The 56,665-nt window shown below is 58.1% G+C and carries 55 protein-coding genes and 1 riboswitch (2 of these 56 running past the window's edge); of the genes, 35 read left to right on the forward strand and 20 right to left on the reverse strand.

The genetic code is table 11. From position 1 onward, the window contains the following. Positions 1-922, reverse strand: partial view of a beta-ketoacyl-ACP synthase I gene (fabB, locus tag J7380_RS00285; protein WP_170782929.1) — the 5' portion only. The gene continues 308 nt to the left of window position 1, outside the view; only the first 922 of its 1,230 coding nucleotides appear in the window; the start codon lies at positions 920-922; the stop codon falls past the left edge of the window. 31 nt (positions 923-953) lie between these two features. Then, the gene (gene fabA, locus J7380_RS00290) at positions 954-1,463 is read right to left on the reverse strand and encodes a bifunctional 3-hydroxydecanoyl-ACP dehydratase/trans-2-decenoyl-ACP isomerase (protein WP_170326986.1); all 510 of its coding nucleotides are present in this window, start codon (positions 1,461-1,463) and stop codon (positions 954-956) included. A 189-nt stretch (positions 1,464-1,652) separates the two neighbouring features. On the opposite strand from fabA, the gene irrA reads away from it, so the two are divergent. Continuing rightward, positions 1,653-2,069 (forward strand): iron response transcriptional regulator IrrA, encoded by a 417-nt coding sequence (gene irrA / locus J7380_RS00295; RefSeq protein WP_170354845.1) that lies wholly within the window; start codon positions 1,653-1,655, stop codon positions 2,067-2,069. 2 nt (positions 2,070-2,071) lie between these two features. Here the strand turns inward: irrA and J7380_RS00300 are convergent, their stop codons facing one another. After that, the gene (locus J7380_RS00300) at positions 2,072-2,962 is read right to left on the reverse strand and encodes a LysR family transcriptional regulator (RefSeq protein WP_209193977.1); all 891 of its coding nucleotides are present in this window, start codon (positions 2,960-2,962) and stop codon (positions 2,072-2,074) included. 86 nt (positions 2,963-3,048) lie between these two features. On the opposite strand from J7380_RS00300, the gene J7380_RS00305 reads away from it, so the two are divergent. Next, a complete protein-coding gene (locus J7380_RS00305; RefSeq protein WP_209193978.1) occupies positions 3,049-3,846 on the forward strand; it encodes a phytanoyl-CoA dioxygenase family protein in 798 nt (265 codons plus the stop codon). A gap of 68 nt (positions 3,847-3,914) precedes the next feature. Here J7380_RS00305 and J7380_RS00310 read toward each other — a convergent pair whose 3' ends face one another. Next, on the reverse strand, positions 3,915-4,778 hold the full coding sequence (locus J7380_RS00310; protein WP_209194597.1) for a hypothetical protein: 864 nt from the start codon (positions 4,776-4,778) through the stop codon (positions 3,915-3,917). Between the two features lie 120 nt (positions 4,779-4,898). Between J7380_RS00310 and miaB the strand changes: the two genes are divergently transcribed. The 10 genes from miaB to cmk all read left to right on the forward strand — a co-directional run bounded on the left by miaB (position 4,899) and on the right by cmk (position 15,433). Next, on the forward strand, positions 4,899-6,218 hold the full coding sequence (miaB, locus tag J7380_RS00315; protein WP_209193979.1) for a tRNA (N6-isopentenyl adenosine(37)-C2)-methylthiotransferase MiaB: 1,320 nt from the start codon (positions 4,899-4,901) through the stop codon (positions 6,216-6,218). 182 nt (positions 6,219-6,400) lie between these two features. Continuing rightward, positions 6,401-7,162, forward strand: coding sequence for an outer membrane beta-barrel protein (locus J7380_RS00320; protein ID WP_209193980.1), 762 nt, complete (start codon positions 6,401-6,403; stop codon positions 7,160-7,162). Positions 7,163-7,321: 159 nt separating this feature from the next. Beyond that, positions 7,322-8,341 carry a PhoH family protein gene (locus J7380_RS00325; protein WP_170354849.1) on the forward strand — a complete coding sequence of 340 codons (1,020 nt, stop codon included), beginning with the start codon at positions 7,322-7,324 and terminating at the stop codon, positions 8,339-8,341. Positions 8,342-8,382: 41 nt separating this feature from the next. Next, complete coding sequence (gene ybeY / locus J7380_RS00330; protein WP_209193981.1) at positions 8,383-8,874, forward strand: rRNA maturation RNase YbeY; 492 nt, start codon at positions 8,383-8,385, stop codon at positions 8,872-8,874. Between the two features lie 36 nt (positions 8,875-8,910). Continuing rightward, positions 8,911-9,798 (forward strand): hemolysin family protein, encoded by an 888-nt coding sequence (locus J7380_RS00335; RefSeq protein WP_209193982.1) that lies wholly within the window; start codon positions 8,911-8,913, stop codon positions 9,796-9,798. Further along, positions 9,795-11,291 carry an apolipoprotein N-acyltransferase gene (gene lnt / locus J7380_RS00340; RefSeq protein WP_209193983.1) on the forward strand — a complete coding sequence of 499 codons (1,497 nt, stop codon included), beginning with the start codon at positions 9,795-9,797 and terminating at the stop codon, positions 11,289-11,291. The genes J7380_RS00335 and lnt overlap by 4 nt, the downstream gene beginning before the upstream one ends. 42 nt (positions 11,292-11,333) lie before the next feature. After that, positions 11,334-11,382: riboswitch (SAM-SAH riboswitch) on the forward strand. Between the two features lie 5 nt (positions 11,383-11,387). Further along, positions 11,388-12,569 carry a methionine adenosyltransferase gene (gene metK, locus J7380_RS00345; RefSeq protein ID WP_209193984.1) on the forward strand — a complete coding sequence of 394 codons (1,182 nt, stop codon included), beginning with the start codon at positions 11,388-11,390 and terminating at the stop codon, positions 12,567-12,569. 123 nt (positions 12,570-12,692) lie between these two features. Continuing rightward, positions 12,693-13,403, forward strand: a complete 711-nt coding sequence (locus tag J7380_RS00350) for a tRNA (guanine(46)-N(7))-methyltransferase TrmB (protein WP_209193985.1) — start codon at positions 12,693-12,695, stop codon at positions 13,401-13,403. A 69-nt stretch (positions 13,404-13,472) separates the two neighbouring features. Then, a complete protein-coding gene (aroA, locus tag J7380_RS00355; RefSeq protein WP_209193986.1) occupies positions 13,473-14,819 on the forward strand; it encodes a 3-phosphoshikimate 1-carboxyvinyltransferase in 1,347 nt (448 codons plus the stop codon). After that, complete coding sequence (gene cmk, locus J7380_RS00360; protein ID WP_209193987.1) at positions 14,816-15,433, forward strand: (d)CMP kinase; 618 nt, start codon at positions 14,816-14,818, stop codon at positions 15,431-15,433. Before aroA ends, cmk begins: the two co-directional genes overlap by 4 nt. 27 nt (positions 15,434-15,460) lie before the next feature. Here cmk and J7380_RS00365 read toward each other — a convergent pair whose 3' ends face one another. Beyond that, positions 15,461-15,940: a YHS domain-containing (seleno)protein gene (locus tag J7380_RS00365; RefSeq protein ID WP_209193988.1), complete on the reverse strand. Its 480-nt coding sequence runs from the start codon at positions 15,938-15,940 to the stop codon at positions 15,461-15,463. 218 nt (positions 15,941-16,158) lie between these two features. Between J7380_RS00365 and J7380_RS00370 the strand changes: the two genes are divergently transcribed. The 8 genes from J7380_RS00370 to trpB all read left to right on the forward strand — a co-directional run bounded on the left by J7380_RS00370 (position 16,159) and on the right by trpB (position 23,774). Beyond that, positions 16,159-16,692, forward strand: coding sequence for a hypothetical protein (locus tag J7380_RS00370; protein WP_170354858.1), 534 nt, complete (start codon positions 16,159-16,161; stop codon positions 16,690-16,692). 133 nt (positions 16,693-16,825) lie between these two features. Next, a complete protein-coding gene (locus tag J7380_RS00375) occupies positions 16,826-18,505 on the forward strand; it encodes a tryptophan halogenase family protein (RefSeq protein ID WP_209193989.1) in 1,680 nt (559 codons plus the stop codon). Positions 18,506-18,679: 174 nt separating this feature from the next. Further along, a complete protein-coding gene (locus J7380_RS00380; RefSeq protein WP_280635724.1) occupies positions 18,680-18,952 on the forward strand; it encodes a DUF6525 family protein in 273 nt (90 codons plus the stop codon). 236 nt (positions 18,953-19,188) lie between these two features. Next, a complete protein-coding gene (gene rpsA, locus J7380_RS00385) occupies positions 19,189-20,865 on the forward strand; it encodes a 30S ribosomal protein S1 (RefSeq protein ID WP_209193991.1) in 1,677 nt (558 codons plus the stop codon). A 270-nt stretch (positions 20,866-21,135) separates the two neighbouring features. Beyond that, complete coding sequence (gene ihfB / locus J7380_RS00390; protein WP_170354862.1) at positions 21,136-21,420, forward strand: integration host factor subunit beta; 285 nt, start codon at positions 21,136-21,138, stop codon at positions 21,418-21,420. A gap of 6 nt (positions 21,421-21,426) precedes the next feature. Then, positions 21,427-21,777: a LapA family protein gene (locus tag J7380_RS00395; RefSeq protein ID WP_209194598.1), complete on the forward strand. Its 351-nt coding sequence runs from the start codon at positions 21,427-21,429 to the stop codon at positions 21,775-21,777. Positions 21,778-21,783: 6 nt separating this feature from the next. Beyond that, the gene (locus tag J7380_RS00400) at positions 21,784-22,434 is read left to right on the forward strand and encodes a phosphoribosylanthranilate isomerase (protein WP_209193992.1); all 651 of its coding nucleotides are present in this window, start codon (positions 21,784-21,786) and stop codon (positions 22,432-22,434) included. A gap of 92 nt (positions 22,435-22,526) precedes the next feature. Continuing rightward, positions 22,527-23,774 carry a tryptophan synthase subunit beta gene (trpB, locus tag J7380_RS00405; RefSeq protein ID WP_170753652.1) on the forward strand — a complete coding sequence of 416 codons (1,248 nt, stop codon included), beginning with the start codon at positions 22,527-22,529 and terminating at the stop codon, positions 23,772-23,774. 66 nt (positions 23,775-23,840) lie between these two features. Here the strand turns inward: trpB and J7380_RS00410 are convergent, their stop codons facing one another. From J7380_RS00410 to J7380_RS00440, 7 genes are all read right to left on the reverse strand, one after another. Continuing rightward, positions 23,841-24,215 (reverse strand): DUF2237 domain-containing protein, encoded by a 375-nt coding sequence (locus J7380_RS00410; protein WP_209193993.1) that lies wholly within the window; start codon positions 24,213-24,215, stop codon positions 23,841-23,843. 9 nt (positions 24,216-24,224) lie between these two features. Then, positions 24,225-25,388, reverse strand: a complete 1,164-nt coding sequence (locus J7380_RS00415) for a serine hydrolase (RefSeq protein ID WP_209193994.1) — start codon at positions 25,386-25,388, stop codon at positions 24,225-24,227. 82 nt (positions 25,389-25,470) lie between these two features. Then, a complete protein-coding gene (pth, locus tag J7380_RS00420) occupies positions 25,471-26,148 on the reverse strand; it encodes an aminoacyl-tRNA hydrolase (protein WP_209193995.1) in 678 nt (225 codons plus the stop codon). A gap of 129 nt (positions 26,149-26,277) precedes the next feature. Next, positions 26,278-26,925: a 50S ribosomal protein L25/general stress protein Ctc gene (locus J7380_RS00425; RefSeq protein ID WP_209193996.1), complete on the reverse strand. Its 648-nt coding sequence runs from the start codon at positions 26,923-26,925 to the stop codon at positions 26,278-26,280. A gap of 247 nt (positions 26,926-27,172) precedes the next feature. Further along, positions 27,173-28,339, reverse strand: coding sequence for an alpha-hydroxy acid oxidase (locus tag J7380_RS00430; RefSeq protein WP_209193997.1), 1,167 nt, complete (start codon positions 28,337-28,339; stop codon positions 27,173-27,175). A gap of 160 nt (positions 28,340-28,499) precedes the next feature. Continuing rightward, complete coding sequence (gene trpA / locus J7380_RS00435) at positions 28,500-29,291, reverse strand: tryptophan synthase subunit alpha (protein ID WP_209194599.1); 792 nt, start codon at positions 29,289-29,291, stop codon at positions 28,500-28,502. A 78-nt stretch (positions 29,292-29,369) separates the two neighbouring features. After that, positions 29,370-29,855, reverse strand: coding sequence for an acyloxyacyl hydrolase (locus J7380_RS00440; RefSeq protein WP_209193998.1), 486 nt, complete (start codon positions 29,853-29,855; stop codon positions 29,370-29,372). 193 nt (positions 29,856-30,048) lie between these two features. Between J7380_RS00440 and ychF the strand changes: the two genes are divergently transcribed. From ychF to J7380_RS00475, 7 genes are all read left to right on the forward strand, one after another. Continuing rightward, positions 30,049-31,146, forward strand: coding sequence for a redox-regulated ATPase YchF (gene ychF / locus J7380_RS00445; RefSeq protein ID WP_209193999.1), 1,098 nt, complete (start codon positions 30,049-30,051; stop codon positions 31,144-31,146). A gap of 7 nt (positions 31,147-31,153) precedes the next feature. Beyond that, on the forward strand, positions 31,154-31,663 hold the full coding sequence (locus J7380_RS00450; protein WP_209194000.1) for an N-acetyltransferase: 510 nt from the start codon (positions 31,154-31,156) through the stop codon (positions 31,661-31,663). 74 nt (positions 31,664-31,737) lie between these two features. Then, complete coding sequence (locus J7380_RS00455) at positions 31,738-32,619, forward strand: LysR family transcriptional regulator (protein ID WP_209194001.1); 882 nt, start codon at positions 31,738-31,740, stop codon at positions 32,617-32,619. 85 nt (positions 32,620-32,704) lie between these two features. Next, complete coding sequence (locus J7380_RS00460) at positions 32,705-34,408, forward strand: NAD(P)H-dependent oxidoreductase subunit E (RefSeq protein WP_209194002.1); 1,704 nt, start codon at positions 32,705-32,707, stop codon at positions 34,406-34,408. A 14-nt stretch (positions 34,409-34,422) separates the two neighbouring features. Continuing rightward, on the forward strand, positions 34,423-37,206 hold the full coding sequence (gene fdhF / locus J7380_RS00465; RefSeq protein ID WP_209194003.1) for a formate dehydrogenase subunit alpha: 2,784 nt from the start codon (positions 34,423-34,425) through the stop codon (positions 37,204-37,206). 96 nt (positions 37,207-37,302) lie between these two features. Then, positions 37,303-38,091 (forward strand): cyclase family protein, encoded by a 789-nt coding sequence (locus tag J7380_RS00470; RefSeq protein WP_209194004.1) that lies wholly within the window; start codon positions 37,303-37,305, stop codon positions 38,089-38,091. Next, positions 38,084-38,593 carry a thioesterase family protein gene (locus tag J7380_RS00475; protein ID WP_247742343.1) on the forward strand — a complete coding sequence of 170 codons (510 nt, stop codon included), beginning with the start codon at positions 38,084-38,086 and terminating at the stop codon, positions 38,591-38,593. Before J7380_RS00470 ends, J7380_RS00475 begins: the two co-directional genes overlap by 8 nt. On the opposite strand, the gene J7380_RS00480 is transcribed toward J7380_RS00475, so the two are convergent. The 3 genes from J7380_RS00480 to J7380_RS00490 form a co-directional block, all read right to left on the reverse strand. Then, the gene (locus J7380_RS00480) at positions 38,587-42,669 is read right to left on the reverse strand and encodes a translocation/assembly module TamB domain-containing protein (protein ID WP_247742344.1); all 4,083 of its coding nucleotides are present in this window, start codon (positions 42,667-42,669) and stop codon (positions 38,587-38,589) included. The genes J7380_RS00475 and J7380_RS00480 overlap by 7 nt on opposite strands. Then, positions 42,666-44,471: a BamA/TamA family outer membrane protein gene (locus J7380_RS00485; protein ID WP_209194005.1), complete on the reverse strand. Its 1,806-nt coding sequence runs from the start codon at positions 44,469-44,471 to the stop codon at positions 42,666-42,668. The genes J7380_RS00480 and J7380_RS00485 overlap by 4 nt, the downstream gene beginning before the upstream one ends. 159 nt (positions 44,472-44,630) lie before the next feature. Next, positions 44,631-45,854 (reverse strand): urate hydroxylase PuuD, encoded by a 1,224-nt coding sequence (locus J7380_RS00490; protein WP_209194006.1) that lies wholly within the window; start codon positions 45,852-45,854, stop codon positions 44,631-44,633. Between the two features lie 96 nt (positions 45,855-45,950). Here J7380_RS00490 and J7380_RS00495 point away from each other — a divergent pair, with 96 nt between their 5' ends. Further along, a complete protein-coding gene (locus J7380_RS00495; RefSeq protein ID WP_209194007.1) occupies positions 45,951-46,871 on the forward strand; it encodes a LysR family transcriptional regulator in 921 nt (306 codons plus the stop codon). A 200-nt stretch (positions 46,872-47,071) separates the two neighbouring features. Here J7380_RS00495 and uraH read toward each other — a convergent pair whose 3' ends face one another. After that, on the reverse strand, positions 47,072-47,428 hold the full coding sequence (uraH, locus tag J7380_RS00500) for a hydroxyisourate hydrolase (RefSeq protein WP_209194008.1): 357 nt from the start codon (positions 47,426-47,428) through the stop codon (positions 47,072-47,074). A 161-nt stretch (positions 47,429-47,589) separates the two neighbouring features. Here uraH and puuE point away from each other — a divergent pair, with 161 nt between their 5' ends. Both puuE and J7380_RS00510 read left to right on the forward strand, forming a co-directional pair. After that, on the forward strand, positions 47,590-49,008 hold the full coding sequence (gene puuE / locus J7380_RS00505) for an allantoinase PuuE (protein WP_209194009.1): 1,419 nt from the start codon (positions 47,590-47,592) through the stop codon (positions 49,006-49,008). After that, positions 49,005-49,490 carry an ureidoglycolate lyase gene (locus J7380_RS00510; protein WP_209194010.1) on the forward strand — a complete coding sequence of 162 codons (486 nt, stop codon included), beginning with the start codon at positions 49,005-49,007 and terminating at the stop codon, positions 49,488-49,490. Before puuE ends, J7380_RS00510 begins: the two co-directional genes overlap by 4 nt. Before the next feature lie 9 nt (positions 49,491-49,499). Here the strand turns inward: J7380_RS00510 and J7380_RS00515 are convergent, their stop codons facing one another. The 3 genes from J7380_RS00515 to J7380_RS00525 form a co-directional block, all read right to left on the reverse strand. After that, positions 49,500-50,486 carry a glyceraldehyde 3-phosphate dehydrogenase NAD-binding domain-containing protein gene (locus J7380_RS00515; protein WP_209194011.1) on the reverse strand — a complete coding sequence of 329 codons (987 nt, stop codon included), beginning with the start codon at positions 50,484-50,486 and terminating at the stop codon, positions 49,500-49,502. Positions 50,487-50,540: 54 nt separating this feature from the next. After that, positions 50,541-50,864 carry a hypothetical protein gene (locus tag J7380_RS00520; RefSeq protein ID WP_170354885.1) on the reverse strand — a complete coding sequence of 108 codons (324 nt, stop codon included), beginning with the start codon at positions 50,862-50,864 and terminating at the stop codon, positions 50,541-50,543. 88 nt (positions 50,865-50,952) lie between these two features. Beyond that, on the reverse strand, positions 50,953-51,786 hold the full coding sequence (locus J7380_RS00525; RefSeq protein WP_209194012.1) for a bifunctional allantoicase/(S)-ureidoglycine aminohydrolase: 834 nt from the start codon (positions 51,784-51,786) through the stop codon (positions 50,953-50,955). A 176-nt stretch (positions 51,787-51,962) separates the two neighbouring features. Here J7380_RS00525 and J7380_RS00530 point away from each other — a divergent pair, with 176 nt between their 5' ends. After that, positions 51,963-52,319: a hypothetical protein gene (locus J7380_RS00530; RefSeq protein ID WP_209194013.1), complete on the forward strand. Its 357-nt coding sequence runs from the start codon at positions 51,963-51,965 to the stop codon at positions 52,317-52,319. Between the two features lie 6 nt (positions 52,320-52,325). Here the strand turns inward: J7380_RS00530 and J7380_RS00535 are convergent, their stop codons facing one another. Further along, positions 52,326-53,261 (reverse strand): glyoxylate/hydroxypyruvate reductase A, encoded by a 936-nt coding sequence (locus J7380_RS00535; protein ID WP_209194014.1) that lies wholly within the window; start codon positions 53,259-53,261, stop codon positions 52,326-52,328. 123 nt (positions 53,262-53,384) lie between these two features. On the opposite strand from J7380_RS00535, the gene J7380_RS00540 reads away from it, so the two are divergent. The 4 genes from J7380_RS00540 to J7380_RS00555 form a co-directional block, all read left to right on the forward strand. Further along, the gene (locus J7380_RS00540) at positions 53,385-54,620 is read left to right on the forward strand and encodes an acyl-CoA dehydrogenase family protein (protein ID WP_170354889.1); all 1,236 of its coding nucleotides are present in this window, start codon (positions 53,385-53,387) and stop codon (positions 54,618-54,620) included. An 8-nt stretch (positions 54,621-54,628) separates the two neighbouring features. Further along, on the forward strand, positions 54,629-55,435 hold the full coding sequence (locus J7380_RS00545; RefSeq protein ID WP_209194015.1) for a thioesterase family protein: 807 nt from the start codon (positions 54,629-54,631) through the stop codon (positions 55,433-55,435). 121 nt (positions 55,436-55,556) lie between these two features. Beyond that, positions 55,557-56,156: a DUF1007 family protein gene (locus J7380_RS00550; protein ID WP_247742345.1), complete on the forward strand. Its 600-nt coding sequence runs from the start codon at positions 55,557-55,559 to the stop codon at positions 56,154-56,156. Next, positions 56,141-56,665: the 5' portion of a hypothetical protein gene (locus J7380_RS00555; RefSeq protein ID WP_209194017.1), read on the forward strand. 423 nt of this gene lie beyond the right edge of the window; only the first 525 of its 948 coding nucleotides appear in the window; its start codon is at positions 56,141-56,143; its stop codon lies beyond the right edge, outside the window. Before J7380_RS00550 ends, J7380_RS00555 begins: the two co-directional genes overlap by 16 nt.

Genomic DNA, 56,665 nt, shown 5'->3' on the forward strand with positions numbered 1-56,665 from the left:
CATCACCGACCGGGGTCGAGGTGCCGTGGGCGTTGATGTATCCAACCTTGCGGCCTTCGGGCAGGGTGGACAGGGCCAGACGCATCGCGCGTTCGCCGCCTTCACCCGAGGGGGCCACCATGTCATGTCCGTCCGAGGTGGCTGCGTAGCCGGTCACTTCGGCATAGATCTTGGCACCGCGCGCCAATGCGTGATCAAGGTCTTCCAGCACGACGATGCCGCCGCCGCCCGAGATCACGAACCCGTCGCGATTCTGATCAAAGGCGCGCGAGGCTTTGTCCGGCGTGTCGTTGTATTTCGACGACATCGCGCCCATCGCGTCAAACAGGCAGGACAGCGTCCAGTCCAGCTCTTCGCCGCCGCCTGCAAACATTACGTCCTGCTTGCCCAGCATGATCTGTTCTGCCGCGTTGCCGATGCAATGCAGCGAGGTCGAGCAGGCCGAGGTGATCGAATAATTGATGCCCTTGATCTTGAATGCCGTCGCAAGGTTCGCAGAGATGGTCGAGCACATGCATTTCGGCACCGCAAACGGCCCGATCCGTTTGGTTGCGCCGTTCTTCAGCACGGTTTGATGCGCAGTCAGCATGGCGCTGGTCGAAGGGCCGCCCGAGCCTGCCACCAGACCTGTGCGCGGGTTCACCACCTGATCTTCGGTCAGACCGGAATCTGCGATCGCCTGGCTCATCGCGATATGGGCATAAGCCGCGCCGGGGCCCATGAAGCGCAGGGTGCGCTTGTCCACATGCTCGGTCACGTCGATCTTCAGCGACCCGGCAATCTGGCTACGAAAACCGTGTTCGACCATCTGTTCATTGGCCTCAATGCCGGACTTGCCAGCTTTGAGTGAGGCCAGAACCTCTTGGGCATTGTTCCCGATGGAGGAGACAATCCCCAAACCGGTGACAACTACTCGACGCATATGCGTGCTCCTTATTTCGGGCCGATCAGGCTCAGGCTTCGGACAGGACGACTTTCATGTCCTTGACGTCGTAAATCATTTCACCGTCCGCTTCGACGATACCATCCGCCACACCCATGGTCAGGCGGCGCGTCTGGATCGCTTTTTTGAAATCAATTTTGTAAGTCAGCATCTTGCGGTCGGGGCGGACCATGCCGGTCAGCTTGACCTCGCCCACGCCAACAGCCATGCCACGTCCCTGCCAGCCGCGCCAGCCCAGGTTAAAGCCGGTCAACTGCCACAGGCCATCCAGCCCCAAACAGCCGGGCATGATCGGGTTGCCGGGGAAGTGGCAGTCAAAGAACCACAGGTCCGGAGTAATGTCGAATTCAGCTAAAACATGACCTTTGCCATGCGCGCCACCATCGGCCGAGATATCGGTGATCCGGTCCATCATCAGCATCGGCGGGGCAGGCAACTGCGCGTTACCGGGGCCGAATAATTCGCCACGGGCGCATTTCAGCAGATCGTCCTTGTCAAAGCTGCTCGGGAATTGGGCCATTCTTGCCGCCTCTCCTGCCAGGGGTCTGTTCATTCAATCTGGCCTCGTCTAGCACCCGTATGCAAGGTCCTGCAAGAGCGGTGGCCAACATCATGCGGTGTTCTGTCCGTTCTTTGCGAATGAATTTCATTTGAAATTACCTGACTTCAGCACCTATATATACTTCAGCAACAAAACGGTATCGGATTCATGACACCAGAAAGCCAGAGCATAGCCACGAACTGGTTGGTTCACGCGGGACTGCGCCCGACGCGTCAGCGTGTGGCCCTGGCCGAACTTTTGGTCGGGGACGGAAAGCACCGTCATGTGACGGCGGAAAGTCTGTTTGAATCAGCTAAAAAGAACGGCGATGCCGTGTCTTTAGCGACTGTATACAACACTCTGAGGGCATTCTGCGACGCGGGTGTTTTGCAGGAAATCACCGTCGACGGGTCGAAAAGCTATTTCGACACCAACACGCATGATCACCCGCATTTTTTCTGGGAAGATGAAGGGCGCCTGAGTGATGCACCATCCGAACAGCTTGTGATCCAGCGCCTGCCCGAAGCACCCGAAGGGGTCGAGATCGCTTCGGTCGATGTCGTGATCCGGTTGCGAAAGAAGTAACCTTACGTCGTTAATTCCGACAGGATATCTTGCGCTCTGTCCAAGAGGGTGTCCATTGGACCCGTCCCATGCCGTGCGAGCACGACGGGCTCGGCTGCGAAATCATCGGTGACAGGTCGACTAACCAGTGGCATCCCATCGTAGCTGACTGCAGCGGGGATATTCGCATAGGTCATAGCGACTCCTTCATTGTTTGCGGCCAGGCTGCGTTGGGTTTCAAGTGACGCGGCGCGGTGTGCGACATTGGGTGTCTGCCCAGCTTTGCGAAACAAAGTCAGAAAATGTTGGGCAGAAAGTCCTTCGTCCGACAGGATCAAGGGATACGCCGCGATTTCCTTCAACGAGAGATGCCTGTGCTCCGCAAGCGGATGATCCGGAGACATAACCGCGTTCGGGCAGGTGATACAGAGCGACTTGGTCGTGAACCCGGCATCCAGCGTCAGCCCATATGTAATCGCAAAGTCGATCTCACCCTGGACTAAGCCTGAGATTAAACCTTGGAAATTGTCTGCCCGGTAAGTCACATGAACATCCGGAAGGCCCTCTCGCAACAGGCGCAAGGCGCGGGCGAGCAGGAAGGGGGCAAGATCGTCGAAACATCCCAATCGCAAACGAGCCGCTGCAGGCCCCGTGGAGGTTGCGTTTTCCAGTTTCGCGGCGCGCGACAGCAATGCCTCGGCCTGTTCGATGAATGAGCGCCCTTGCGGGGTCAGGGTCATCGCAGCACCGCGCTTTCGGGTGAATAGCGGGTGCCCCAGTTGGTCTTCTACCCGTGTCAGTGCGTTGGACAAAGCCGGTTGCGAAACATTCAGATGTTGGGCCGCCGCGGACAGGCCGCCGTATCGTCCAATGGCGCAGACATATTCGTATTGTCTAAGTGAAAGGTATAACATGGATTTATATTTAGCTTCAAAAGATATGACTTGAACAGAGACCAGTGCCATGCGCAGATCACAACGCAATCGGCACGGAGACTGACATGACCCATCCCCTTGTGACGCAAGACATGATCGACACCTATCAGCGCGACGGTGTTGTTCTGATCCGGAGACTGTTTGCCGATTATGTGGAAACCTTGCGCGATGGGGTTGCGGCGAACATGGCTGAGCCTGGCCCATACGCTTCGGACAATAAGAAACAGGGCGAGACCGGACTGTTTTTTGACGATTATTGCAATTGGACGAGGGTCGAACAGTTTCAAGATGTGATCCACAATTCTCCGGCGGCTGAGGTTGCCGCCGATCTGATGCAGTCACAAACTGTTCAGATGTTTCACGACCACGTTCTGGTGAAGGAACCGGGCACCTCAATGGCAACGCCGTGGCATCAGGATGGGCCGTATTATTTTGTTGAAGGTCAGCAGACGATCAGTTTCTGGTCGCCGCTTGATCCGGTGACAAAAGCGACCTTGCGCTGCGTGGCCGGATCGCACCAGTGGGAGAAAGAGGTTCTACCGACTCGCTGGGTGTCCGAAGAAGGGTTCTTTCCCGATGAGGGCCAGTACATTCCTGTCCCGGACCCGGATTCTGAAGGGATGCGCGTGGTCGAGTTCGAGATGCAGCCAGGTGACGCAGTAGCGTTCAACTATCGCACGCTGCACGGCGCGCGCGGGAATCACTCTGACAGCCGCCGCCGTGCGTTTTCACTGCGTCTGGTGGGCGATGACGCGCGCTATGTAGAGCGACCCGGTCGAACCTCACCGCCGTTTCCGGGCCATGGCATGGTGCCTGGGCAGCGCCTGCGTGAGGATTGGTTTCCGATGGTGTGGCCACGATAGGGGGCTCTTCCCCCGGCGCGGCGGGGCCGCACCTCCCCCGGGATATTTTTGGCCAGATGAAGGGTGGATCAGAACCACTGACCGGGTTCGATAAGGCCCAAATCCAGCAATTGGGTCGAGTTCCATTCGAACGCGACCGAGTTCCGCCACTTGAAGCTTGGGATGTCGAAGGTCGACCCGGCGTTTGATTTCAGTGCTTTAGCCGCGCGGAATGAGCAGATCGCTGCGGTCAGGTTATGGTGCCAGGGGCAAGAATACGTGTTATATTCTGGTTCGTTAAAGGTGTGATCGGGCAAAAGGCGCAGGTTTTTGCGAGGCTTGAACAGGCCAATCCTGTCGATGCGGCGGCGTTCATAGGGGATGTGGTCTTCGAACCTCCAGCGCAACCCACCCGACATGTCCAACTGGCGCTCTAGCGGTTTACCGTCAGGAGTGTGGCGCGTGTGGGCATAGTATCCGATGCGATCCAGCATAGCTTGATCCGGAGCCACTCCGTTGGGGAAAGCCGTAAGGTCATCGGCATACAGATCGACCACATGGGTCAACATCGCATCGCGGCGTTCTTCGGTGTGAAAGGCTAGCATCTCGCCAATGGTGCGGGTCTCGCAGAAGGGGAAGAACAGGTATTCGGCGTTGTAGCAGTAATACATCCAATTGGATGGAGCGGCTTCAATCACCTTGTTGATCGTGTCGAAAACGGCGGTCCGCGGCGCGCAGGTCAACGCAACCCGGTGGATACGTTTTACCAATCCCTCCGGCAGTGTGAATTCTGCGGGCATAAAGGCGATCAGATTGGTAAACCCAAGTTTCAGGTGATGGCGTATTGTGCTTTCGAGTTCGACATCGTCCTCGGCAAAGATCAGGGCAATCGGCCCCTTTTTCAGCGCATCCGTGCCGGATTGCAGGAAAGAGTTTACAGAGTCGTACTGCATGGCCTGTTCGCGCTCGTCTTGCTGGTGTTTCGGGCCAAAATCGGGTAATCGCGCGGGCATTGCAAGCGGCGTTCGTAAGGTATAGACGACGCCGATCCCGCGAACGCAAAGGCCTTACCCATGTCGGAACCCAAAAAGCTGTACATCAAGACCTATGGTTGCCAGATGAACGTCTATGACAGCGAACGTATGGCCGAAACGCTCGGCGGTCAGGGCTATGTAGAGACAAAAAGCCCCGATGACGCGGATATGATACTGCTGAATACCTGCCATATCCGGGAAAAGGCGGCTGAAAAGGTCTATTCCGAGTTGGGTCGCTTCAAAGGTCTGAAGGCGGAAAAACCTGATCTGAAGATCGGGGTGGCGGGCTGTGTCGCGCAGGCCGAGGGCGAAGAGATCATGCGCCGTCAGCCTCTGGTCGATCTGGTGGTGGGGCCGCAAAGTTATCACCGTCTGCCCGAGATGGAAGCCAAGACCCGCGAGGGAGCCAAGGCTCTGGACACCGATTTCCCCGAGGAAGACAAGTTCGAAAAGCTCAAGAACCGACCCAAAGCCAAGCGTGGCCCGACGGCGTTTTTGACCGTTCAGGAAGGTTGCGACAAATTCTGTGCCTTCTGCGTTGTGCCCTATACCCGCGGGGCCGAAGTCAGCCGCCCGGCGGATCGCATCATCCGCGAGGCGCAGGATCTGGTGGAACGCGGCGTGCGCGAAATCACTTTGCTGGGTCAGAACGTCAACGCCTATCACGGGGCTGGCCCGAACGGTGACATGACGCTGGCCGGGCTGATCTGGGAGCTGAACAAGGTTGACGGGCTGGAACGTATCCGATTCACCACGTCGCACCCCAACGACATGGCCGATGACCTGATCGAAGCGCACGGAACCTGCGACAAGCTGATGCCCTATTTGCACCTGCCGGTTCAGTCGGGCTCGGACCGGATTCTGAAACGGATGAATCGCAGCCACACGGCTGACAGCTATCTGCGCCTGATCGAACGCATCCGTGAAGCACGGCCCGATATCATGATGTCGGGCGACTTCATCGTGGGCTTCCCCGAGGAGACAGAAGAGGACTTTCAGGCCACGTTGGATCTGGTGGAGCAGGTCAGATACGGGTACGCGTATTCGTTCAAGTATTCGACGCGACCCGGTACGCCTGCGGCCGAGCGGTCTCAGGTTGATCCTGAGGCGGCGGATGACCGCCTACAACGTTTGCAAGCTTTGATCACCCGCCATCAGCGCGAAATTCAGGATGGGATGGTTGGCCGGAATGTCCGTGTTCTGTTCGAAAAGCCCGGTCGCCTGCCTGGCCAAATGGTCGGAAAATCCGAGTATCTTCATTCGGTTCACGTCTCGGGGGCCAATGTCGAAGTGGGTGAGTTGCGCGACGTGCGCATCACCGCGTCGGGGGCAAATTCGCTTGCGGGCGAGCTGCTCTGAACCTGGCTGAAACTGTGGTGAAAACACCAACGCCTGATTCTGAACCGAAAATTAACACTTGATTTATGACTTCGATCTATGCTCGGAGAAATGCTAGATTTTTTAGGGGTCTAGGGTTCCATACGTGTCAGGAGTTCTAGTCCCATAGGCGGATCAGTGTGTCGAGATGTCGGAGAGTGCGAGTGTTTGAATTGACGGTTCTGAAAAGCTCTGGTTTGCGTCTGTTCTTGGGGCTACTTACTTCCATTGTCTTCGGGTCCTGCGCTTTGGCCGGGAATCCAGAACCTGGTCTCACCGATCCGCCAGTAGTCAACCCCAAGCGTTCTAACGGCGACATAAGTGCATTTTACCTGGGCGTTACCGGTGGATATTCTCTCGGAGGAACAGATGAGTTTGGGTTGGCAACGCCCGGGGCCACATTTCCCGTTGGAGACTTGGATCTGAAGGGGTCATTCGGCGGTGTTCGCGCAGGTTGGCGTGGAGTGCTGCCTGCGCGAAGTGGGCGCGACTACGTATATGGGCTAGAGATTGGGTACGAGTTCGGCTCGATAGATGATGAAGTCACCACCTCGGTCAATGGCGTGTCTGTTACCGGCGGCTCCGAGGTGTCTGATGTATTTTCGGTACGGTTTCGCAGTGGCCTGACGAACAAAAGCGGCAGTATTTTGTATTTTGTGTCTGCTGGTTATGTTCGCGGAGATGTCGAAACGACGAACAGCCTTGCGTTTGGTTCGACAGCCCAGTCCTTCCAGGAATCCGACAGCAGGAATGGTTTTTCTGTCAGTATCGGAGCTGAGCATAGCCTGAACGACGATTGGTCGATCACTGGTGAATACGAATATGTTCAGTTTGAGGGCAAGGATGTCGAGTTCGGCAGCGGGTTTTCGACTCGTTCAACGCCTGAGTATCGCAGTCTTCGATTTGGCTTGAACTACACCTTCTGACCTCCTTAAGTCTGGTGGCCTTTGGGCCTGAAGTTGGTTCGAGATATTCGAGTGCAATCGGCGGTTTTGTCATTCGTTTGCGAAAATTTGAATCTGTGGCTTGCGCCCACCGGCAATTGTTGTCACGCTCGGGGAGAAACGCCAAGACAGGAGAACGGATTGGCCATCGGTGCCCTTACCCCACCGCAAGATGAAATGCCCCAGCGTGAGGCGTTTGTTGAATTTCCCGACAACCGGTTGTTGATTGATTTGTGCGGCGAATATGACCGTAATCTGACCGACATCGAACAAAAACTCTCGGTGCAGATTGTGCGCCGTGGCAACCAGCTTGTGGTCATGGGCGACGAAGACGCCCAGAAACAAGCGATCGAAGTGTTGCAGGCGCTTTATACAAGGCTGGAAACCGGCAAGGACGTCGAAGCCGCCGACGTGGACCGCGAATTACGCATGGGCGGGTCCGAGAAGGGAACGGGAAGTCGCGAAGGTGATCAGCTCGAGATGTTCAAGGGCGGAACGGTCGAGATCAAAACCAGAAAGAAATTGGTCGAACCGCGTACAGATGCTCAAAAAGCCTATGTCCAGTCACTGTTCAACAATGAACTGGCCTTTGGCATCGGACCAGCGGGTACGGGCAAAACCTATCTGGCTGTCGCTGTTGGTGTGTCGATGTTTATCGGCGGACATGTGGACCGTATCATCCTAAGCCGCCCTGCGGTCGAAGCCGGTGAAAAATTGGGCTATCTGCCGGGTGACATGAAGGACAAGGTCGATCCTTATATGCAACCGCTTTACGATGCGCTGAATGATTTCCTTCCGGGCAAACAGCTGGCCAAACTGATCGAGGAAAAGCGAATCGAAATTGCACCCCTGGCCTTTATGCGCGGGCGAACTTTGGCAAATGCGTTTGTTGTCTTGGATGAGGCGCAGAATGCCACGACTATGCAGATGAAGATGTTCCTGACGCGTTTGGGCGAGGGTAGCCGAATGGTGATCACCGGTGACCGCTCGCAGGTGGATTTGCCGCGCGGGGTTCAGTCAGGTCTGGCCGATGCGGAACGGTTGCTTAAGACGATCCCGAATATCAGCTTCAACTATTTCACGTCGAAAGACGTCGTGCGCCATCCGCTTGTCGCCGCGATCATCGAGGCGTATGAAGCCGACGCGGGCCGTGAAACCTGAGAGGTTTCAGGCTACGATGCCCGGGGCTTTGGACGACAGACATGAACCTTGAACTGACGGTGGAAGACACCCGCTGGCTGGGGCTGGAGCCCTTGGCACGCCGTGCAATTCAGGCGGTAATGGACCATTTCCACCTTCAAGAGGATTGTGAAATCAGCCTGTTGGCCTGCGACGATGTCCGTATCGCGGATCTGAACGCTGAATTCCGGGAAAAACCCTCTGCGACTAATGTACTGAGTTGGCCTGCCGAAGATTTGGCCGCGGACATTGCAGGTCAGCCGCCGTTGTCTCCGACCCCGGATTTTACCGGAGAGACGGCTTTGGGCGATATCGCGATCTCATTTGACACCTGTGCGCGTGAAGCGGCTGAAGCAGGAAAAGCCTTGGATGATCATGTCACACATCTGATCATTCACGGAATGTTGCATTTGTTGGGATATGATCACATCCGTGACCCGGACGCCACTTTGATGGAAGGGGTCGAAGTCGAGATACTTGGCAAATTGGGTATTGATGACCCATATACTGTTTAATACGGGCCATTTCGGCCGATCATTTGGAATGGGATAATGGGCGATACAGACGGCAGTTCTATGGCAGCGCAAAGCGCGCAACCAAAGGAAGGCACAGAAAACACCAAAGAGAAAGCTGGGTTTTTCTCTCGAATAGTGGATGCATTCTCGTCGCAAGATGATGAGCAGGTTTCGGGCGCCAATGGGCATGAAACCGACAAAACGCAACCACGTGGCATGATCAATCTGCGCAGAATGCGAGTCGAGGATGTTGCGATCCCGACAGCAGAAATCGTGTCGGTCCCATCAACCATAACCAAGGACGAACTTGCGCAGGTGTTTCGCGAAAGCGGCCTGTCACGTATCCCGGTCTATGACGGCACTCTGGATACGCCTTTAGGGTTTGTGCATCTCAAGGATTTCGCGCTGACCCATGGGTTTAACGGAACCTCATCCACATTCGACCTGATCTCGATGTTACGCACTTTGCTTTTCGTGCCACCCTCGATGCCAATCGGCGTTCTGATGACAAAAATGCAGACCGAGCGCAGACACATGGCGTTGGTGATCGACGAATATGGGGGCGTCGATGGTTTGGTAACGATCGAGGATTTGATCGAACAGGTTGTAGGCGAAATTGCGGATGAGCATGACGCCGATGAAAGCCAGCTTTGGCTGCAGGAAAAGCCGGGTTGCTATATCGTTCAGGCCCGCGTCCCGCTCGAGGATTTCGAGGCCGAGATCGGACGTTCCCTGACCAGCCATGAGGACGTCGACGAAGAGGAAATCGATACCCTGGGCGGGCTTGTCTTCATGCTCTCGGGGCGCGTTCCTGCCCGTGGCGAAGTTGTCTTGCATCCCGAGGGGCCCGAGTTCGAAGTCATAGATGCCGATCCGCGCCGGATCAAAAGACTGCGGGTCATGTTGCCGGATCTCGTTGCATGAACCCTGCCGCGAGGTGGCCATTCTGGGCGACTTTTGGTTTGGCTGCGGTTCTGGGCGCCATTGCGGCGTTTGGGCTTGCGCCATTCGGTTACTGGTTTGCAACTGTGGCCGCTCTGCTTGGTCTTGGGCCGTTGTTCGTAGCTGCGCCTTCCAGGTCGCGCGCGGCCTGGATCGGCTGGGCCTTTGCCACCGGGTATTTTGCGCACGCTCTCAGCTGGATTGTTGAGCCGTTTCTGGTCGACGCGCAGCGCCACGCTTGGATGGCGCCCTTTGCCCTTGTATTTATGTCTGGCGGGCTGGCTTTGTTCTGGGCTTTGTCGTTCTGGATGGCGCGAAAGCCCGGCGCTTCGGGCGTGTCGCAAGCAACTTTGCTTGCGTTGTTGGTGTCATTGGCCGAATGCGCGCGTGGTTATGTCCTGACGGGATTTCCTTGGGCAGGGCTGGCGCAAGTTTGGGTCGATACTCCGATAGCCCAATTGTTGTCTTTGATCGGACCCTACGGGTTGGGCGCGCTGACATTGCTCGCAACGCTGCCTTTGGGGGCGGCACTGGCGCAGAGGGTCGGGTTTCGTCTGCCGCTGGCTGTGACGCTTGGCGCGGCCTGTCTTGCATTGATCCATGCAGCCACACGCCCTGATGTTGTGAATACCGACCAAACCGTGCGTCTGATTCAGCCCAACGTGCCGCAGGATCAGAAATGGAATCGGGACTATGCACCTTTGCACTTTGCGCGTCAGATTGAATTCACGGCGGTCGAACCTCGGCCTGATCTGATCGTGTGGCCGGAAACCGCGGTTACTGCGCGGTTGCAAGATGCGGGCCTTTTTCTGGATGCCGTATCTGATGCTGCGCAAGGTACGCCGGTTTTGCTGGGGATCCTGCGCTCCGACGGGCGGCGCATTTATAATTCGATGATCCATCTGAATGCCCAAGCCCAGGTGCAGGACATATATGACAAGCATCATCTTACGCCCTTTGGTGAATACGTGCCGTTTGGTAATCTGATGGCGCGGTTCGGTATTCACGGGCTGGCTTCGAACGCGGGAAAAGGGTTTAGCGCGGGCGCGGGGCCTGCGCTGATGGATCTGGGCGAATTGGGCACTGCGCAGCCGCTGATCTGTTACGAGGCCGTTTTCACGCAGGATGTTCTGGGTGCGCCGGGGCGCGCAGATTTCCTGACGCAGATCACCAATGATGCCTGGTTTGGCACTCGGTCCGGGCCGTATCAGCACCTTGCTCAGGCGCAAATGCGTGCGATTGAACAAGGCATGCCCATGATGCGTGCGGCCAATACCGGGGTTTCGGCGATGATTGATCCGCTTGGGCAGATCACCAAGGCGCTGCCTTTGGGCGAAGCCGGATTCGTCGACGCGGTTTTACCGGCCCCTCTGGAGCGGACTGTTTATGCGCGGATCGGCGACTATCCGGTATTTCTTGTGCTTGTTGCGATGGCGGCGCTGCTTTGGCGCAACGCTCGGCGGGTCGGCGCATAAATACCGATTGACCCCGGCTTTTTGCGGGCGTATCCCCTCGCATGCCCGTCACAACGGCTTCCTGGCGTGATGGGGAAATCTTAATGGAGCACATTCATGTCCCGACAGAACTATACTTTTACTTCGGAATCCGTTTCCGAAGGGCACCCCGATAAGGTTTGCGACCGCATCTCGGATGCCGTGCTTGACGCTTTTCTGAACGAAGAACCCGAAGCGCGCGTGGCGTGCGAAACCTTTGCCACCACCAATCGTGTCGTCATCGGCGGCGAAGTCGGATTGTCTGATCAGGACAAACTGCATGATTACATGGGCCGTATCGAGGAAATCGCGCGCGCCTGTGTGAAAGACATTGGATACGAGCAAGATAAGTTCCACCACGAAACCGTCGAGGTGACGAATCTGCTGCACGAGCAATCTGCTCATATCGCTCAGGGTGTTGATGCCTCGGGCGACAAGGACGAAGGCGCAGGCGATCAGGGGATCATGTTCGGCTACGCCACGACCGAAACTCCTGCGCTGATGCCGGCCCCGATCCAGTACTCCCACGCGATCCTGCGCCGTCTGGCCGAGGTCCGTAAAAACGGCACCGAGCCCGCGCTGGGCCCGGATGCCAAATCGCAGCTGTCGGTCGTGTACCGCGATGGCAAGCCTGTGGGCGTCAGCTCGATCGTGTTGTCGACACAGCATCTGGATGCGGCGCTGTCTTCGGACGATATCCGCGCCATGGTCGAGCCTTACATCCGCGAAATTCTGCCCGAAGGCTGGCTGTCGGCCGAGACCGAGTGGCACGTGAACCCCACCGGAAAGTTCGTGATTGGCGGCCCCGATGGAGATGCGGGCCTGACTGGACGCAAGATCATCGTGGACACCTATGGCGGAGCCGCGCCCCATGGTGGCGGCGCGTTCTCGGGCAAAGATCCGACCAAGGTGGACCGTTCGGCGGCCTATGCGGCGCGCTATCTGGCCAAGAACGTAGTCGCTGCCGGCATGGCGGAACGCTGCACCATTCAGCTGAGCTATGCGATTGGTGTTTCCAAGCCGCTTTCGATCTATGCCGAGACCCATGGCACAGGACAGGTTTCCGACGCCGAAATCGAAAAGGCCGTTGGGCAGGCGATGGACCTGACACCGCGCGGTATTCGTGAACATCTGCAGATGAACAAGCCGATCTATCAGCGCACTGCTGCTTATGGTCACTTTGGCCGTGAACCCGATGCGGATGGCGGTTTCAGCTGGGAGCGCACCGACCTTGTGGACGCGCTGAAAGCGGCGGTCTGATCGGTATCCAAAGGTGCGCCCTTACGGGCGCGCTCTATTCTGGTACATTTGGGGGCGGCGGGTCTGTTGAGTGGACCGGTCGCCCTCTTGCGTCTGTGGTGTCTGCGCAGTATGGGCACGGCCATGAGCACCGAGACACCCCAACGCCCCCGCAGAAACTTTTATGGCCGCTTCAAGGGCAAAACCCTGAAGCCCAGTCAAAAGGCGTATCTGAGCGAAGACCTTGATGCGCTGTCCCCCGGTACGGTCGATTGGGAGGGTAATCCTGAACGCAACCCGCTGGATCTGCAGGCGCTGTTCGGCGGCCGGGATGTCTGGCTTGAGGTCGGCTTTGGCGGTGGTGAGCATCTGGTGCATCAGGCGGCCAACAATCCCGATATCGGCATCATCGGGGCCGAACCCTACATCAACGGTGTCGCCATGTTGCTGGGCAAAATCCGGCAGGCGGGGGTTGAGAACCTCGCTGTTCATCCCGGCGATGCGCGCGATCTGTTTGACGTGTTGCCCGAGGCCAGCATCTCGCGCGCGTTCCTGCTGTACCCCGATCCCTGGCCAAAGACGCGGCACCATCGCCGTCGGTTCGTGACGCCCGAGCATCTGGAGCCGCTGGCGCGGGCGCTGAAACCCGGTTCGATCTTTCGGGTCGCCACGGACATTCCCGATTATGTTCGCCAAACGCTGGAAGAGGTGCCGCGCGCAGGTTTCGAATGGCTGGCCGAGCGTCCCGCCGATTGGCGCGAGCCGTGGGATGATTGGATTTCCACCCGTTACGAACAGAAGGCCCTGCGTGAGGGGCGCGTACCGCATTACCTGACCTTCCGCCGCAAGGGCTGATTGCGGCTGGACCAACCGGCCCCAATTCGCTAATCGGCTAAGGCACTGATAGCGAAAACAGGAGCCCCCATGTCCGGACACGGCACGCCCATCCCGATGACCTCATACCCCTGCGGTCCGCTGACCGGCACGGCAGAGGTGCCCGGCGACAAGTCGATCTCGCACCGGTCGCTGATCTTGGGCGCGATGGCGGTGGGTGAGACGAAGATTTCCGGCCTGCTGGAAGGTGAGGATGTTCTGGACACCGCCAAGGCCATGCGCGCCTTTGGGGCCGAGGTCACAGATCACGGCGGCGGTGAATGGACCGTGCATGGCGTGGGCGTTGGCGGCTTTGCCGAGCCAGATCAGGTGATCGACTGCGGCAACTCGGGCACGGGTGTGCGGCTGATCATGGGTGCAATGGCGACCTGCCCGATCTCGGCCACGTTTACCGGAGATGCCAGCCTGAATAAACGCCCCATGGCGCGGGTGACGGACCCGCTGGCGCTGTTTGGTGCGCAGGCCGTTGGCCGCTCGGGCGGGCGTTTGCCGATGACCATTGTAGGCGCGGCTGAGCCTGTGCCGGTACGTTATGAGGTTCCCGTTCCGTCGGCGCAGGTGAAATCCGCCGTGTTGCTGGCCGGTCTGAACGCGCCGGGCAAAACTGTAGTGATAGAGAGAGAGGCCACCCGCGACCATTCGGAACGGATGCTGGCTGGGTTCGGTGCAGAGATCACCGTTGAGGACACCGAGGAGGGCCGAGTGATCACCCTGACTGGCCGCCCCGAGTTGAAACCGCAGATCATCGCTGTGCCGCGCGATCCCTCCAGCGCGGCGTTTCCGGTTTGCGCGGCGCTGATCACGCCGGGCTCGGATGTGCTGGTGCCGGGCATTGGTCTGAACCCGACCCGCGCGGGGCTATTCACCACGCTGCGCGAGATGGGCGCGGACCTGACCTATGAAAACGAACGCGAGGAGGGTGGCGAACCGGTTGCCGATCTGCGCGCGAAATATTCGCCCAACATGAAGGGCATCAACGTGCCGCCGGAACGTGCGGCCTCGATGATCGACGAATACCCGGTGTTGTCTGTGGTTGCAGCCAATGCCACCGGCACCACGATGATGGGCGGGGTGAAAGAGCTGCGCGTCAAGGAAAGCGACCGGATCGACGCCATGGCGCGCGGGTTGCGCGCCAATGGCGTGACCGTGGATGAGGGCGAGGATTGGTGGTCGGTCGAAGGGCTGGGCATCGGCAAAGTCCCCGGTGGCGGCACCTGCGAGAGTTTTCTGGATCACCGCATCGCCATGTCGTTCATGGTGATGGGAATGGGAGCGAAAACGCCGGTCTCGGTTGATGATGGCGGCCCGATTGCGACTTCGTTCCCGATTTTTGAACCGCTGATGGCCGCTCTGGGTGCCAAGGTTGAGCGCACATGAGTTTCACGGTCGCCATTGATGGCCCTGCAGCGGCGGGGAAGGGGACGATTTCGAAAGGGGTCGCGGCTCATTTTGGGTTCGCCCATCTGGATACCGGGTTGCTCTACCGCGCGGTGGGGCGGCGCACGCTTGAGGGGATGGACCCGATCGCAGCGGCGCAAGCCCTGACCGCCGAGGAATTGCAGCAGGGTGATCTGCGTACGGCCGAGATCGCGCAGGCGGCCTCGAAAGTGGCGGTGATCCCCGAGGTCCGCGCGGCTCTGGTCGATTTTCAGCGCGCTTTTGCAAAGCGGGCAGGGGGCGCGGTTTTGGACGGGCGCGACATTGGCACCGTCATCTGCCCCAATGCCGAGGCGAAGCTGTTCGTGACGGCCAGCGCCGAGGTGCGGGCCGAGCGGCGGTACCTTGAGCTGAGTGCCAAGGGGGCCAATGTCACGCGCGATCAGGTTCTGGCCGATGTGCGCGAACGCGATGCGCGGGATGCGGAACGCAGCACGGCCCCGATGAAACCGGCCGAGGATGCGGTGCAACTGGACACCTCGGATCTGAGCATCGAGGACGCTTTGGCGCAGGCCATCGCGTTGATCGAACAAAAAAAGCCCGCGACGCCGTAACGCCGCGAGCTTTCGCTTGGAGGAGGGTTAAAGCTCGCCGACTGCGACGCTTTTGATCTTTGACCATTGGCCATCAGCGGTTTTTGCCGTGCCAGGCACGTCTTTCAAAAACGCGGCGCGGGTTTCGGCGTTCAGAAAGAGGTACAGTTTGCCGTCTGCGACCAGATACTGATCTGGGTCACCGTCGAATTTCTTGCCAACCGACACCCCGAACGAGCAGAATCCACCATGCTGTGGCAGATAGGCAGCGGGGTTGGCCTCGAACGCGGCAAGGTTCTCGGCGGTGGTGAAATAGTAGGAGGCACCGTCATAGGTGGCCGAATGGGTGGCAAAACCATCAACCGGATTGCCGTCATTGACCAGCGCCACCAGATCGACCCCATGTGCGGCCAGCGGAGCGCCCGCCGCCGAGATACCGTTCGAGACGTTGGTTTCATCTGCGGCAAAGGCCGGGGCGGCGATCAGAGGCAGAGTGGCGATCAGAGTGGTCAGAACCAGGGATTTCATTGCGTTTCCTTTCATCATTTAAGCTGGGCGCGGCCGGTTTGCCCGCCGCTGAAACAAACCTAGGCGTCAGGAGTTGAACGGACTATGTTTGACGGGCTTAAAAACATTGCAGATCGTCCGATATTCTGATCGTTTGCACGGTTCTCCTCACCAAGCTTTGTTTGGCCAGTGTCGTTTGATCCACATATGCTCAATGGGCAACCTGCAGGAGCGATGCGATGATCCGACTAGCCCTTTTTCTGATAGTTCTGGCCACAGGTCTGGCCGCTCAAGAGGCGCAAGACGCTCCTGAGTTGGAACCGCCCATGACCTATGAGCGGCTAGGAAAAATTCTGTTCGCTTTGGACCCGGAGGCGCTGCCGCAAGGGCCTGGTTTTCAGCTGACGGTCGGGGATACTCCGGTTCTGGTCATCACGGATGTGAACGCCGATCGGATGCGGGCCATGGTGTCGATTAGCAGCGCGGCTGATCTGTCACCCGCGGACCTGCAGCGCATGATGCAGGCGAATTTCGACAGTACGCTGGATGCGCGTTATGCGATCGCCAACGGTACCTTGTGGGCGGCCTATATTCATCCGTTGTCCACGTTGGAAAAAGACCAGCTGATCTCGGGTCTGGCCCAAACGGTTAACATCGCCAAGACATACGGCACCCTCTATTCAGGCGGTGCTGCAGAATTCGGTGGTGGTGACAGTCAGGGCCTGCAGCGCGAATTGATTGATGAGCTTTTGAAGAAAGGCGAAGAGATTTGAGGCAGGCGCAATTATGCGCGTTCTGATGCTTGTCTGACACGCCGTTTTGGCGCGCTCAACGCCTATGTCATAGGCTCTGGCCCGGTGCGGGAAAACTGTTATAGTTCCCCAAAACAAAAAAGGGGGGAGCAGAATGAACAATCGATTGCGGAAAATCACCATTGTGGGTGGCGGTACAGCCGGGTGGATGACCGCACTTATCCTTGAGATGGTGTTGTCCCGGACATCGGCACCAAAAGATCGGCCGCGGATATGTCTGATCGAAAGCCCGAATATTTCGACTGTGGGTGTGGGCGAAGCAACGGTTCCTCGTATGCCGGTGACGCTCCGGCAGGCTGGAATAGCTGAACGGGATTTCTTTCGCGAAACCAACGCTTCCTTCAAGCTGGGTGTGAAGTTCTGCAACTGGAACAAGGACGCCAAAGGTAACCGTATCGATTACATGAACCCGTTTGCTCATGGCCAAATGCTGGAAGGGCTTGAAGCGGCCGAGTATTATTTGCGATTTGGCAATGGGGATCGGGATTTCACGCAATCGATCGCTCCGCATGACGATTTGGCCCGTCTCTGCAAAGGCGCGCGACCGCTGGGCGCACCGGAATTCGAGCAGCGGTTTGGCTACGCGTATCATCTGGATGCGGTGAAATTCGCAGGGATGCTGACCAGGGTCTGCACCAAGCGCGGTGTCGAGCACATTCAGGACGAGGTCCAGTCGGTTGAATTGGACGAACAAGGCAATGTCAGCCACCTGATGTTAGAGCGTAAAGGTCGCCATGACATCGAGATGGTTGTGGATTGCACCGGTTTCCGTGGGTTGATCATCAATCAGGCTCTGGGTGAGCCGTTCATGGATTACTCGGACTATCTGCCCAATGACCGGGCGATGGCATTGCAGATCGAACATCCTGATCCGGACAAGATCGAGAGTGCTACACGGTCCACGGCCCTGGGGGCCGGTTGGACGTGGCGCGTGCCTTTGTTTAACCGAGTGGGCACCGGCTATGTGTATTCCTCGGCGCATCGAACGGATGATCAGGCGGCGGACGAGTATCTTGAATGGTTGGGCGACAGTGGCAAGGGACTGACGCCGCGCGTTATCCCGATGCGCGTTGGGAGGGTGCGAAACGCCTGGGTAAAGAACTGCGTCGCCATAGGCTTGTCTGGCGGTTTCATCGAACCGTTGGAGAGCACTGCGATCCACATGATCGACCATGCGATCCGCTGGTTTGCCGAACACCTGCCGACGCGTGATATCGAGCCGTCACTGCGCGCGCGCTACAACCGGCAGATGGACAAGCTCTATGATGAGGTGCTTGAATTCATTTGCCTGCATTACCGGCTGGGCAACCGCACGGATGATCAATATTGGATCGACGCACGGACCGAAATGAAAATTCCCGACCGGTTGGCTGAGAACCTTGAGCTTTGGCAGCACCGTTTGCCTATGCAGCACGATGTCGAGTTTGCCACTCTGTTCGACCATCGCGTTTTCCAAACAGTGTTACTAGGCAAACAGGTCTACGACACCGGCTATGGAACTGGTATTCGCGACCGCGTTCGTCCGTTGAAAAAACCGATTTGGTTCCAATGGTGGAAGGGCGCGAAGGTGGATCTGGCTCAGACCCTTAAGTCCATGCCGGATCATAAGACATTGCTACGCGACATTCGCGGTGAGTTGGAAAAACCGGCCTTCGGTAAGCCGGCAAGGCCAACAGTGGCGATGCCAGGGGTTAAACCGGCACCTTTGGCCGTTCAGAACATGCCGAACTTTGCTGAAATTCAAAGCGGCACAAAGGATTTGCAACTTTTTTAGCAGTACCTTGCGCGGTGCAAAAAAATGTTCAGACCAAACTTGGGGGCAGGGCAAAATCCTGCCCCTTTTCTTTGAAAGGAACTCTTGCTGGTTGAATTTTGGTATGTAATAACATCACAAATTTCGATGGGGCCAGCGGTGCATTTTGAAGATGACACACATTTTAAACGCGGGATGGTCAGGCGAAGCGGCCGTAACCTGCGCAGTAATCTGAAACGCCGGCGGCGGTGCACGTGTCCGATGCAGGCATACGACTCATTGCCCTCTGAATTACGCGCTTGGCTGGCAGAAGCGTGCTTGCCCTGGAGCCCTTCCTCGGCCCTGAAAATCTGGAACCGTTCGGGTGGATCGGCAAATGCTGCCGAAGCCCTGTCCCGGCTTGATGCAATCGAGCAGTCTATGTTGAGAAAGGACTCGGTTGTCTGGACCGGCAAAGAATGCGCGTAAGCTGGCAATTACGGGCTTTGCTCTTGCGCATTGCCTGAAATCGGCCTATACGCGCGCTGTCTTAACACGGGCGGTCAACGTCCGGATGACGTATCTGAGCAGGGCCGGGTTACCTCGGCCCTTTGTGTTTGTGTAGTCAGATGCGCACCGGGTCACGCCAAAGGACACCATGAAACAAGACCGGCGGAGACAACCGCTCGGCCAGAAAAAACACTTGTAAAGGAAAACACTGCCACATGGCTGATACATCCATGGAGGAATTCGAAGCCCTCCTGAACGAAAGCTTCGAAATGGACACGCCCGAAGAGGGTTCTGTTGTCAAAGGTAAGGTTCTGGCGATCGAAGCAGGCCAAGCCATCATCGACGTAGGCTACAAAATGGAAGGCCGCGTTGATCTGAAAGAATTCGCAAATCCCGGCGAAGCTCCTGAAATCGCTGTTGGTGACGAGGTCGAAGTTTACCTGCGCGCCGCAGAAAACGCCCGTGGCGAAGCCGTCATCTCGCGCGAGATGGCCCGCCGTGAAGAGGCATGGGACCGTCTGGAAAAAGCATATGCCGACGACCAGCGCGTCGAAGGTGCAATCTTTGGTCGCGTCAAAGGTGGCTTCACCGTCGATCTGGGTGGCGCAGTTGCGTTCCTGCCCGGCTCGCAGGTTGATGTGCGCCCCGTGCGCGACGCTGGCCCGCTGATGGGTCTGAAGCAGCCGTTCCAGATTCTGAAAATGGACCGCCGCCGTGGCAACATCGTTGTCTCGCGTCGCGCAATCCTGGAAGAATCGCGTGCCGAACAGCGTGCCGAAGTCATCGGCAACCTGTCCGAAGGTCAGACCGTCGAGGGTGTTGTCAAGAACATCACCGAATACGGTGCATTTGTTGACCTGGGCGGCGTTGACGGCCTGCTGCACGTCACCGACATGGCATGGCGCCGTGTGAACCACCCGTCCGAGATCCTGACGATCGGCGAAACCATCAAGGTTCAGGTCATCAAGATCAACAAAGAGACCCACCGCATCAGCCTGGGCATGAAGCAGCTGCAGGAAGATCCGTGGGATCTGGTTGCTGCGAAATACCCGCTGGGCTCGGTCCATCAGGGTCGCGTCACCAACATCACCGACTACGGCGCGTTCGTCGAGCTGGAAGCCGGTGTCGAAGGTCTGGTGCACGTGTCCGAGATGTCCTGGACCAAGAAAAACGTCCACCCCGGCAAGATCGTTTCGACCAGCCAGGAAGTCGACGTCATGGTTCTGGAAATCGACGGCGCCAAGCGTCGCGTGTCGCTGGGCCTGAAGCAGACTCAGCGCAACCCATGGGAAGTGTTTGCAGAAACGCACCCCGAGGGCACCGAGGTCGAAGGCGAAGTCAAGAACATCACCGAATTCGGTCTGTTCATTGGCCTCGAAGGCGACATCGACGGCATGGTTCACCTGTCGGACCTGTCCTGGGACGAGCGTGGCGAGGATGCGATCCAGAACTACCGCAAAGGCGACATGGTTTCGGCCGTTGTCTCTGAAGTGGACGTCGAGAAAGAGCGTATCTCGCTGTCGATCAAAGCCCTGGGCGGTGACAAGTTCGCCGAAGCCGTGGGCGGCGTGAAGCGTGGTTCGGTCATCACCGTAGAGGTCACCGCGATCGAAGATGGCGGTATCGAGGTGGAATACGAAGGCATGAAGTCCTTCATCCGCCGTTCGGACCTTTCGCGTGACCGTGCCGAGCAGCGCCCCGAGCGGTTCAACGCTGGCGACAAGGTCGACGTCCGCGTCACCAACGTCGACAGCAAGACCCGTCGTCTGGGCCTGTCGATCAAAGCGCGCGAGATCGCCGAAGAGAAAGAGGCCGTGGAACAGTACGGTTCCTCCGACTCGGGCGCATCGCTGGGCGATATCCTGGGTGCAGCGCTGAAGTCGGGCGACTAAACCCGGACCTAAGTCCAAACAATTTTACGGCCCCGTACATGAGTGCGGGGCCGTTTTTGTTGCGAATCAATATGTTCTGAATTTTGAGCTATATTCACCAACTGTTCATGCTTTAGGGGGTCAATTCCCGTGAACGGGCAAAAAATCGCGTGAGTTTGAGGCAGAATCAAGGCCTAGCAGACAGAGTCAACGTTCCCCCGAACTAAGTTTTTTCCTATACTGTTCAGAATAATAGACATGGTAATCCGGTCGCCTGGGAGGGTAACGCACATGATCCGTTCAGAATTGATTCAGAAAATCGCCGACGAGAACCCGCATCTTTACCAACGCGATGTCGAGCGGATCGTGAATACTGTGTTCGAAGAAGTGACCGATGCCATGGCCCGTGGTGATCGGGTTGAACTGCGTGGCTTTGGTGCATTTTCGGTTAAACAGCGCGACGCTCGGGTGGGCCGAAACCCCCGTACCGGCGAGACCGTTCAGGTCGAAGAAAAAAGTGTTCCGTTTTTTAAGACTGGCAAGTTGCTAAGGGACCGTTTGAACGGTAAAGCCTAAGGCATGATGCGCTACGTTAGATATGCTTTTTTGGCGATCCTCGCGATCGTTCTGATCTCGGTTTCGCTGGCCAACCGCGAAGCCGTTGAGCTGACACTGATGCCTCAGGCGATTGCCGATTTGCTAGGGTTCAATTTCAGCACCTCTCTGCCACTTTTCCTTGTGGTTCTGGGCAGCGTTGTTGCGGGCTTGATTATCGGATTTCTCTGGGAATGGCTGCGTGAGCACAAGCATCGTGCAGATGCGTCGGCCAAAACCGGTGAAGTTCGCAAACTTGAACGCGAAGTCAAAAAACTCAAGAAAAAGCAGAACGAAGGCAAGGATGAGGTCCTCGCCATTCTGGACGAGGCCAGCTAGGCTAACATGTCCGATGTAGCGGTCAAAATTTGCGGCCTGACCGCCGCTGACCACGTGCGCGCCGCTGCGGACGCAGGCGCGCGGTATCTGGGGTTCAACTTCTTTCCGAAATCACCGCGCTATGTCTCGCCGGAGCAAGCCGCCCAACTAACGGATCACGTCCCTGTCGGTGTGGCAAAAGTGGCCTTGGTGGTGAACGCATCTGATACGTTGCTGGACAGCATTACCGCAGCTGCCCCGTTCGACATGATACAGCTACACGGGTCGGAAAGCGTAGAACGTGTGCAGGAAGTCAAAGCGCGGTACGGTCTGCCCGTCATCAAGGTGGTTGGCGTGGCTGATGCCAAAGACCTGCAAGCCATATACACCTACAGCGATGTTGCCGACCAGTTGTTGGTGGATGCCAAGGCCCCCAAAAACGCGGTGTTGCCGGGTGGAAACGGGTTGGCCTTTGATTGGCGTTTGCTGGCCGGGCGCAAGTATTGGCGCAAGCCGTGGATGCTGGCCGGTGGCTTGAACCCCGATAACGTGGCCGAAGCGATCCGGATGACCGGTGCGCGTCAGGTTGACGTTGCTTCGGGTGTGGAAAGCGCGCCGGGTATCAAGGATGCCGATCTGATGCGGGCCTTTATCGCTGCGGCAAACGCGACCGGTTGACGCGTCTGGCAAAGCATCGGGCGAGTGCGTTTTGCCATGGCAAATCCCGCCGCTACCTCCTATGAACGACAGGTAAGATGACGGAGACAGCCATGGCCAACGATCTTTTCAATTCCTTCATGTCCGGCCCCGATGAGCAGGGCCGTTTTGGCATCTTCGGCGGGCGGTTTGTCAGCGAAACGCTGATGCCTCTGATCCTGTCGCTGGAAGAGGAATACGAGAAGGCCAAAGACGATCCGACTTTCTGGGCTGAGATGGATGATCTGTGGGCGAACTATGTGGGCCGCCCCTCGCCGCTGTATTATGCGGAACGCCTGACCGAACATCTGGGCGGCGCGAAGATTTACCTCAAGCGTGATGAGCTGAACCACACCGGCGCGCACAAGATCAACAACGTGCTGGGGCAGATCATTCTGGCGCGCCGTATGGGCAAGACCCGGATCATCGCCGAGACCGGCGCAGGGCAGCACGGCGTGGCCACCGCCACCGTCTGCGCCAAATTCGGCCTGAAATGCATCGTCTATATGGGCGCCCATGATGTGCAGCGCCAGGCCCCCAACGTGTTCCGTATGCGCCTGCTGGGGGCCGAGGTGATTCCGGTCACGTCCGGCCGAGGCACGCTAAAAGACGCGATGAATGACGCGCTGCGCGACTGGGTGACCAATGTGCGCGACACGTTCTATTGCATCGGCACCGTGGCCGGGCCGCACCCGTACCCGGCGATGGTCCGCGATTTCCAGTCGATCATCGGCAAGGAAGCGAAAGAGCAGATGCAAAAGGCCGAAGGCCGTCTGCCCGACACGATCATTGCCGCCATCGGTGGTGGTTCAAACGCGATGGGCCTGTTCTATCCGTTCCTCGACGACAAATCGGTGAATATCATCGGTGTCGAGGCCGGTGGCAAAGGTGTGAACGAGAAGATGGAGCATTGCGCATCATTGACCGGCGGGCGACCCGGCGTGTTGCACGGCAACCGCACCTACCTGCTGCAGGATGATGATGGGCAGATTCTTGAGGGCTACTCGATCTCTGCCGGTCTGGACTATCCGGGCATCGGGCCCGAGCATTCCTGGCTGCACGACATCGGCCGCGCGCAATATGTGTCGATCACCGACAAAGAGGCGCTGGAGGCGTTCCAGCTGTGCTGCGCCACCGAAGGCATCATCCCCGCGCTGGAGCCCAGCCACGCACTGGCTCATGTTATGAAAATTGCGCCCGAACTTCCCAAAGATCATCTGATCTGTATGAACATGTGTGGGCGGGGCGATAAGGACGTGCAGACCGTAGCCAAGTATCTGAACTTTGACATGTCGGATACAGAAGGCCGCAGCGCCGACTAAACCCGATTGCAAAAACCACAAAAGGCGCGCCTGCCTGAGCGCGCCTTTTTTTGTCCGACCACCTGCTTAATCTGCGTTGGAATGCTCGGTCAGAATCGTCAGAGAGACGATGTCCAAAGCGCGCTGATGGGTTGCTTCAAGGTTCACTTTGGGCGCACACCCTTCGTCATGGGCCTGTAGAAAACGGCTGGCGCAAAGGCACCAACTGTCTCCGGGGTTGAGACCGGGAAAGTTGAACTCGGGGCGCGGTGTGCTGAGGTCGTTGCCGACATACTTGGAAAAAGCCAGAAACTCGGCCGTCATCACGGCGCAGACTGTATGGCTGCCCTGATCTTCGGGGCACGTATTGCAGGCCCCGTCACGAAAGAACCCGGTCAGAGGGTCTTGGGAGCAGGGGGCCAGAACGCCTCCCAGCACGTTGATGCTGTCCTGTTTTTGCATGGCGACACCCTACAGGCTTTGCGCAATACTGCGAAACATTTCGACATTGGCTTCGTTTACGCCATCGTCGCGGAACTTGCGATCCGCGCCGGTCGTCACGATCAAAACGCCGCGGGGTTGGTCGAAATAGATGTACTGACCATAAACGCCCCGTGCGAGAAACTCGCCTTCATGCGCACCTACCGGAATCCACCATTGGTAGCCATAACCGATCTTCCCGGCCTCGGTCGGAGCGCTGGGCAGGACGGATTCGGCGACCCAATCAGCGGGTACGAGTTGCTGACCGTTGTGCTGCCCATTCTGCAGGATCATTTGACCGAACCGCGCAAAATCCCGAGTTGTGAAGTTCAAGCCACCCAGAACAAAGGCAACCCCGGCACCGTCGGTCACGCAATAGCCGTCGTATTCCAGACCCAGCGGCTGAATGATCTTTTCGGTCAGCAAGTCAGTGACGCTGCGCCCGGTTGCGCCTCGGATCACCATTCCAATCACATGGGTGTCGATCGAGACATACTGCCAGGTCTCACCCGGTTCTGTGAAATTGTCCTGCAGCGAGGCTGTAAAGTCGTCGAGCTTTCCACCCAACGCCACGACACGCCCCATACGGTTGATGTCTGACTTTGGGTCAAAATAATCCTCGTTGAATGTGACGCCGCTGGCCATATTCAACACATTGCGCAGGGTCGCACCGTCATAGGCCGTACCCTTCAGTTGCGGGGCGTATTGAACCACCTGATCATCTAACGAGGTGATCGCGCCTTCCTCCAGCAGGATACCGAACAGAGCCGAAAGGTAGCTTTTGGCGACCGACCAGGAAATCCGGCGGTCTTCCGGCGTCGTGCCCAGGTAATACTCCTCGAACCGGATCTGACCATCCTGCATCACAAGAAGAGATGTCACAGCCCGGTCTTCGACCCACTGATCGGTGCCTTCGGGTAGATCAAAGCCAGTGCCATAAGGCAGGTCCCAGGTGGGGCCGTCACCGCGCGGCAGGTCGACCGTCAGGAACGCCTGATCCATATGCGAGAAGTTATGGACAATCTTGTCTTCGCTAAATAGCGAATTCACAGCCATAAGTCGCTGAATTTCTTCGCGTTTCCAGAATCCAACAACCACGGCGGCCAGTACCAGCATCAATGTGATGCGCAGCACCCACTTCAACAGCGTTCTCATATGTCTCCTCCCATATGCGTGCTGTATTGGACCGCGCCCCGATGCGATCTGCAATCAGGACGTTACGGCAAGACCTATGAGTCTATTTGAACTTATCCAGCAGTTTTTGCATGGCCGATCGGTCATCGACCTCGGGCTCAGGCGCGGGTTTTGGTGCCGATTGGGACGGTTGAGGCGTTTTTGACGATCTCGGTGGCGCAGTCCGTAGAGCAACCGCATTCATGAACTTGCCGCTTTCTCCATCAGCAAGATGCGCGGCCCCATCTGAGACGCCGCGCAGCACGTCCTCCAGCCAGTCCGAGTCAGCCTTGGCAAAGTCGCCCAGAACGTAAGGAGAGACCATCTCCTTGCGTCCCGGATGCCCGATCCCTAGTCGCACACGATCATAGGCAGGGCTGATATGTTCGTGGATGGATCGCAGCCCATTGTGACCGGCGTGACCGCCGCCCGCCTTGACCCGGACCTTACCAGTAGCGAGGTCAAGCTCATCATGAAAGACGGTCACATCGGTTGAGTCCAACTTATAGAACCGCATCGCTTCGCCAACAGATTGACCCGAGCGATTCATGAAAGTCTGCGGCTTGATCAACAGCACTTTTTCGCGACCCAAACGCCCTTCGGCGATCTCGGCCTGAAACTTGGACTTCCAAGGGCCAAAGCTGTGATCTTGGGCGATCCTGTCGACAGCCATAAAGCCGATATTATGGCGGTTGCGGGCATATTTCGCCCCCGGATTCCCCAAACCGACGAACAGCTTCATGATCTTGTCCCCGTTGCTTTGCACAAGGTTGATGGCACGGATCGCGACCGGTTTTCCACCCCAACCCTGCAAAAGAAAACGGGGCCCGTCCGGACCCCGTTTCCAATCCAGTCACTCAAGCGTCTGGACTTATTCTTCTTCCTGACCGACGACTTCAACCTCGTCTGCGGCCACTTCTTCACCTTCTTCGTCGTCGCTGGTCGACAGACCGGTCGGTGCCGAGATGTTCGCGATCACGAAGTCACGGTCGATGGTGGGCTTGGTGCCCGCAGGCAGATCCACGGCCGAGATGGTGACAACGTCGTTGATGTTCAGACCGGTCAGATCAATTGTGATCTTCTCGGGGATGTCACCGGCGGTGCAGACCAGCTCAACCTCGGGGCGGACAACAGTCAGAACGCCACCCTTTTTGATTCCGGGGGCTTCTTCTTCGTTGACGAACTCAACGGGGATGAACAACGCAATCTTGGTGGTCCGACGCAGGCGCATCAGGTCTAGGTGGGTTGGCAGGTCTTTGACAACGTCACGCTGAACGTCGCGGCAGATGACGCGGACGTCTTCGTGGCCTTCAATCTTCAGGTTCCACAGAGTGGACTTGAACCGGCCAGCTTTCAGGCGCTTGAACAGTTCGTTGAACGGGATCTTGATCGCCAGCGGGTCTTTGTCGCCACCGAATACAACGCCCGGAACCATGCCTTCGCGGCGGGTCTGACGAGCGGCGCCCTTGCCTGTCCCCGTCCGTTCCAGAGCTACGAGATCAGGAATCTCTCCAGCCATGATAATTCTCCAAATGTTAGGGCGGGCATCCTCCAAGGCTGTATGCCCGCGTGAAGCCGCGTCCTTAGCTTGATTCATTCGCTTTGGAAAGGGGTTTTTACAGGTTCAACCATTTGCGAGGCTCTGCCTCGCGCTCCGGGATATTTTTGGACAGATGAAGTGCAGATCCCCTGCTTCATCTGTCCAAAAATATCCCGGGGGAGTCGCCCGGAACGGGCGGCGGGGGCAGCGCCCCCTGACCCACTTATCACTTGCGCCAACGTCCGCTGAAATCTTCGGGCACCAATAGATTGTGCCGGCCCAGGTCGGTGACTTTTCTTTCACCACAAAGCGCCATGGTTGTGTCGAGTTCCTTTTGGATGACGTCCAGCGCGGTGGTCACACCTTTTTGTCCCATCGCCCCCAGACCATAGACAAACGCACGGCCGATATAGGTGCCTTGCGCACCTAGGGCCACGGCTTTCAAAACGTCCTGACCGGACCGGATGCCGCTGTCCAGATGGACCTCAATATCGCCTCCGACCGCGTCCATGATCTCGGGCAAAACTCGGATCGAGCTGAGGGCGCCGTCCAGTTGCCGTCCACCGTGATTGGATACCACGATGGCATCAGCCCCAAGTTTGGCCGCCATTCGGGCGTCGTCTGCATCCAGAACACCCTTGAGGATCACTTTGCCGCCCCATTGTTCCATCAGTTTTTCGACTTTTTTCCAGTCGAGGCTGGGGTCGAATTGTTCAGCCGTCCACGCGCCCAGCGACGACGCGTCCGAGATACCGTCCACATGGCCAACGATATTGCCGAATTCCCGCCGTTTGGCGCGGAGCATCTCGATCCCCCAGGACCACTTAGTCATCAGATCAGCGATGGTCTTGGCGGTCAGTTTGGGCGGCGCGGACAGACCGTTTTTCAGGTCCTTGTGGCGCTGCCCCAGAATCTGCAGGTCCAGCGTGATGACCAAAGCGGAACACTTGGCGTCTTTGGCCCGTTGGATCAGTCGGCTGACGTAATCCTGATCCTTCATGGTGTAAAGCTGGAACCAGAATGGTGACGAAGTGTGTTCGGCCACATCCTCGATCGAGTTAATGGACATGGTGGACAGAGTGAAAGGCACTCCGAAATCTTCGGCGGCTTTGGCGGCCTTCATCTCTCCGTCTGCGTGTTGCATGCCGGTCAGGCCAACCGGAGCCAGCGCGACGGGCATTGTCACATCCTGCCCGATCATTTTGGACGCAGTTGACCGCCCAGACATGTCAACAGCCACCCGTTGGCGTAGCCGAATATCTTCGAAATCCGAGCTGTTGTCGCGAAAGGTCTGTTCGGTCCAGCTTCCGCTTTCTGCGTAGTCATAGAACATGCGCGGGACACGCCGTTCATAGATGCGTTTGAGATCTTCAATATTCGTGATGACGGGCATGAGGGCAGCTTTCGAAGGATTGGTATAAATTGTTTACCAATACCTGACCCGCGTCGCAACGCTGCATTTGGTGCTGGTAGGTGACTGGATTGGTCAAAGAAAAACCGCAGCGGCACAGGCCAACTGCGGCTCCAAAGCGATTAAGTGGTCGTGAGCGGTCTCAGGCGGAATGTGCCCCATCTGAGAGCGTCTTGACGAAGTCGAGCACCTCGGCGACAGGCTGGCCCTTTGCGATCTGACTGACGATAGCCGAGCCGACCACTGCGCCGTCTGCCACGCTGGCGATGGCCTTCGATTTTTCGGGTGTATTGATCCCAAACCCAACGATGACCGGCAGGTCGGTGGCGGCCTTGATGCGGGCGACTTCGGGGCCGACATTGGTGGCTTGCGCCTCGGCCGCGCCGGTAATTCCGGTAATCGAGACGTAGTAGACAAAGCCCGAGGTGTTCTGCAGAACACGGGGCAGGCGTTTGTCATCGGTCGTCGGGGTGGCCAATCGGATGAAGTTCAATCCGGCGGCTTGCGCGGGCAGGCACAGCTCGTCATCTTCTTCTGGCGGCAGGTCGACAACGATCAAGCCATCAATGCCTGCGGACTTTGCGTCTTTTAAGAAGCTGTCGACGCCGCGGCTGTAAATCGGATTGTAGTATCCCATCAGAACGATCGGGGTCGTGTCGTCGGTTTCGCGAAAGCTACGGGCCAAATCCAGCGTGCGCTGCAAGGTCATACCGCCATCCAACGCGCGTTGTCCGGCGGTCTGAATGGTTGGCCCGTCGGCCATGGGGTCGGTAAAGGGCAAGCCAAGCTCGATCACGTCGACGCCCGCTGCCGGAAGGCCCTTGACGATCTCAAGCGAGGTGTCGAAATCTGGATCTCCGGCCATGATATAGGCAACGAATGCCTTTTTACCTTCGGCCTTGAGGGCGGCGAACTTGGCGTCGATACGGGTCATCTGCAGTCCTTGCATTCAGGTTTGATCCTGATGTGCAGAAACTTTAGCCGGAAATCAATCCCGCCTGACCAGATTGGCCTAGAACCCTAGGTGATAGCGTAAGAACAATGCATTCACGCCGGGGTTAAAGCTTTCGGTACTGGCGTTCGATTTATGCGTGACTGCCAGCGAAATGGCGTTGCCGCTGTCCAAGGTATAGCCAAGACCCAAAAGGCTGCGAATCTGAAAGTTGCCACCCAAGTCATTGTCGCCGTTTGAGGCGTTAAAGTAACCGGGCATCACACTCAACTCAGCGAACCAGCGATCCGAAAAGGAATAGATGCCCACCAAACCTGCGCCAACATGCGTGTCTCCGTCGGTGTCGACGGTCAGGGCCGCACCCAGACCAGCGCTGAAGCGGGTTGCCTCGTGAAACGGGCGATGCTGGTATTCCAGTGAAAACACGCCTTGATCGTTGCCGTTGCCATTAGAAAAATCCGCGTAGCCTGCGCCAAATATGACAGATTGGGCCTGTGCAGAGGTAGCAGCCATGAGCAATGCGACGGAAGTAAGTAGCGCTTTCATAGGATTTCTTCGTCAAAAGTTAGCGATAAGAGCAATTTGGGTACCATCGCTCAGGCAGTTCAACTCACGCAAGCACAAACTGGGTAACAGGTCCGTGACGTTGTCAATCGGTGTCAGGCGGGTTGTGAGCGCGGGTTGCGCATTTTCCACAACCTGCATAGAAGACGCCGTCACATCGCTTCAGGAGGCCGAGATGGGCTTTAAAATGGGAATCGTGGGTCTGCCGAATGTGGGTAAATCGACCCTGTTCAACGCTCTGACCAAAACTGCGGCCGCACAGGCGGCAAATTTCCCGTTCTGCACCATTGAACCCAACGTGGGTGACGTCGCTGTGCCTGATGACCGTCTGGACAAGCTGGCGGCGATTGCGACCTCAAAGCAGATCATCCCGACGCGCATGACCTTTGTGGATATTGCCGGTCTGGTGAAGGGGGCGTCAAAAGGCGAAGGACTGGGCAACCAGTTTCTGGCCAACATCCGTGAAACCGACGCGATTGCCCATGTGCTGCGCTGTTTCGAAGACGGTGATGTGACCCATGTGGATGGCCGCGTTGACCCGGTGGCCGACGCCGACACGATCGAAACCGAGCTGATGCTGGCCGATCTGGAAAGTATCGAAAAACGCCGCGCCAATCTGGTGCGCAAGCTGAAGGGCAATGACAAAGAGGCAGTGCAGCAGGATCGCCTGCTGGCCGAGGCGCAGGAGATGCTGGAAAATGGCAAGCCCGCACGTCTGGTCGAGGTCTCGGAAGAAGACGCCAAAGCGTGGAAGATGCTGCAACTGTTGACCACCAAACCGGTGCTCTACGTCTGCAACGTGTCCGAGGAAGAAGCCGCCGAGGGCAATGAGTATTCCGCCAAGGTCGCTGAAATGGCCGCCGCGCAAGGCAATTCCCACGTCATCATCAGCGCCAAGATCGAAGAAGAGATCAGCCTGCTGGAGGACGACGAGGCCGAGATGTTCCTGACCGAGATGGGTCTGGAAGAACCCGGCCTCGACCGTCTGATCCGCGCCGGGTACGACCTGCTGAAGCTGGAAACCTATTTCACCGTCGGCCCGAAAGAGGCCCGCGCCTGGACCATCCGCACCGGCACCGCCGCGCCGCAAGCCGCTGGCGTGATCCATGGCGATTTCGAAAAGGGTTTCATCCGCGCCGAGACCATCGCCTATGACGACTATATCGCCGCCAATGGCGAGCAGGGCGCGAAAGAGGCGGGCAAGATGCGGGCTGAGGGCAAGGGCTACATCGTCAAGGACGGCGATGTGATGCACTTCCTGTTCAATACGTGATTGGGTTTTGACACTTCGCGCAGCAGAACAGTCGGATGCCTCCAGCATAGCGGCGATTTCCATTGAAGTGTGGGTGGGCACTTACCTCAAACGCGGCGTCAATAGCTTCTTTGCAGACTACGCTCTGTCAGAGTTCACGCAAGCTAAGATCAGCGACCAGATTTCCAACCCGGAAGACTTCTTCTTAGTGTCGGAAAACCAGGAGGGGATAGACGGGTTCATTCGCGTCTCTTCGTCGCGAGAAGCCCCGGTGGAAGGCTGGTATGGCATGGAGATTTCCACGTTCTACGTTCGGCCGCGCCATCATGGCAAAGGGAAAGGCAAGCGGCTGTTGGCGGCCGCGTTGAAGCATTGCAAGGATCAACAGGAAGGGGTGGTTTGGCTGACGACCAACGCTGAAAACACCCCGGCCATTGCGTTCTCCCTTGCGCGAGGCTTCGAATGGATTGGTGAGACCCAGTTTCAGATCGAAGATCAAGGGTATCTGAAGAACGTCTATGCGCTGCGCCTGAACTGATCGTTGCGAGGGGATATGCGCTTCGCAAGGTAGCAGTTACACTGACTTTCGGTGCGACTTAGAGACAACCACAAATGATCGAAATCCGTGACCTGCAACTCCTCAGCGCCCTTGCGCGGCACCAGCATTTTGCCAAGGCGGCCGAGGAATGCGGGATTTCGCAGCCCGCCTTTTCCATGCGCATCCGCAATCTTGAGGATCGGCTTGGCGTCTCGATCGTGCGCCGGGCCAACCGGTTTCAGGGCCTCACCGAAGAGGGCGAGATGATTGTCCAGCGGGCGCGGCGTATTCTGGATGAGACCAAGGCGCTGGAACAGCAGGTGCAGGCGTCCAAGGGCGAGATCACGGGGACGCTGATCCTGGGCGTGATCCCCACCGCGATCGCCTTTACCGGACGTCTGATCAAACGGTTGCAGCAGGCCCACCCGCGCATCCTGTCGCGGATCGAAACCATGTCGGCCACCGCCATTCAGCACCGGTTGGATGAGGGTAGCTTGGATGCGGGTATCACCTATGGCGACAGCATCGGCACCGACCTGCGGCAGGTTCAGCCCCTGTACGAAGAAACTTATGTGCTGCTGGTTCCGGCTCATATGACCGATGAAACCGGGCCGATCCCTTGGGCGCAGGTGGCCGAGTTCCCGATCAGCCTGCTTGAGCCGCAGATGCAGAACCGGCGTATTCTGGACCGGATTTTCGCTGAACAGGGCCTGCACCCGCATGTGGTGGCGGAGACCAGCGGCTTCACCGCTTCGATGGTCATGGCGCGCGAGGGGTTGGCGGCTACGGTTGTTCCCCGAGTGCTGGTGCGGGCATTGGGCGATCTGAAAGGGACGAAAGTGCTGCCTCTGGTCGATCCGATCGTCAGCAAGCCGATCTGTCTGGCCACGCTCAGCCGTGATCCGGAATTGCCAACGGTCGAAGCGCTACGGGCGGTTGTCGCCTCCTTACGGTGATAAGGAGTCGTTATCGTGCGATTGAAATATGCGATTTGACGATATGCTGATCTGATGAGACACGGAGCCTTAATCGGAGGGCATCATGGCACCATTAGATACCAAGCCATCAGGCGCACCCAAGGGCGTCTGGAAGTCAGGTAAAGGCAAAGGGCGGCACACGCCCAAAGGCCGTCAATTCACGGATGAGGCACAGGCCGAGATCGCGCGTTTGCTGGGCGACCGCCCGCGCCGTCGTGATCTGCTGATCGAATTCCTGCATTTGATTCAGGACGAACACGGCCATATCAGCGCCGACCACATCGCCGCTCTGGCGGTCGAGATGCGCATCGGTCAGGCCGAAATCTATGAAACCGCCACTTTCTATGCCCATTTCGATGTGGTGAAAGAGGATGAGACGCCTCCGCCCGCGCTGACGATCCGTGTCTGTGATTCCCTGTCCTGCGAAATGGCCGGAGCTCAGCAGTTGCAAAAGGCGCTTGAGGACGGTCTGGACCCCGCTGAGGTTCGTGTTGTGCGTGCGCCTTGCATGGGGCGTTGCGATACCGCGCCTGTGCTTGAGATCGGTCACAACCATATCGACCACGCGACCCCCGAAAAGGTTCAGGCCGCGATTGCTGCCGATGATACGCATGCGCATCTGCCCGACTATGAAACCTTTGCGGTTTATGAAGCAAACGGCGGTTATGCCAAGCTGAAAGAGCTGCGCGCGGGCGGCGATTGGGAACAAGTGCAGGAAGACATCCTGTCCTCGGGCCTGCGCGGTCTGGGCGGTGCTGGCTTCCCGTCGGGCAAGAAATGGGGCTTTGTTCGCATGAACGAAGGCACCCGCTATCTGGCCGTGAACGGGGACGAGGGCGAGCCCGGCACGTTCAAAGACCGCTACTATCTGGAGCGCACGCCGCATGTCTTCCTTGAAGGCATGCTGATCGCCGCATGGGCGGTCGAGGCCGAGACCTGCTTTATCTACATGCGCGACGAATACCCGGCGGTGCTGGAAATTCTGCGCCGTGAGATTACCGCGCTGGAACAGGCCGGGATTGTTGAACCCGGCTATATCGATCTGCGCCGGGGGGCCGGTGCGTATATCTGCGGTGAAGAATCCGCGATGATCGAATCCATCGAAGGCAAAAAGGGTCTGCCGCGTCACCGTCCTCCGTTCGTGGCGCAGGTCGGGGTCTTTAACCGTCCGACGCTCGTGCACAATGTTGAGACGCTGTATTGGGTCACCAAGGTGTGTCGCGAGGGGCCGGAATGCCTCAACAGCACCGAAAAGAACGGCCGCAAGGGCCTGCGCAGCTATTCGGTTTCGGGTCGCGTTGCGAAACCGGGAGTCTATCTGCTGCCTGCCGGGTCGACCATTTTGGACGTGATCGAAGCCGCCGGGGGGATGGTCGAAGGTCAGACCTTCAAGGCGTATCAGCCGGGCGGCCCATCATCGGGCCTGTTGCCCGCATCGATGGACGACATCCCGCTGGATTTCGACACGCTGCAGCCGCATGGCACCTTTATCGGCTCGGCTGCTGTGGTGGTTCTGTCCGATCAGGACACCGCCCGCGACGCGGCGCTGAATATGCTGCGCTTCTTTGAAGACGAAAGCTGCGGTCAGTGTACGCCCTGTCGTGCTGGCTGCGAAAAGGCGGTCAAGCTGATGCAGGCCGACAAGTGGGACCAAGACCTGCTGGAGGACCTGTGCCAGGTCATGGGCGATGCCTCGATCTGCGGTCTGGGGCAGGCGGCCCCGAACCCGATCCGCCTGGTCATGAAACACTTCGCTGACGAAATCTGAGGGGAGACAGAGCCATGCTAGATGCAAGCCCGAACAAGACCGTCACCTTCAACCTGAACGGCGAAGATGTCACCGTGCCCGAGGGCTGGACCATCTGGGAAGCCGCCAAGGGGCAGGGGTTCACCATTCCACACCTGTGCCACAAGCCACAGCCGGGCTACAAACCCGACGGCAACTGCCGCGCCTGTATGGTCGAGGTGGAAGGCGAGCGGACTCTGGTCGCCTCGTGCATCCGTCCTGCAGCGGACGGTATGGTGGTGAAAACCGACAGTGACCGTGCCGAGAAATCGCGCGCCATGGTCATGGAATTGCTGGTCGCTGACCAGCCGGAGGAGGCACATGACGCGTCCAGCCACTTCTGGGACATGGCCAAGCTGAATGATGTCAGCGACAGTCGTTTCCCGGCGAAAGAGGCCGAGAAAATCCCGCTGCTGGATGACAGCCACGTTGCGATGCGCGTCAATCTGGACGCCTGCATCAACTGCAACCTCTGCGTCCGGGCCTGCCGCGACGTTCAGGTGAATGACGTGATCGGCATGGCCGGTCGCGGCCATACCGCGCAGGTGGTGTTCGACCAGAACGATCCGATGGGCGATTCAACCTGTGTGGCCTGTGGTGAATGCGTTCAAGCCTGCCCAACCGGCGCGCTGATGCCTGCCACTGTGCTGGACGACCAGCAGAAGGGTGACAGCAAAGACTATGACTCTGAGACCGAAAGCGTCTGCCCGTTCTGCGGAGTGGGCTGTAAAGTTTCGCTGAAGGTCAAGGACGGCAAGGTTAAGTATGTCGAAGGCATCAACGGCCCCGCTAACGAAGGCCGCCTGTGCGTCAAAGGCCGGTTCGGCTTTGACTACATCCACCACCCGCACCGTCTGACCAAGCCGCTGATCCGGCGCGAGGATGCGCCTGCCAAGGGCTTGAATGTCGATCCTTCGAACCTGTCGACCCATTTCCGCGAAGCGACCTGGGAAGAGGCGATGGATCTGGCCGCGACCAAGCTGAAGGAACTGCGCGACGATGATCCGCGCAATGTCGCGGGTTTTGGCTCGGCCAAGTGCACGAATGAAGAAGCTTATCTGTTCCAGAAGTTCATCCGTCAGGGCTTCCGCCACAACAACGTCGACCACTGCACCCGTCTGTGCCACGCGTCGTCGGTGGCCGCGCTGATTGAAAACGTTGGATCGGGTGCGGTTACGGCTGCGTTCAACGACATCAAAGACGCGGATGTGGCGATCATCATCGGGGCCAACCCGATCGAGAACCACCCGGTTGCCGCGACCTATTTCAAGCAGTTTACCAAACGCGGTGGCAAGCTGATCGTAATGGACCCGCGCGGTGTCGGGATGCGCAAGTTCGCCGATGAAATGCTGCAGTTCCGACCGGGAGCGGATGTGTCGATGCTGAACGCGATCATGAACGTGATCGTTGAAGAGGAACTCTATGACAGCCAGTACATCCATCGGTGGACCGAGAACTGGGAGGCTGAAAAAGAACACCTCCGCCAGTTCACGCCCGAAGCGATGGCTCCGATCTGCGGTATTGAACCGGATCAGATCCGCCGGGTGGCCCGTACCTTTGCACAGGCCAAGGCCGGCCTGATCTTCTGGGGCATGGGGGTCAGTCAGCATATCCATGGAACGGACAACTCGCGTTGTCTGATCAGCCTCGCGCTGATGACCGGGAATGTTGGTAAACCGGGCGCGGGTCTGCACCCGTTGCGTGGTCAGAACAACGTTCAGGGCGCCTCGGATGCGGGTCTGATCCCGATGTTCCTGCCGGACTACAAAACGGTCACAGACGACAACATCCGGGCGAAGTTCGCCGATGTTTGGGGATCAGAGGATTTCTCGAACGAAAAGGGCCTGACGGTCACCGAAATCATCGACCAGATTTACGCCGGAAACATCAAGGGCATGTATATTCTGGGCGAAAATCCGGCCATGTCTGACCCGGACGTGAACCATGCCCGCGCAGCGCTGGCAAAGCTGGACCTGATGATCGTTCAGGACATCTTCCTGACCGAGACGGCAAACTACGCCGATATCATTCTGCCGGCCTCGGCGCTGTATGAAAAGAACGGCACCGTGTCGAATACCAACCGTCAGGTGCAGCGTGTGCGCCCGGCAGTCGCGCCTCCGGGTGAGGCGCGTGAAGACTGGGCGATCACTGTGGAATTGGCGCAGCGCATTGGTCTCAACTGGGATTACACGGATGTGTCTCAGGTCTTTGCTGAGATGAAGCTGACCATGGAGTCGCTGGACAACATCACGTGGGAACGTCTGGAAAACGAGACGATCACCTATCCGTCCCTGTCCGAAACCGATCCGGGTCAGTCCATCGTGTTCGGTGACGGATTTCCCCGTGCGGATGGTAAAGCCAAATTCACGCCCGCCAGCGTCATCCCGCCGGATGAGGCCCCGGATGCTGAATATCCGATGATAGCCACAACAGGGCGGCAGCTGGAACATTGGCATACCGGGTCGATGACCCGCCGGTCCAACGTTCTGGATGCGGTTGAGCCCGAGGCGAACTGTTCGATGAACCCGCGGACCCTCAAACTGATGGGGATTGAGCCGGGTGAGACGATCCGCCTGACCACCCGTCGTGGCTCGATCGAGATCATGGTACGAGCGGACCGGGCGATTGCCGAGGATATGGTGTTCATTCCGTTTGCCTATGTTGAGGCAGCAGCGAATATCCTGACCAACTCGGCCATCGACCCTTATGGCAAGATCCCCGAGTTCAAGTTCTCGGCCATCAGGGTTGAAAAGATAGAAGACGCTATCGCGGCGGAATAAATCAACAAGGGCGGCCCAAGTGGCCGCCTTTTTCTTTCCTTGACAGAAGGTTAGATGCGGCCAAACCTGTCACCGCTTTTGGTGGTGGAGGGTTCCATGGCGCGCCGCTTTGTCGATTTGTCCGTTCCGCTGGAAACCGGGATCATATCCGACCCGCCGATCATGCTGCCTGAAATCGAATACTTGACCCATGATCAGACTGCAGAACAGGTCATGTCTTTCTTTCCCGGCCTGAAGAAGGACGATCTACCGGGCGGTGAGGGCTGGGCCATAGAACGTTTGCAGATCGCGACCCATAACGGCACTCATCTGGATGCGCCGTACCATCATCACTCGACCATGAACCGAGGAGAACGCGCGATCACGATCGACGAGGTGCCGCTGGAATGGTGCATGAATCCCGGTGTGAAACTGGATTTCCGCCATTTTGATGATGGCTATGTGGTGACGGCCGCAGATGTTGAAGCTGAATTGAAACGCATCGGCCATACGTTGCGGCCATTGGACATTGTGGTCGTCAACACGTCCGCAGGCACGCGTTATGGGCAACCTGATTACCTGATGAAAGGTTGCGGCATGGGCCGCGCAGCAACGCTGTATCTGACCGAGCGCGGTGTGCGCGTCACCGGCACCGACGCCTGGAGCTGGGATGCCCCTTTTGCCCTGACCGCTCAGGAATACGCCGAGACACAGGATGCCTCAATTGTTTGGGAAGGCCACCGTGCTTCGATAGACATTGGGTATTGCCACATGGAAAAACTGACCAATCTGGAAAGCCTGCCGCCGACCGGTTTCGAAATCTCGTGTTTTCCGTTCAAGATCAAAGGCGCTTCGGCGGGATTCACGCGCGCCGTCGCCATATTCGAGGCTGATGCAGATGACTGAACCATTGGGCGGGCATGATGGCCCCTATGACGCACCTGTCGAAATTCACGGATTCAAGGTGCTGCCGGAATGGATCGACTATAATGGCCACATGAATGTGGGCTATTACGGAGTGGCATTCGATATGGCGCTGGAACGGTTGATGGTTGATCATCTGGGACTGGGCGAAGTTCAGGTCAGCGCGTTGGGGCAGGGACCTTACGTCCTGCAATCGCAAATGTCGTTCCTGCGCGAAGTTCTCGAAGGTCAGTCGTTGACCTTTCACATTCGCATGTTGGATGCCGATCACAAACGGGGGCATTATTTTGCCCAGATGCTTTCGGCTTCAGGCGAGGTGTGCGCTACACAAGAAGCGCTTTTCATGAATGTCAGCCATACAACAGGTCGATCTGTTGCGTATCCAGATTGGGCTGCAGCCCGGTTGGCGCGGATGGCGCGTGATCATGCGGGGCTTGAGCCGGCGCCTCAGATCGGTCAACCTATTGCGATCCGGCGTCAGTAATCGCGTTCAAAGAACACACCCAGCCCAGTCTCGCCCCGGCCATCGACAGTGCCCCGGACGGTGAAGTTATCGGTGACGTCAAGGTTCAGGTTCACTTCGGTATCGCCTTCTGTGTTGACGGTGAAATCGGTGTAGAGGTTATCGCTCAGGTAAGCGCCCGCGCCCAAGCGTCCCGCTCCGCCTTCAGTCGCGCCTATATCGACCGTGTCTACCCCTGTGCTGTCACGCAGCCCCTTGGTGGCATCACCACCTGCGCCGCTAAGTTGTGCCAGCGACGCCGCCATCTGGGCAATCACAAAGGGCGACAGTTCCGAAAACCGGTTGCCGAACAACAACATGGCCAGAGCCTCTTCGGCGGGGCGTTCCGGGTCAGAGAATACGTCGACTTCGGGTGAATCCAGCGGCCCGGCGATTTCGATCGTAGCAGTACCGTCCGAGGTGCTGGTCGAAGATTCGAACTCGATATACGGTGTGAGGTCGCCTTGTAGCGTTACAATACCTTTGGTCAGCGCCAATCGACGCCCCAGAATATCAAAGTTACCGCGGATCAATTCTATCTGCCCTGACGGGATGACGGATGATGTGGTCCCGCCGATAAACAGCCGCCCACCCAGTTCCGCGTTCACGCCGCGACCGCGCACAAAGACCTCTTTCGGGGCCAGCAATGCGATATCCAACGCAATGCGCGAGTCGCTTTGTGTGGTCTCTTCGTCCTTGACCAGACCGGCGCGTTGCCGTGTCAGCAGTTCTGCAGCACTTTCACCAACATGCTGGATGTCGGGGATCGCCGCCGCCCCTACCGCGCCAGAGGCGGCTGCTAGGTTGATGTTTGTTTCAACGAACTCGATCTGCCCTGAAACCGAGCTGTTTCCTGCCAACGCTCCGGTCATGGCAATTTGTCCAGCCAGTGTGGTCTCATACAAAAGCTGGTCCGTCAGAACCAGGTTATTCAAAGTCGTTACGACATTCGCGTTGAAGGGCGGGGTAAGATCAACCGGCCCAGCGACCGAGAACGAACCGCCGGCGCGGGTGCCGCCGGAAATGGAAACCGTTGCTCGGCTTTGCGACAGATCGACTGACCCGCTGATGCCAGTGATTGTTTGCCCGGCGCCCGGAATGGCCAGCGATGTGCCAGAGGTGGTGATCGACCCGCTAAGGGCATCAAGCGCTGGCTTGCCCTTAAGAGTAACGTCATACCGGGCGGTTCCGTCGATTTTATTGGGTGAAATGAACAGGTTGGCAATTCCTATGTTCACACCGCCCACGGCCTTCAGATCCGCTTCACCCGTGCTTTCGTCAAACGTACCCGAAACGTCGCTGTTGATCTGCGCGGGGCCTTCGGCGCTGGTGTCGATGGTCCAGATGCCACTTTTGCGTTGCGCAGTTCCCGTGGCAGCGATTGTGCCGGGGAAGTCGGGTGCAAATCGTTCAATGCGATTGAACTTGGCGTCAAATTCCACAGCTGCGTCGCCGTCTGTTTCGACTGTCCCTTTGAGATTGGCATAAGAACTGTCAGGCCCGCTTAAATTTGCAGTTCCTTCCAACCCGGTCCGAGTTGGTGCCACGTTGCCTTCCAAAGTCAGGGGGCCAGACAGAGTCCGGGTCACACGGGCGACGTCGTCCAGTGTCACCGAGTAATCCAGCCCTCCGGCCTCGCGCGAGACCTTGCCCGAAGCCTTTGCCGAGATTGCCGTTCCTGTCAGTCGGAACGTGCGAACATCCAGACCCTCGTCGCCATTTTCAGCGTCTATTGTCAGGGTTGTACGCCCCTCAATCAGTTTGTCGAGCACCTCGATCCCGGCTCGAATGTTGTTGGCGTCCACGTTCCCTTGAACGTCAAAAGCGCGCGTGGCGAGGTCGCCGCTGCCCTTTAGGTTGGCATTCACTGATCCGGCCAGATCTTGGCCGGCCAATCCCGAAAAAACCGACAGATCTGGCACGGTCAAGCGCGCCTGACCCTGGCCCGAGGGCTCTTCGGTCGGGTCATTTATCATGGCCTGAACCTGCGCGCTCAGGGCTTGGGCGTTGATTGTGGCGCTTCGTATATCAATGACATCTGCGGTCCGTGCACCATCCCACTGGATTGTGGTCTGACCGGTCAACAGGGGATCAATATCCGCCATGCCCGTTCGTATGTTCCGACCGACGACATTGGCGGTGCCGTCAAACTCCAACGTTTGTACTGTCCCCGTGCCGCTGACTTCTGCCCGTAAAGAGCCCCCCAGCTCACGCTGCGCCAAGCCCGAGAACACCGACAAGTCCGCCGCATTTACCCGCGCTTGCCCGTCGATGGTCAGATTGCCATCGGGTGTGGTCACATCGCCGCTTGCCTGAGCCTGCGCAGCTTCGCTGTTCAGATCGAAGGCGCGGATGGTAATGCCGTCTGAATCACGTTTGGCATCCAGCGTGATCGTCGTTTCGCCAGTGATGACCGGGTCGATATCGTCGCGCCCGGTAGACAGGTCGCTGCCCTCGACAGCCAGCTTGCCGTCAAAGCTGCCTTCCAGTGGCGATCCCGACCCCTCAATTCTGGCCGAGACCCGCCCCCCAAGGTCCATCTGTGCGAGGTCCGAAAATCGGGCCAAGTCAGACGCTTCGAGCGTAGCTGAACCGTCCACGTTCAAACCGCTGTTCAGGCCATCGACCAAAGCATCCAGCGCAAGCGTGTAATCCGATCCGACCAGTTCGAACCCCGATAGGTTCAGAGACTGATCACTGCCATAGTCAAACTGGCCGTCCAGCGTGATGCGTTGGCCGATGGCCGAGTTCAAAGCAGGATCAGTCAAATCAACACCGGTGACGCTGGCTTGCAGGTCACCACTTACTGACAGGGTTTCGGCCTGATCCAGAACTCCTTGCGCCGTAATCCGGGCGTTTTGCAGGTTGGCTTGAGGGGATTTAAAGCCGTTCGCCGTCAGGCTCAGGTCCCAAAGGTTGCCGTTTTTCTGATCGAAAAGTGCGGAAATCTGTGCGGCCTGAAGGGATGTATCCCCGCCCGCCACAGGCAGGATCACAGCCTGACCGTCTGGAGGCGTGATACGTCCCTGCAAAGCCGCAAGTGCCAGTGTTCCACCTTGGGCCAGTTGCAACTCGCCCTTCAAGTCCAACGCTTGCGTGGTCAGTTCCAGGTCTGAGACATCCAGCGCCCCTTCGGGTTTGGTTTGGCCGTTTACGAAAAGTCGTGTCTGGGTGCCAAAGAACGGATCGATATCGGATGATAGAAATGGGGTCAGATCACCACTGAGGTCGGTGGTAAACGCAATGCCCTCTGACGCGCCCTCGGTGGCCGCGCGCAGGCGAACCTGACCGGTCACGCGTTGCTGGTTGTCGCTGCTCAGGCCGATATCGGCGGTGAAATCCGTCAGCGGGCCGGACCCTTTGGCGGATAATCCGATAGGTGGGCTGTCGGGAATGTTCAGGGCGGTAGAAATCAGACCGCCGGATGCCTCGGTCACATTCAGATCAAGGGTGATCTCGCTAGTGGCGTTCTGGAACCCGGCGGTCAGAGTGATTTCGTCGCCCGCGCGGTCCAGCCGGGTGATATCGAGATTGGTGTCCAACGTTCCGTCGGCAAGGGAAAGATTGCCGGTAACCGACAGGTCTGCGGCCACGCCTATCAACGGCTTGGCCAGGGAAATCTCGTCTATACGAATTTCGCCGATCTCGATGGAAACGGGCAGTTCGGGAAGTTGAAATGGCTGAGTTTCGGCAGAAGGTGCAGGTTCGTCCGGTGCAGTTGTCGTGCCGGGCGCGCGGGCGATGTCGATTTCCTGCGCAGTCAGCGCATTAACCGAGAATCTGCCTCGGATCAGCGCCAGGCGGTTCCAGTCCAGCTGCGCATCCTTGATGGTCAACCAGACGCCTTCATCATCCGCGACTGTGATTTCCTCGATGGTGGCGCGCGCGCTCAGAGCGCCCTGAAGACCCTTGACCGTGACGTTCTGATTGTCACCTGACAGCGTATCCTGCAGGAAATTCTCAAGCATACTGCCACCGCTGTCTTCCTGCGCGGCCAGAGGAGGCGCATACAGGACCAGCGTGGCGGTCAGGACTGTATATGAATATCGCCGTATCAAAATGCCTGTCCGATCCCGATATAGAATTGCAGACCATTCCCTGTGTCGCCCTGAACGGGAACGGCGAGGTCCAAGCGCAAGGGTCCAAAGCCGCCCAGATCGTATCTGACGCCTAGACCTGCGCCAGAATGGGACGCTGCGGCGCTGGTAACGAATGAGGACGAATCCACCACGCCGTAATCATAGAACCCGACCAGCGATATCGCATCGTTTATCTTGCCCCTGACTTCTCCGGAGAGTCCAAGGAAGGATTTGCCGCCGGCAATTTCGTCTCCGACCGGAATGCCGAGGCTTTCGAACGGTTGCCCGCGTACAGTGCCGGCACCACCGGAATAGAACAGAAAATCCGGGGTGACTGCATTCAGTGACGGCCCCACGACGGAACCCGCTTGCACCCGCCCAGCTAGTACAATGCGCCCGCCAGTTCCCAGGCTGGTATAGGTGCGCGCGTCAGCAAAGAACCTGATGCCGGTCTCAGTTTCTGAAATTCCCAGAAAGGGCATGATCTGTGCGTCCAGATAAAACCCTTTCGTCGCACTGACCTTGCTGTCGCGCTGATCCCACTCGGTGCGGGTGGGGACAATAAAGTATCGGAACTTGCGCCCATCGCCGAACGCGTCATCCGCGTCGGACCATTGAAACCCGGCCGAGGCTTCGGCATATAGCCGATCCGAGAAAGTACGTCGCGCACCATACGCCAGCGATGTTAAAGTAACGTTGTAATTGTCGGTGTTGCGGCGTTCCAGCAGGGCGTTCCAGAACGTGTTGTCATCCGGTCCCAGCCGATCTGGCTGGTCCAGTCGAAGACCGATGCGCCCGTCCAGATCCTCAGCGCCGCCGATATTGCGCAGCGCTGCTTCGAACCGCAGCCGTTCTGCCCGCCGAAACACGTTGCGATGGGTCCAGGTTGCCGTCAGATCGATCCCATCCCGAGAGGCAATTTCGAATCCGAAAGTCAGGCGGCGTTTGGGCAGATCTTCGAAATAGGCGTCGAAATCCAGCGTGCCATCAGGGTTCGGGGTCTCGCGTTCTTCAAGGGCGACAACGTTAAAAGTTCCGGTCCTGCGCAGACGGGTCCCGACCTTTTGGATGTCCTCGGGGGAATAAACCTTGCCCTCTGGGAAGCCCGCGATCTTTTCGATCGACGAGTGTTTCACATCCGTATCGCCCGAGATGATCATTTTCCCGAACGTCAAACGCGGCCCCGGAGCCAGATCAATCTGAGCGTCCAACTGGGCCTGCGCGTGTCGGGCGATGACTCTTTGACCTTGAATATCGGCTTTGGCGTGGCCTGCATTGCGCCAGCCTTGGACCCCTGCGGAACCGGCGCGCTGGATCGCCCCGGTGGTGGCCAGTTCGCCGATCGCGAATTCCTCGGGCAGGACGGTCTGTGGGGCCAAAGGCTGTACGGTCGCTTCACCAAAACGGAATTTAGGTCCGGTCTGCACGGTGATGGCAGCGCGGTTGATCTGCGTCGGTACGCTCAGGGAACTCAGTTCAGCCGCTTCCTGACCGTCCAGCTTGATGCTGACGACCGGGCTGAAATACCCCTCGTCGTACAGAATCTGAACAATGGTCCGATAATCCGACAACGCGGCCGATAAGATTTCCAGTGGCGTGTCCAGCCCGCGCGATTCGGCGGTGGTAACGGATGAGGTCTCTTCAAGACGCTCGATCAGAGCTTTGGGCGCACCCGGAGCGGTCAGAGTTGTCTCTAGCGCAAATAGCGAAGTGGGCAGAACCGCAGCCAGCAGGCCAAACAGGCAAGTTCTCACACAAGCGCGCGGTCCGGTCTTCTGCATCAATTGGCCTCAACTGCCCCAAGTTGAAATCATTTTTCGCCGTCTGGGAAGAAGCGGCGCGTCATGACATTCATGTTAGAGCATTCATCGCCGGTCAGGGGGAAAAATAATCGAAACAGACCAGAAATTAGCGGGTTGTGTGATCAGAGAGCCGCTGGATCAGGACCCGACACTGCGGAACCAGCGAATGATGGTTTCGCGATCTTCGGGTTCCATATAAGTGACGTTGGCCGGAGGCATGGCGTGGCTGACGCCAGCCTGCAAGTAGATTTGCCTGGCGTTGCGGGCAATGTCGCCTTCGGTTTCAAGCAAAACGCCCTTCGGTGCCCATTGGATACCCTCCCAGACCGGTTCGCGCGCGTGGCACATCGAGCATCTTCCCAGAACGATTTCATGTGCCTCCTCAAAACCCTCTGCCGCGGCGAATTTCTGTTCATATCGCGTAAGGGGTTGCGCTTCGGCCTCTTCCACGGGTTTGTACATCGGCGCAGTCGACAGCCACATGATCCCAATGAAAAGTAGCGCTGTGGCCAGCCATGCCCACGTCGGGTTTCCGGCGCGTGCGTGGCGCGTGTTGAAATAGTGCCGGATGGTAACGCCCATCAGGAAAACCAACGCCGCAATGATCCAGTTGTATTGAGTCGCAAAGGCCAGCGGGTAATGGTTGGACAGCATCAGAAACACAACAGGAAGCGTCAGGTAGTTGTTGTGCGTCGACCGCAGCTTGGCGATCTTGCCGTATTTCGGGTCCGGCGTTCGGCCATTCTTCAGATCGTCGACCACGATGCGCTGGTTGGGCATGATGATGAAGAACACATTCGCTGTCATGATCGTTGCCGTGAACGCCCCCAGATGCAGCATCATCGCGCGGCCCGTGAAAATCTGGTTGTAAGCCCAGCCCATCGCCACCAGTAGTGCGAACAACAGCACCATCAGCAGGGTGGGACGCTGCCCCAGCTTGGATTTGCATAAAAAGTCATAGATCAGCCAACCCAAAGTCAGCGAAGCCGCCGAAATCGCAATGCCCTGCCACAGCGCCAGATCGGCCTTTTGCGCATCAATCAGATACAGCTCTCCGCCGACCCAATAGACGATCATCAGCAGTGCCGCACCGCTCAGCCAGGTGGCATAGCTTTCCCATTTGAACCAGGTCAGGTGATCGGGCATCCGCTCGGGCGCGACCAGGTATTTCTGGATGTGATAGAAGCCGCCACCATGCACCTGCCACTCCTCACCATCTGCCGGGCCTGAGATGTCGCGGTTCAGGCCAAGGTCCAGTGCGATGAAGTAAAAAGACGATCCGATCCAGGCAATGGCGGTGATCACGTGCAACCAGCGCACGGCGAATGCCATCCAATCCCAGAACACGGCAAATTCGAACATGTGGGGTCTCTCCGATTGGTTAGGGCCACACTAGGCAAACCGCTTTTTATTCGGTATTCCCGTATATTGCCAAACTGTATCAAAAAAAACGATAAGATGTCCTATCTCGACAATATCCGAACCTTCGTCCGCGTCTATGATTTAGGCAGTATGTCCGCAGCTGGTCGGGATTTGCGCATTTCCCCTGCGGTGACTTCGGCGCGGATATCACAGCTTGAAGATCACCTGGGCGTGCGCCTGTTCCAGCGCACCACACGCAACCTTTCCCCAACCGAGCAGGGCCGGGCGTTCTATCCAGGCGCAGTGGCCGTTCTTGACGCGGTGGATGAAGCCGAGGCGCAGGTGGTGCATCTGACCGAAGCACCGCGCGGGTCGCTTTTCGTTGCTGCTCCGTTAGGAGTGGGGCGGCGATTGTTGGCCCCGCATGTGCCTGATTTCCTGTCAGAATATCCCGAGATTGACGTTCGGCTGCGTTTAACGGATCGTTCGGTTGACCTGACGACCGAAGGCTTGGATCTGGCGTTCTTTATTGGCCAGCCCGAAGACAGCACATTGCGTATCCGCAAGATTGCAGACTGCCCGCGTGTTCTGTGCGCCGCGCCGGAATATGTCTCTCGACGGGGGATGCCGCGCACCGGTGCTGATCTTGTTTCGGACAAACATGAATGCCTGAACCTGCGGTTTCCCGGCGCGACCGAGTTCCAGTGGCTGCTGGAAACGCAAGACGGTCCTCGGCGGTTTGCGGTTTCCGGACGGTTCGAGTGCGATGATGGCGACGTTCTGACGGATTGGGCCTTGTCCGGGCAGGGTATTGCAATGAAACCGGTGTTCGAAGTCGTCGAACACCTGAAAACAGGTCAACTTGTTCCAGTTGCTGTCGAGACGCCCCCGGTCGCGGTGCAAATGGCCTGCCTGTACACGCATAGGCGCCATCAGGACCCGAAGGCACGTCTGTTTATGGATTTTATGATTGCGAGAATTGGTAAGATCGTCAACGCGTTGGGCGAAGGGGGCTGATAGGGGCTCCCGCCACTGTTCGCGCCCTTCGGGCGCTGCACAGTGTTGGGCCCGGCGCTGCGGCATGGCCGCAGCGTGGGAACGCCCTTGAGGCGCGGAACGCTGAAATCCAGAGAAACCGCGCCGCACCTGAAAGGTGCGGCGCCCGGCCCAACGGGAGGAACCCGGTAGGGTGATCGACGGGCGGGAGGGCACCTGTGTTAACTGCCGCGATAGGTCGAATAGCCAAAAGGTGAAAGCAGCAGCGGTACGTGATAGTGCGCATCAGGGTCTGACATGCCGAAACGTATTGGGATCTTGTCCAGAAACAGCGGATCTTCTACCGATTGCCCCGTTGTCCGCAAATATTCGCCAGCCTCAAACACCAATTCGTAGGTACCGATCGTAAAGGCGTCCTTTGGCAAAATGGGACTATCCGTTCGGCCGTCAGCGTTTGTTGTCATCTGGGCGAGGATATGGCGCGCCTCACCCGCTACGCTGTAGAGCGTGATGTTCAACCCTTGGGCCGGACAGCCGCGCGCGGTGTCCAGAACATGCGTCGTCAGATAGCCTGTCACGGCATTCTCCTGTGATCTGCAATTTGCTTTGCCACAGTCTGGCGCAAAGTTCTAAAATATGGAAATGCCAAAAGAACCGGAAACTGCGTTCGGATTAGTTTGATAATCATCCGGCTGTTTCTGGGCTATGGCTGAGGACAAACAAAAGAACGGACACCCATATGCAGCCCCCTCGTTATCCTCGCGACATGATCGGATACGGTTTGACACCGCCCGATGCTCAATGGCCCGGTGGTGCCAAGATCGCGGTTCAAATCGTGCTGAATTACGAAGAAGGCGGGGAAAACAACATACTTCACGGCGATGCGGCCTCCGAAGCTTTTCTGTCTGAAATCGTCGGGGCCGCGCAATGGCCGGGTCAGCGGCATTGGAACATGGAGTCGATTTACGAATACGGCGCACGCGCCGGGTTCTGGCGGTTGCACCGGCTTATGAAAGACCTGCCAATTACGGTCTATGGTGTCGCGACCGCGCTGGCCCGATCCCCAGACCAAGTTGACGCAATGAAGTCTGCGGGATGGGAGATCGCCAGCCACGGTCTGAAATGGGTTGAGCACAAGGATATGCCCGAAGCAGAGGAACGCGCCCAGATTAACGAAGCGATCCGCCTGCATACCGAAGTCGTAGGTCAGCGTCCGCGCGGCTGGTATACGGGGCGCTGTTCCGAGAATACGGTTCGATTGGTCGCTGAAGAGGGCGGGTTTGACTATGTCGCTGACACCTATGCGGATGATCTTCCCTACTGGGTCAACGCAGGCGAAAGGGATCAGCTGATCGTTCCATATACTTTGGATTGCAACGACATGCGCTTTGCCACCCCGCAGGGCTTTAACGCGGGCGACCAGTTTTATTCCTATCTCAAGGACAGTTTCGACGCGCTCTATGCCGAAGGCCAAGAGGGCGTGCCCAAGATGTTGTCAATCGGGCTGCATTGCAGGCTGATCGGGCGTCCCGGCCGGGTTATGGCGTTGAAACGGTTTCTCGACTATGCGCAGAGTTTTGCGGACGTATGGTTCGCTACCCGCTTGCAAATCGCACAGCATTGGGCCGCACATCACCCGCCGAGCCGCCATCCGAAACCGTCCCAGATGGACCGCGCAACATTCGTCGGCACTTATGGCGGCATCTTCGAACATTCGGCCTGGATTGCCGAGCGCGCGTTCGAGTTGGAGCTTGGCCGGGCTCATGACACTGCGGGTGGATTGCACAATGCGCTGACGCGTATGTTCCGGTCTGCCTCGGATCCCGAAAGACTGAGCGTTCTGACCGCGCACCCGGATTTGGCTGGCAAACTGGCGCAGGCGAAACGTCTGACACAGGAAAGCACGTCTGAACAGGCTTCAGCCGGGTTGGATGCGTTGACAGACGCCGAACGCGCGGCGTTCACGGACCTGAATACTCGTTACACCGAGAGGTTTGGGTTCCCTTTCATCGTCGCGGTGCGGGATCACGACAAGGCCTCGATCCTGCAGGCGTTTCAGCGGCGGATTGAGCAGGATCGCGAAACGGAATTCCGCGAGGCCTGCCGTCAGGTTGAACGCATTGCCGAGTTTCGGCTGCGGGACATTCTTCCGTCATGATGCAGATCGTTGCCCGTCCGCTGACCGCTCAAGCCTTTGCGCCATACGGAGATGTTATTGAGGCTGCGGGTCAGCCAGACAAAATCATAAACCAAGGACAATGCGGCCGTTTCAATGACCGTGCCCAGATGGATTTCGCTGACGGACGCGCGGGTATCAGCCTGTTTAACGCCAATCCGCGCGCTTTCCCTTATGTTCTGGATATGGTCGAGCGGCATCCCGAAGGCAGCCAAGCCTTTATACCGATGACACATCAACCGTTTCTGGTCGTGGTCGCACCAGATGCCAATGGAATGCCCGGCCAGCCCGTTGCCTTCCTGACGTCACCCGGTCAGGCCGTAAACTATCGTAGGGGCACATGGCATGGTGTTTTAACGCCGCTGCATGGTCCGGGCCTGTTCGCGGTTGTTGACCGCATCGGTGCCGGGGCGAACCTTGAAGAACACTGGTTCGACACGCCCTATGAAATTGTCGCCCGCTGACGTCGCCAATCAGCGGCCAACCATCAGTCGGGCGACATCCAGCATCCGGGCCGAGAAACCCCATTCGTTGTCATACCAGCCAAAGACACGAACCTGATGTTCACCGATCTGCCGCGTCTCTGGGCCTGCGATGACAAGCGACTCGGGGCGGGTCCGCAAATCGGACGACACCAAGGGCTCGTCCGTCCAACCCAGAACAGGAGATTGCGCAACGGCCTGACGCAGGTTGGCCTCGAACAAATCCGCAGAAACCGGGTGTTCAAGAGTCACGATCAGATCAACCGCCGAGACGCTGGCCGTGGGAACCCGCACCGCCGCGCCCGAGACGCGACCGGCCAGATGGGGCAAAACCTCGTCAATCAGGTGCATGGCGCTGGTGGTGGTGGGAACCATCGAAAGTGCGCCCGCGCGGGATCGGGCCAGATCCCCGCGCGGTGCGTCCACCATTGGCTGGCTGTTCGTATAACAGTGGATGGTCGTCATGTGGCCCGATACCAGGCCACCGATCCCATCCAGAACCTTGACCAAAGGTGCCAAACCGTTCGTCGTGCACGAGGCGTTCGACACGATGCGCGCATCGCCCAGCTGGTCTTCGTTTGCGCCCAGCACAACGGTAACCTCGGTCGCCGGAGACGGGCCGGAAATCAGCACTTTCCCCGCACCCGCCGTCAGGCCCTGGCTGGCGACATCTGATGTGCGTGCAACGCCCGTGCAGTCCATCAGGACATCGACGCCGGTCAGATCCACACGAGACAGATCCGCACTGTGGGTCACTGGTATCGCCATCCCGTCGACGACCAATTCGTCAGCAGAGTGTTTAACATCGCCCGCATAGGGACCGAATGTGCTGTCGTATTTGAACAGGTAGGTGCAGGTTTCAAGCGGTGCGATGTCGTTGATCAGCACCAGCTGGATACCACTGTCCTGCGGCATGGCCAGAAGCTGCCGCAGGATCGTACGGCCGATCCGGCCGAATCCGTTAATCGCAAGTTTCATGCGCAAGCTATGGCAGCGGGTTGCGCTGACCTCAATGCCCGTTTCGCCTTGGGGTCAGTTGCAACTGACCTGCGAAAAGAACTGGCCCGAGATATTCTGGTACATGCTGCCTCGGATGGGGGTGCACCCGGTGGCCTGCTGGATCGCTGCGATGGCCTGCAGGGTGCGCAGGCGCGGCGGCGGCCCAAACGGGTTGAGGTTGTTGTTGTCCCGCGTCGCGCGATACACGACCGGAGCATCCGAGACCTGCGTGATCGCCCAGGTCCGGCTGAAGACCGAAACCGATTTGGTCGGTTCCTTGGCGACCACAGGGGTCGCGTTAATAGCCGTAAGGCCGATGACGGCGGCCAGCGCCAACATTGATCCACGCAGTACCATTGAACAATCTCCAGTGCTAAAACTGCGGGTATTTCAACAGATTCAACCGGTCCTGTGAAGCCCCGAGCCCAAGAAACCCACCGGAAACTCAGCGTTTATACAGGGTTAGGGGCATGTGACGGTTCACATCCTTGTAAAGAAGATAACGAAACCGCCCCGGTCCACCGGCATAACAGGCTTGCGGGCAGAAAGCGCGCAACCACATATAGTCGCCGGCTTCGACCTCGACCCAGTCCTGATTCAGCCGATAGACGGCTTTACCTTCAAGCACGTAAAGCCCGTGTTCCATCACATGGGTTTCGGCAAACGGTATCACGCCGCCCGGCTCGAACGTGACGATGTTGACATGCATGTCGTGGCGCAGGTCTTGCGGATCGGCGAAACGGGTTGTGGCCCAACGCCCCTCGGTGCCGGGCATCGGGGTTGGGGCGATGTCGCGTTCATTGGTGATGATCGGATCAGGGGCGGGCAGGCCGGGAACGGCTTCATAAGCTTTGCGGATCCAGTGAAACCGGGCAGTATCTTCACCGCGATTGTGCAGGGTCCAGTCGGACCCGGCTGGGATATAGGCATAACCCCCTGTCTCCAACACATGAACGTTGCCGTTCAGCGTTAGGGTTACCGAGCCTTCGACCACGAACACTACGGCCTGTGCATTCGGGTCGGTTTCGGGGCGGTCGCTGCCCCCACCGGGCTGAACCTCCATGATATACTGCGAGAATGTTTCGGCAAAACCACTCAGCGGGCGGGACAGAACCCAAAGCCGTGTGTCCTGCCAAAAAGGCAGGTAACTGGTGACGATGTCGCGCATCGTCCCTTTGGGGATCACCGCATAGGCGTCAGTAAACATGGCGCGGTCAGTCAAAAGCTGGTCTTGTCCGGGATGTCCGCCTGACGGCGCATAATAGGTGGGCTGTGCCATTTGATGCCTCTGGTTCGGGTTTCTCGCACTATGGGGGGATTGGGCAGGCGCTTATAGCGGCACGATCGCAATAGGTTTGTTCGGGAATATTTGAAGGTTGAAACCTCTTGGGGTTGGCCATGCGGGTTCACATGTCTATCCTTGAATGAAAGTACATTTCAGAAGTGTGAGGCCCCATGAATTCTCTTTTCTCTCTTACAGCAGCAGGCGCTGTGATAATCGGCCTCAGCGTTGCTGCGCAGGCCAAGCCATTGTCGCGGATCATCGCAGAATCGGGGTTGAGCCCGGACGATTTCACATTGCTGACGGCCGCGGCAGACGGATTGTTTCAGGGCAGTACGCCACAGGTTGGTTCAGAAGCGACGTGGGCCAGCACGGAAACCGACGCAAAGGGCACTGTCACCGTGCGGGATGTGCGCGGCAATTGCGTGCATTTGCAGCACATGATTGAACCGGCCAATACCGATCAGATACGTGAGGTCAGAACGCGACGTTGCCGCGACGCGGGCGGCAATTGGATTGTCACGCCTTAAAGAGCGCTAGTATCCGCGCGCCCGGTCCACTTCGTGCAACAGGGGCGCGCCACTGTTGAGGCGCTCGAAATTCTCGACCACATCGCGCAGAGCGTCGCCCAGATGCCAGCCGGAAACGTGCGGGGTGATAGTTACACCCGGATGTGTCCATAAAGGGCTGTCTGCAGGTAAGGGTTCGGTTCGGGTGACGTCCAGAACGGCTCGACCGGGCGTTCCCTGATCCAATGCGGTGATCAACGCGGCCTCGTCAATCAAATCTCCGCGTCCGGCATTCAGCAACTGGCTGCCGGGTTTCATGGCCGCCAGCATATCGGGTCCGAACAAGCCGACCGTTTGCGGGGTCGATGGCAGAATGGCACAGACATGGTCACATGCAGACAACAGATCGGGCAGGGCGTCCTCGCCATGCAGGCATGTGACACCGTCGATCTGCTTGGGTGAGCGGCTCCAGCCCATGACCTGAAACCCTACCGCGCGCAGCATCTTTGCGCTGCGGGCGCCAATATGACCCAAACCCAGCACTCCGACCACAGTGTCCGGCGAATAGAGCGGCGCCTTCGGGGACCATTCCGATCGGTCCTGCGCAGCCTCGTGGAAGGGCATGTTGCGCTGTTGACGCAGGATATAGGCCACGAACCACTCGGCGATGCCTTGCGCAGGCGCGTCAGGTTTCAGGCGCGTAACACGCACATGGTCGGGCAGGTTGGGGTTGCCGACAATCGTTTCGACGCCTGCACCCAGTTTTTGCACAAGCTGCAGATTGGGCAGGCGGGCAAGTTGATCATCGCTGAGTCCAGCTAATGCGATCATTGTAATGTCGCTGGGGTCTCCGATTGTGTCGGGGGTGCGCACGTCCAGACCGGGCTTCAGTGCGCGAATGTCCCGCGCGATATCGCTGTCGCTCATCCAATCGGACAGACCTGTCTCTATCAACAACGCCATTTTAACCTCCCCCGAACAGTTTGATTGACTTGACGTCCCGTCCTAGCTGGACATCTTGACGGCAGCTAAGTCATTCTCGGGCCAAAGGTAAAGCCCGGTCATCGGGTCGGAGGAGGAAAACCCATGAACATGTCATTCGGCCTGCGTGATGAGAACGCTCAACTGTTACAACGTGTGGCGGACATGATCCGCGATGAGATCATGCCGCTGGAGGCGGAATATCACGCAGAGATCGGCAAAGGGGATCGTTGGCAATATACAGAACGTCAGGCCGAAATCCTTGAGGGCCTGAAGGCCAAGGCCAAGGCTGCGGGGCTTTGGAATTTCTGGCTGACCGACAGCGACAAAGGGTTTGGTCTTTCCACCGTGGAATACGCCTATTTCGCCGAAGAGATGGGCAAGACCCCATTGGGTGCCGAAGTCTTCAACTGCTCCGCCCCGGATACCGGCAACATGGAGGTCTTCGAACGCTACGGGACCGAAAAGATGAAAGAACAGTGGCTGAAACCGCTGCTCGAAGGTGAAATCCGCTCGGCCTATCTGATGACCGAACCGGATGTGGCCTCGTCGGATGCGACGAATGTGTCGATGTCTTGCGTGCGGGACGGCGATGACTATGTCCTGAACGGCGAAAAATGGTGGTCTTCGGGGGCCGGTGATCCGCGATGCAAGGTCTATATCGTGATGGTCAAAACCGCCGGGGAAGAGCAGCCTAAACACCAGCGGCAGTCGATGATCGTCGTGCCGGCCGACACACCGGGGGTCGAAATTCTGCGCCCGATGGAGGTCTATGGCCATGACGACGCGCCGCATGGGCATATGCATATCCGGTTCACCAACGTGCGCGTTCCGGCTGAAAACATACTGTTGGGTGAGGGGCGTGGTTTCGAGATCGCTCAGGGTCGCCTTGGGCCGGGGCGTATTCACCATTGCATGCGCGCCATCGGGCAGGCCGAAAGCGCGCTGGATCAGATGTGCAAACGGTCCCTACAACGCGAGGCGTTCGGTAAGAAGCTGGCCCAGCTTGGGGCGAATTTCGACATCATCGCCGAATGCCGGATGGAGATTGAGATGGCGCGCCTGCTGTGCCTCAAGGCTGCGTGGTACATGGATCAGGGCGATGCACGCGCGGCAGCACCGTGGATCAGCCAGATCAAGGTTGTTGCCCCGCGCGTAGCCTTGAAGGTGATTGACGAGGCGGTGCAGATGTTTGGTGCGCAAGGGATCAGTCAGGACACACCGCTTGCCACGGCCTGGACCCATGTGCGGACGTTGCGGTTGGCCGATGGGCCCGATGCGGTGCACCGCCGTCAGGTCGCACGGGCTGAGCTGAAGAAGCACACGCAGGAAAAAGTCTGAGCAAGGCCATGGTTTCCAATCCGGACGTGAGGGCGCAATCCTATTTCCACATTCGACCGGACGGTGCGTTTGTGGGTAATGACCCTGCGCGCGGCCCGTGGTCGGCCGTGCACTGTCATGCCGGGCCGGTCAGCGGGTTGGTCGTGCGTGCGGCGGAAACCGAAGTCGGGCCCGAGAAGATGTTGACCCGGCTGACGGTGGATTTATTGCGGCCATTGCCTTTGGCCGGATTGCGAGTCGCTGCCGAAACCACGCGCCATACAAAGACATTGGCGACAACGCGGGTGACCGTGCACGATTTGGATGACACGCTTTGCGCTGTTGCAACGACGATGCATCTGGTGCGTCGTGATCTTGGGCCAGTGCCAAACGTGACGATGCAGCCCCCTCGGTTGGATGATGCGGTCACGGGTCCTTTTCCGATTGGCGAAACACGTCACAATTTGCCGGGCTTCGCCAACCATTCGGATATTCTGTATCCCAAAGGCGGAAATCAGGCAGCCGGTCCAAAAACCGTTTGGATGCGCACGCCGCCGCTTTTGGCCGATGAGGCACAGTCGCCTATACAGGCCCTGTGTCCGCTGGCAGATTGCGGGAATGGTATCTCGTGGAACGCGCCCACCACCGAGATGGGGTTCATGAACACCGACCTGACAGTGCAAGTTCACCGCGAACCGGTCTCGGACTGGTTGGCGTCAGAGTCATTGTGCCATTGGCAACCCTCGGGCATCGGGATGTCTCAGTCCGTACTTTATGACACAGAAGGTCCGGTCGCGACGGCGCTGCAAACGCTTGTCTTATTTCCGCCGGATTAAACGGTTGGCCGGATTCTGCGCGCTGTCTCAAAAGTGCGTTGTCGCTGCGGGGCCGAAACCCTATCTTTCTCACATGCGCTGGATATTGACCCTTTTCACCTTTTGCTTGCCGGTCCCGGTCTTGGCACATCCCCATGTGTTCATCGACACGGGGCTGGAGTTCATCGTCGATGACGCAGGCAATCTGACACATGTGCGGGTAACCTGGGCTTATGATGAGCTGTATTCGCTGTTCGAGCTTGAGGACAGAAAACTGGATCAGGATGGCGACGGTATTCTGAGCGAGAGCGAACAGGCCTTTCTGGCCGGGTTCGACGCGCAGTGGATCGAAGGGTATAACGGCGATCTGGTGGTGCGTGCAGATGGCCAGATCATCCCTCTGTCGGGTCCGATGGAACCTACGGCCATCACTGATAACGGCCGCATTGTCTCGACCCATCTTAGGGCGGTTGAGGGCGAACCGGTCGCAGCGGCGGCTTTGTCAGCCAAGGCGTTCGATGAAACCTACTACACAGCATACGAGGTTACGCGCCCGGTGACAGTGTCCAGTAACCTGACCTGCCAGATAGAGCGGACCGATCCCGATATTGACGGCCAGCTTGCCCAGATGCGGGCGTTCCTGCTGACCCTTGATGCCAACTATGATCTTGAGGAGAATGACATCCCCCTGGTTGGTGAAAGCTTTGCGACCGAGATCCGCGTTTCATGTCCAAGTACCTGATTATCCCGGTCCTCCTGTCGCTTGGCCTGCTGCTGTGGTTCTGGGTCAGCGGAGGGTTTGACAGCCTTGCTGCGTGGGCCGCCGGCGAACAGCGGGAGTTTCAGAACCAGATCGCCCGATCTCTGCGCGCCGCCCGCGCGGAACAACCCGAGGCTGTCGCGACCCTTTTAACCGTTTGTTTCGCTTACGGATTTTTCCACGCCATAGGCCCGGGGCACGGCAAAGTCTTGATCGGAGGGTACGGGCTGGGGCGCAAGGTGGCCTTTTGGCGTTTGTCCGCGATCAGCGTGCTGTCCAGTCTGGGGCAAGCCGTAACTGCAGTGGTTCTGGTGTATGCCGGGGTTCTGGTGTTCCAGATGTCGCGGGACAGTTTGGTTGGCACAACCGAGCAGGTCATGGCGCCCGTAAGCTATGGCGCCATCGCGGCAATTGGCCTTTGGCTGGTGTTCCGGGCGTTACGCAGTTTCGCCAGGCGGTACCGGGCGGATCGGACACAGGTCCATCATCAC

Origin of the sequence: Ruegeria sp. R8_1 (genome assembly GCF_017743815.1) — a bacterium.
Taxonomy (GTDB): domain Bacteria; phylum Pseudomonadota; class Alphaproteobacteria; order Rhodobacterales; family Rhodobacteraceae; genus Ruegeria; species Ruegeria lacuscaerulensis_A.

Coding starts and splice junctions, on each gene's coding strand:
- fabA (WP_170326986.1), bottom strand. CDS start 1,463: ATGGCCCAATTCCCGAGCAGCTTTGACAAGGACGATCTGCTGAAATGC.
- irrA (WP_170354845.1), top strand. CDS start 1,653: ATGACACCAGAAAGCCAGAGCATAGCCACGAACTGGTTGGTTCACGCG.
- J7380_RS00300 (WP_209193977.1), bottom strand. CDS start 2,962: ATGTTATACCTTTCACTTAGACAATACGAATATGTCTGCGCCATTGGA.
- J7380_RS00305 (WP_209193978.1), top strand. CDS start 3,049: ATGACCCATCCCCTTGTGACGCAAGACATGATCGACACCTATCAGCGC.
- J7380_RS00310 (WP_209194597.1), bottom strand. CDS start 4,778: ATGCAGTACGACTCTGTAAACTCTTTCCTGCAATCCGGCACGGATGCG.
- miaB (WP_209193979.1), top strand. CDS start 4,899: ATGTCGGAACCCAAAAAGCTGTACATCAAGACCTATGGTTGCCAGATG.
- ybeY (WP_209193981.1), top strand. CDS start 8,383: ATGAACCTTGAACTGACGGTGGAAGACACCCGCTGGCTGGGGCTGGAG.
- J7380_RS00335 (WP_209193982.1), top strand. CDS start 8,911: ATGGGCGATACAGACGGCAGTTCTATGGCAGCGCAAAGCGCGCAACCA.
- lnt (WP_209193983.1), top strand. CDS start 9,795: ATGAACCCTGCCGCGAGGTGGCCATTCTGGGCGACTTTTGGTTTGGCT.
- metK (WP_209193984.1), top strand. CDS start 11,388: ATGTCCCGACAGAACTATACTTTTACTTCGGAATCCGTTTCCGAAGGG.
- J7380_RS00350 (WP_209193985.1), top strand. CDS start 12,693: ATGAGCACCGAGACACCCCAACGCCCCCGCAGAAACTTTTATGGCCGC.
- aroA (WP_209193986.1), top strand. CDS start 13,473: ATGTCCGGACACGGCACGCCCATCCCGATGACCTCATACCCCTGCGGT.
- cmk (WP_209193987.1), top strand. CDS start 14,816: ATGAGTTTCACGGTCGCCATTGATGGCCCTGCAGCGGCGGGGAAGGGG.
- J7380_RS00365 (WP_209193988.1), bottom strand. CDS start 15,940: ATGAAATCCCTGGTTCTGACCACTCTGATCGCCACTCTGCCTCTGATC.
- J7380_RS00370 (WP_170354858.1), top strand. CDS start 16,159: ATGATCCGACTAGCCCTTTTTCTGATAGTTCTGGCCACAGGTCTGGCC.
- J7380_RS00375 (WP_209193989.1), top strand. CDS start 16,826: ATGAACAATCGATTGCGGAAAATCACCATTGTGGGTGGCGGTACAGCC.
- J7380_RS00380 (WP_280635724.1), top strand. CDS start 18,680: ATGGTCAGGCGAAGCGGCCGTAACCTGCGCAGTAATCTGAAACGCCGG.
- rpsA (WP_209193991.1), top strand. CDS start 19,189: ATGGCTGATACATCCATGGAGGAATTCGAAGCCCTCCTGAACGAAAGC.
- ihfB (WP_170354862.1), top strand. CDS start 21,136: ATGATCCGTTCAGAATTGATTCAGAAAATCGCCGACGAGAACCCGCAT.
- J7380_RS00395 (WP_209194598.1), top strand. CDS start 21,427: ATGCGCTACGTTAGATATGCTTTTTTGGCGATCCTCGCGATCGTTCTG.
- J7380_RS00400 (WP_209193992.1), top strand. CDS start 21,784: ATGTCCGATGTAGCGGTCAAAATTTGCGGCCTGACCGCCGCTGACCAC.
- trpB (WP_170753652.1), top strand. CDS start 22,527: ATGGCCAACGATCTTTTCAATTCCTTCATGTCCGGCCCCGATGAGCAG.
- J7380_RS00410 (WP_209193993.1), bottom strand. CDS start 24,215: ATGCAAAAACAGGACAGCATCAACGTGCTGGGAGGCGTTCTGGCCCCC.
- J7380_RS00415 (WP_209193994.1), bottom strand. CDS start 25,388: ATGAGAACGCTGTTGAAGTGGGTGCTGCGCATCACATTGATGCTGGTA.
- pth (WP_209193995.1), bottom strand. CDS start 26,148: ATGAAGCTGTTCGTCGGTTTGGGGAATCCGGGGGCGAAATATGCCCGC.
- J7380_RS00425 (WP_209193996.1), bottom strand. CDS start 26,925: ATGGCTGGAGAGATTCCTGATCTCGTAGCTCTGGAACGGACGGGGACA.
- J7380_RS00430 (WP_209193997.1), bottom strand. CDS start 28,339: ATGCCCGTCATCACGAATATTGAAGATCTCAAACGCATCTATGAACGG.
- trpA (WP_209194599.1), bottom strand. CDS start 29,291: ATGACCCGTATCGACGCCAAGTTCGCCGCCCTCAAGGCCGAAGGTAAA.
- J7380_RS00440 (WP_209193998.1), bottom strand. CDS start 29,855: ATGAAAGCGCTACTTACTTCCGTCGCATTGCTCATGGCTGCTACCTCT.
- ychF (WP_209193999.1), top strand. CDS start 30,049: ATGGGCTTTAAAATGGGAATCGTGGGTCTGCCGAATGTGGGTAAATCG.
- J7380_RS00455 (WP_209194001.1), top strand. CDS start 31,738: ATGATCGAAATCCGTGACCTGCAACTCCTCAGCGCCCTTGCGCGGCAC.
- J7380_RS00460 (WP_209194002.1), top strand. CDS start 32,705: ATGGCACCATTAGATACCAAGCCATCAGGCGCACCCAAGGGCGTCTGG.
- fdhF (WP_209194003.1), top strand. CDS start 34,423: ATGCTAGATGCAAGCCCGAACAAGACCGTCACCTTCAACCTGAACGGC.
- J7380_RS00470 (WP_209194004.1), top strand. CDS start 37,303: ATGGCGCGCCGCTTTGTCGATTTGTCCGTTCCGCTGGAAACCGGGATC.
- J7380_RS00475 (WP_247742343.1), top strand. CDS start 38,084: ATGACTGAACCATTGGGCGGGCATGATGGCCCCTATGACGCACCTGTC.
- J7380_RS00485 (WP_209194005.1), bottom strand. CDS start 44,471: ATGCAGAAGACCGGACCGCGCGCTTGTGTGAGAACTTGCCTGTTTGGC.
- J7380_RS00490 (WP_209194006.1), bottom strand. CDS start 45,854: ATGTTCGAATTTGCCGTGTTCTGGGATTGGATGGCATTCGCCGTGCGC.
- J7380_RS00495 (WP_209194007.1), top strand. CDS start 45,951: ATGTCCTATCTCGACAATATCCGAACCTTCGTCCGCGTCTATGATTTA.
- puuE (WP_209194009.1), top strand. CDS start 47,590: ATGCAGCCCCCTCGTTATCCTCGCGACATGATCGGATACGGTTTGACA.
- J7380_RS00510 (WP_209194010.1), top strand. CDS start 49,005: ATGATGCAGATCGTTGCCCGTCCGCTGACCGCTCAAGCCTTTGCGCCA.
- J7380_RS00515 (WP_209194011.1), bottom strand. CDS start 50,486: ATGAAACTTGCGATTAACGGATTCGGCCGGATCGGCCGTACGATCCTG.
- J7380_RS00520 (WP_170354885.1), bottom strand. CDS start 50,864: ATGGTACTGCGTGGATCAATGTTGGCGCTGGCCGCCGTCATCGGCCTT.
- J7380_RS00525 (WP_209194012.1), bottom strand. CDS start 51,786: ATGGCACAGCCCACCTATTATGCGCCGTCAGGCGGACATCCCGGACAA.
- J7380_RS00530 (WP_209194013.1), top strand. CDS start 51,963: ATGAATTCTCTTTTCTCTCTTACAGCAGCAGGCGCTGTGATAATCGGC.
- J7380_RS00535 (WP_209194014.1), bottom strand. CDS start 53,261: ATGGCGTTGTTGATAGAGACAGGTCTGTCCGATTGGATGAGCGACAGC.
- J7380_RS00540 (WP_170354889.1), top strand. CDS start 53,385: ATGAACATGTCATTCGGCCTGCGTGATGAGAACGCTCAACTGTTACAA.
- J7380_RS00545 (WP_209194015.1), top strand. CDS start 54,629: ATGGTTTCCAATCCGGACGTGAGGGCGCAATCCTATTTCCACATTCGA.